Origin of the sequence: Streptomyces sp. NPDC006552, assembly GCF_040611655.1 — a bacterium.
Classification (GTDB): Bacteria; Actinomycetota; Actinomycetes; order Streptomycetales; family Streptomycetaceae; genus Streptomyces.
In genome coordinates, this window is the sequence record NZ_JBEXOS010000003.1 from 168,705 (window position 1) to 225,060 (window position 56,356).

General features: G+C 73.2%; 49 protein-coding genes (2 of these 49 only partly in view). 26 read left to right on the plus strand and 23 right to left on the minus strand.

What is annotated here, in order from left to right:
* On the plus strand, positions 1-354 hold the final stretch of the coding sequence (locus ABZY33_RS03240) for a MerR family transcriptional regulator (RefSeq protein ID WP_356489719.1). 417 nt of this gene lie to the left of the window's left edge; 354 of the gene's 771 nt are visible here — the last part of the coding sequence; its start codon lies beyond the left edge, outside the window; the stop codon is at positions 352-354.
* Between the two features lie 22 nt (positions 355-376).
* On the opposite strand, the gene ABZY33_RS03245 is transcribed toward ABZY33_RS03240, so the two are convergent.
* The 4 genes from ABZY33_RS03245 to ABZY33_RS03260 form a co-directional block, all read right to left on the minus strand.
* A complete protein-coding gene (locus ABZY33_RS03245) occupies positions 377-2,548 on the minus strand; it encodes a 3-hydroxyacyl-CoA dehydrogenase NAD-binding domain-containing protein (protein ID WP_356489720.1) in 2,172 nt (723 codons plus the stop codon).
* Positions 2,549-2,786: 238 nt separating this feature from the next.
* Positions 2,787-4,001: an acetyl-CoA C-acetyltransferase gene (locus tag ABZY33_RS03250; RefSeq protein WP_356489721.1), complete on the minus strand. Its 1,215-nt coding sequence runs from the start codon at positions 3,999-4,001 to the stop codon at positions 2,787-2,789.
* 24 nt (positions 4,002-4,025) lie between these two features.
* Entirely contained in the window at positions 4,026-5,168 is a 1,143-nt protein-coding gene (locus tag ABZY33_RS03255) for an acyl-CoA dehydrogenase family protein (RefSeq protein WP_356489722.1), read from the minus strand.
* An 8-nt stretch (positions 5,169-5,176) separates the two neighbouring features.
* A complete protein-coding gene (locus tag ABZY33_RS03260; RefSeq protein WP_356489723.1) occupies positions 5,177-6,325 on the minus strand; it encodes a CaiB/BaiF CoA-transferase family protein in 1,149 nt (382 codons plus the stop codon).
* 183 nt (positions 6,326-6,508) lie between these two features.
* Here ABZY33_RS03260 and ABZY33_RS03265 point away from each other — a divergent pair, with 183 nt between their 5' ends.
* Positions 6,509-7,738 (plus strand): saccharopine dehydrogenase NADP-binding domain-containing protein, encoded by a 1,230-nt coding sequence (locus ABZY33_RS03265; protein ID WP_356489724.1) that lies wholly within the window; start codon positions 6,509-6,511, stop codon positions 7,736-7,738.
* Here the strand turns inward: ABZY33_RS03265 and ABZY33_RS03270 are convergent.
* From ABZY33_RS03270 to ABZY33_RS03280, 3 genes are all read right to left on the minus strand, one after another.
* Positions 7,722-8,420: an endonuclease V gene (locus ABZY33_RS03270; protein WP_356489725.1), complete on the minus strand. Its 699-nt coding sequence runs from the start codon at positions 8,418-8,420 to the stop codon at positions 7,722-7,724. The two genes, ABZY33_RS03265 and ABZY33_RS03270, sit on opposite strands and share 17 nt — an antisense overlap.
* 9 nt (positions 8,421-8,429) lie before the next feature.
* A complete protein-coding gene (locus tag ABZY33_RS03275; protein WP_356489726.1) occupies positions 8,430-9,017 on the minus strand; it encodes an MSMEG_1061 family FMN-dependent PPOX-type flavoprotein in 588 nt (195 codons plus the stop codon).
* A gap of 97 nt (positions 9,018-9,114) precedes the next feature.
* On the minus strand, positions 9,115-10,218 hold the full coding sequence (locus ABZY33_RS03280) for a YCF48-related protein (protein ID WP_356489727.1): 1,104 nt from the start codon (positions 10,216-10,218) through the stop codon (positions 9,115-9,117).
* A 258-nt stretch (positions 10,219-10,476) separates the two neighbouring features.
* Between ABZY33_RS03280 and ABZY33_RS03285 the strand changes: the two genes are divergently transcribed.
* The 6 genes from ABZY33_RS03285 to ABZY33_RS03310 all read left to right on the plus strand — a co-directional run bounded on the left by ABZY33_RS03285 (position 10,477) and on the right by ABZY33_RS03310 (position 15,558).
* On the plus strand, positions 10,477-10,893 hold the full coding sequence (locus tag ABZY33_RS03285) for an SsgA family sporulation/cell division regulator (protein WP_356489728.1): 417 nt from the start codon (positions 10,477-10,479) through the stop codon (positions 10,891-10,893).
* Positions 10,894-11,056: 163 nt separating this feature from the next.
* Positions 11,057-12,028: a DUF4129 domain-containing protein gene (locus ABZY33_RS03290; protein WP_356489729.1), complete on the plus strand. Its 972-nt coding sequence runs from the start codon at positions 11,057-11,059 to the stop codon at positions 12,026-12,028.
* Positions 12,025-12,609, plus strand: coding sequence for a hypothetical protein (locus ABZY33_RS03295; protein WP_356489730.1), 585 nt, complete (start codon positions 12,025-12,027; stop codon positions 12,607-12,609). The genes ABZY33_RS03290 and ABZY33_RS03295 overlap by 4 nt, the downstream gene beginning before the upstream one ends.
* A 38-nt stretch (positions 12,610-12,647) precedes the next feature.
* Complete coding sequence (locus ABZY33_RS03300; protein WP_356489786.1) at positions 12,648-13,619, plus strand: MoxR family ATPase; 972 nt, start codon at positions 12,648-12,650, stop codon at positions 13,617-13,619.
* Positions 13,616-14,959: a DUF58 domain-containing protein gene (locus tag ABZY33_RS03305; protein WP_356489731.1), complete on the plus strand. Its 1,344-nt coding sequence runs from the start codon at positions 13,616-13,618 to the stop codon at positions 14,957-14,959. Before ABZY33_RS03300 ends, ABZY33_RS03305 begins: the two co-directional genes overlap by 4 nt.
* Positions 14,956-15,558 carry a hypothetical protein gene (locus ABZY33_RS03310; protein WP_356489732.1) on the plus strand — a complete coding sequence of 201 codons (603 nt, stop codon included), beginning with the start codon at positions 14,956-14,958 and terminating at the stop codon, positions 15,556-15,558. The genes ABZY33_RS03305 and ABZY33_RS03310 overlap by 4 nt, the downstream gene beginning before the upstream one ends.
* A 358-nt stretch (positions 15,559-15,916) precedes the next feature.
* Here the strand turns inward: ABZY33_RS03310 and ABZY33_RS03315 are convergent, their stop codons facing one another.
* Complete coding sequence (locus ABZY33_RS03315; RefSeq protein WP_356489733.1) at positions 15,917-16,525, minus strand: helix-turn-helix domain-containing protein; 609 nt, start codon at positions 16,523-16,525, stop codon at positions 15,917-15,919.
* Between the two features lie 156 nt (positions 16,526-16,681).
* Between ABZY33_RS03315 and ABZY33_RS03320 the strand changes: the two genes are divergently transcribed.
* The 4 genes from ABZY33_RS03320 (at position 16,682) to ABZY33_RS03335 (ending at position 20,321) form a co-directional block, all read left to right on the plus strand.
* Positions 16,682-17,395, plus strand: coding sequence for an SDR family oxidoreductase (locus ABZY33_RS03320; protein WP_356489734.1), 714 nt, complete (start codon positions 16,682-16,684; stop codon positions 17,393-17,395).
* A gap of 259 nt (positions 17,396-17,654) precedes the next feature.
* A complete protein-coding gene (gene ddaH, locus ABZY33_RS03325) occupies positions 17,655-18,431 on the plus strand; it encodes a dimethylargininase (protein WP_356489735.1) in 777 nt (258 codons plus the stop codon).
* Between the two features lie 94 nt (positions 18,432-18,525).
* Positions 18,526-19,503 carry an acyl-ACP desaturase gene (locus ABZY33_RS03330; RefSeq protein ID WP_356489736.1) on the plus strand — a complete coding sequence of 326 codons (978 nt, stop codon included), beginning with the start codon at positions 18,526-18,528 and terminating at the stop codon, positions 19,501-19,503.
* Between the two features lie 149 nt (positions 19,504-19,652).
* Entirely contained in the window at positions 19,653-20,321 is a 669-nt protein-coding gene (locus ABZY33_RS03335) for a TetR/AcrR family transcriptional regulator (protein ID WP_356489737.1), read from the plus strand.
* 31 nt (positions 20,322-20,352) lie between these two features.
* On the opposite strand, the gene ABZY33_RS03340 is transcribed toward ABZY33_RS03335, so the two are convergent.
* The 5 genes from ABZY33_RS03340 to ABZY33_RS03360 form a co-directional block, all read right to left on the minus strand.
* On the minus strand, positions 20,353-21,030 hold the full coding sequence (locus tag ABZY33_RS03340; RefSeq protein ID WP_356489738.1) for a response regulator transcription factor: 678 nt from the start codon (positions 21,028-21,030) through the stop codon (positions 20,353-20,355).
* A complete protein-coding gene (locus tag ABZY33_RS03345) occupies positions 21,027-22,238 on the minus strand; it encodes a histidine kinase (RefSeq protein WP_356489739.1) in 1,212 nt (403 codons plus the stop codon). The genes ABZY33_RS03340 and ABZY33_RS03345 overlap by 4 nt, the downstream gene beginning before the upstream one ends.
* Positions 22,239-22,240: 2 nt before the next feature.
* Positions 22,241-22,783 carry a hypothetical protein gene (locus tag ABZY33_RS03350; protein WP_356489740.1) on the minus strand — a complete coding sequence of 181 codons (543 nt, stop codon included), beginning with the start codon at positions 22,781-22,783 and terminating at the stop codon, positions 22,241-22,243.
* Between the two features lie 84 nt (positions 22,784-22,867).
* Entirely contained in the window at positions 22,868-23,110 is a 243-nt protein-coding gene (locus ABZY33_RS03355; RefSeq protein WP_356489741.1) for a WhiB family transcriptional regulator, read from the minus strand.
* 84 nt (positions 23,111-23,194) lie between these two features.
* Positions 23,195-24,010, minus strand: a complete 816-nt coding sequence (locus ABZY33_RS03360; RefSeq protein WP_356489742.1) for a VOC family protein — start codon at positions 24,008-24,010, stop codon at positions 23,195-23,197.
* Positions 24,011-24,256: 246 nt separating this feature from the next.
* Between ABZY33_RS03360 and ABZY33_RS03365 the strand changes: the two genes are divergently transcribed.
* A complete protein-coding gene (locus ABZY33_RS03365) occupies positions 24,257-25,477 on the plus strand; it encodes a glycoside hydrolase family 64 protein (protein ID WP_356489743.1) in 1,221 nt (406 codons plus the stop codon).
* A gap of 21 nt (positions 25,478-25,498) precedes the next feature.
* On the opposite strand, the gene ABZY33_RS03370 is transcribed toward ABZY33_RS03365, so the two are convergent.
* Both ABZY33_RS03370 and ABZY33_RS03375 read right to left on the minus strand, forming a co-directional pair.
* Positions 25,499-27,091 (minus strand): GMC family oxidoreductase N-terminal domain-containing protein, encoded by a 1,593-nt coding sequence (locus tag ABZY33_RS03370; protein ID WP_356489744.1) that lies wholly within the window; start codon positions 27,089-27,091, stop codon positions 25,499-25,501.
* Between the two features lie 89 nt (positions 27,092-27,180).
* The gene (locus ABZY33_RS03375; protein ID WP_356489745.1) at positions 27,181-28,617 is read right to left on the minus strand and encodes a cytosine permease; all 1,437 of its coding nucleotides are present in this window, start codon (positions 28,615-28,617) and stop codon (positions 27,181-27,183) included.
* A gap of 79 nt (positions 28,618-28,696) precedes the next feature.
* On the opposite strand from ABZY33_RS03375, the gene ABZY33_RS03380 reads away from it, so the two are divergent.
* Positions 28,697-29,326, plus strand: a complete 630-nt coding sequence (locus ABZY33_RS03380; protein WP_356489746.1) for a TetR family transcriptional regulator C-terminal domain-containing protein — start codon at positions 28,697-28,699, stop codon at positions 29,324-29,326.
* Positions 29,327-29,384: 58 nt separating this feature from the next.
* A complete protein-coding gene (locus ABZY33_RS03385; protein ID WP_356489747.1) occupies positions 29,385-31,007 on the plus strand; it encodes an amidohydrolase in 1,623 nt (540 codons plus the stop codon).
* 14 nt (positions 31,008-31,021) lie between these two features.
* Here ABZY33_RS03385 and ABZY33_RS03390 read toward each other — a convergent pair whose 3' ends face one another.
* Positions 31,022-31,966: a multicopper oxidase domain-containing protein gene (locus ABZY33_RS03390; RefSeq protein ID WP_356489787.1), complete on the minus strand. Its 945-nt coding sequence runs from the start codon at positions 31,964-31,966 to the stop codon at positions 31,022-31,024.
* A 346-nt stretch (positions 31,967-32,312) separates the two neighbouring features.
* Between ABZY33_RS03390 and ABZY33_RS03395 the strand changes: the two genes are divergently transcribed.
* Complete coding sequence (locus ABZY33_RS03395; RefSeq protein WP_356489788.1) at positions 32,313-34,739, plus strand: ThuA domain-containing protein; 2,427 nt, start codon at positions 32,313-32,315, stop codon at positions 34,737-34,739.
* A 5-nt stretch (positions 34,740-34,744) separates the two neighbouring features.
* Positions 34,745-36,964: a family 16 glycoside hydrolase gene (locus ABZY33_RS03400; RefSeq protein ID WP_356489748.1), complete on the plus strand. Its 2,220-nt coding sequence runs from the start codon at positions 34,745-34,747 to the stop codon at positions 36,962-36,964.
* A gap of 50 nt (positions 36,965-37,014) precedes the next feature.
* Here the strand turns inward: ABZY33_RS03400 and ligD are convergent, their stop codons facing one another.
* The gene (gene ligD / locus ABZY33_RS03405; RefSeq protein WP_356489749.1) at positions 37,015-38,046 is read right to left on the minus strand and encodes a non-homologous end-joining DNA ligase; all 1,032 of its coding nucleotides are present in this window, start codon (positions 38,044-38,046) and stop codon (positions 37,015-37,017) included.
* 73 nt (positions 38,047-38,119) lie between these two features.
* Between ligD and ABZY33_RS03410 the strand changes: the two genes are divergently transcribed.
* Both ABZY33_RS03410 and ABZY33_RS03415 read left to right on the plus strand, forming a co-directional pair.
* Complete coding sequence (locus ABZY33_RS03410) at positions 38,120-39,181, plus strand: ATP-dependent DNA ligase (protein ID WP_356489750.1); 1,062 nt, start codon at positions 38,120-38,122, stop codon at positions 39,179-39,181.
* A gap of 43 nt (positions 39,182-39,224) precedes the next feature.
* Positions 39,225-40,157, plus strand: coding sequence for a DUF3048 domain-containing protein (locus tag ABZY33_RS03415; protein WP_356489751.1), 933 nt, complete (start codon positions 39,225-39,227; stop codon positions 40,155-40,157).
* 19 nt (positions 40,158-40,176) lie between these two features.
* Here ABZY33_RS03415 and ABZY33_RS03420 read toward each other — a convergent pair whose 3' ends face one another.
* Positions 40,177-40,644, minus strand: coding sequence for a MarR family transcriptional regulator (locus ABZY33_RS03420; protein WP_356489752.1), 468 nt, complete (start codon positions 40,642-40,644; stop codon positions 40,177-40,179).
* Positions 40,645-40,806: 162 nt separating this feature from the next.
* Here ABZY33_RS03420 and pcaH point away from each other — a divergent pair, with 162 nt between their 5' ends.
* The 4 genes from pcaH to pcaD all read left to right on the plus strand — a co-directional run bounded on the left by pcaH (position 40,807) and on the right by pcaD (position 45,247).
* Positions 40,807-41,580 carry a protocatechuate 3,4-dioxygenase subunit beta gene (gene pcaH, locus ABZY33_RS03425; RefSeq protein WP_356489753.1) on the plus strand — a complete coding sequence of 258 codons (774 nt, stop codon included), beginning with the start codon at positions 40,807-40,809 and terminating at the stop codon, positions 41,578-41,580.
* Positions 41,581-41,586: 6 nt separating this feature from the next.
* Positions 41,587-42,192 carry a protocatechuate 3,4-dioxygenase subunit alpha gene (gene pcaG / locus ABZY33_RS03430; protein ID WP_356489754.1) on the plus strand — a complete coding sequence of 202 codons (606 nt, stop codon included), beginning with the start codon at positions 41,587-41,589 and terminating at the stop codon, positions 42,190-42,192.
* Entirely contained in the window at positions 42,189-43,499 is a 1,311-nt protein-coding gene (gene pcaB / locus ABZY33_RS03435) for a 3-carboxy-cis,cis-muconate cycloisomerase (RefSeq protein ID WP_356489755.1), read from the plus strand. The genes pcaG and pcaB overlap by 4 nt, the downstream gene beginning before the upstream one ends.
* A gap of 623 nt (positions 43,500-44,122) precedes the next feature.
* The gene (gene pcaD / locus ABZY33_RS03440) at positions 44,123-45,247 is read left to right on the plus strand and encodes a 3-oxoadipate enol-lactonase (RefSeq protein WP_356489756.1); all 1,125 of its coding nucleotides are present in this window, start codon (positions 44,123-44,125) and stop codon (positions 45,245-45,247) included.
* Here pcaD and ABZY33_RS03445 read toward each other — a convergent pair.
* On the minus strand, positions 45,244-47,919 hold the full coding sequence (locus ABZY33_RS03445) for an AAA family ATPase (protein WP_356489757.1): 2,676 nt from the start codon (positions 47,917-47,919) through the stop codon (positions 45,244-45,246). The two genes, pcaD and ABZY33_RS03445, sit on opposite strands and share 4 nt — an antisense overlap.
* Before the next feature lie 483 nt (positions 47,920-48,402).
* Here ABZY33_RS03445 and ABZY33_RS03450 point away from each other — a divergent pair, with 483 nt between their 5' ends.
* Positions 48,403-49,473 (plus strand): DUF2510 domain-containing protein, encoded by a 1,071-nt coding sequence (locus tag ABZY33_RS03450; protein ID WP_356489758.1) that lies wholly within the window; start codon positions 48,403-48,405, stop codon positions 49,471-49,473.
* 206 nt (positions 49,474-49,679) lie between these two features.
* Here the strand turns inward: ABZY33_RS03450 and ABZY33_RS03455 are convergent, their stop codons facing one another.
* Complete coding sequence (locus tag ABZY33_RS03455) at positions 49,680-50,312, minus strand: TetR/AcrR family transcriptional regulator (RefSeq protein WP_356489759.1); 633 nt, start codon at positions 50,310-50,312, stop codon at positions 49,680-49,682.
* Between the two features lie 209 nt (positions 50,313-50,521).
* On the opposite strand from ABZY33_RS03455, the gene ABZY33_RS03460 reads away from it, so the two are divergent.
* Positions 50,522-51,511, plus strand: a complete 990-nt coding sequence (locus ABZY33_RS03460) for a phosphatase PAP2 family protein (protein WP_356489760.1) — start codon at positions 50,522-50,524, stop codon at positions 51,509-51,511.
* Positions 51,508-52,419 (plus strand): DMT family transporter, encoded by a 912-nt coding sequence (locus tag ABZY33_RS03465; protein WP_356489761.1) that lies wholly within the window; start codon positions 51,508-51,510, stop codon positions 52,417-52,419. Before ABZY33_RS03460 ends, ABZY33_RS03465 begins: the two co-directional genes overlap by 4 nt.
* 17 nt (positions 52,420-52,436) lie before the next feature.
* Here ABZY33_RS03465 and ABZY33_RS03470 read toward each other — a convergent pair whose 3' ends face one another.
* From ABZY33_RS03470 to ABZY33_RS03480, 3 genes are all read right to left on the minus strand, one after another.
* Positions 52,437-53,339 carry a phospholipid scramblase-related protein gene (locus ABZY33_RS03470; protein WP_356489762.1) on the minus strand — a complete coding sequence of 301 codons (903 nt, stop codon included), beginning with the start codon at positions 53,337-53,339 and terminating at the stop codon, positions 52,437-52,439.
* Between the two features lie 100 nt (positions 53,340-53,439).
* Positions 53,440-55,494 (minus strand): phosphocholine-specific phospholipase C, encoded by a 2,055-nt coding sequence (locus ABZY33_RS03475; RefSeq protein ID WP_356489763.1) that lies wholly within the window; start codon positions 55,492-55,494, stop codon positions 53,440-53,442.
* Between the two features lie 189 nt (positions 55,495-55,683).
* Positions 55,684-56,356 carry the final stretch of a carboxylesterase family protein gene (locus tag ABZY33_RS03480; protein WP_356489764.1) on the minus strand. It continues 782 nt past the right edge of the window, so the window shows 673 of its 1,455 coding nt (coding positions 783-1,455); its start codon lies off the right edge, out of view — the gene reads right to left on this strand; it ends in the stop codon at positions 55,684-55,686.

The window sequence follows — 56,356 nt, forward strand, 5'->3', positions numbered from 1 at the left end:
CTCGGCGCGATGGGTGTCATCGCCTACGACGAGGACGCCGACGTGTACCGCGTCGACGGCGGGCTGCTGCGCCTGGGGGTGCAGCTGCTCGGGGTGCCGATCGCGCACGAGACGATCCTCGCTTCGCGCACGGTCCTGCTGGCGCACGCCCGGCAGGCGGCGCACGAGCTGTCGCGGCTGTTCCGGGACGAGGTGTGGGGGCCCTACCGGGAGCGCGAGTCGGACCCGGAGCACGTGGCGGCGATGAAGTCCCTGTCGGCCCATATGCAGCCGATGGTCGTCCAGGCGCTGGTGACCGCCTTCCAGCGGTCGCTGAAGGAGGAGCTGCGGGAGGCGTTCGACGCCGAGGGCTGAGCGCCTCCCGCGGCCGGGGCCGTCAGTCGGTGAAGGTCACGCCCTGCTCCGCCTTCTCCACGAGCAGCGCGGGCGGCAGGAACCGGTCGCCATAGCGCTCGGCCAGCTCGCGCGCGCGGGCGACGAATCCGGTGAGGCCGCTCTCGTAGCCGTTGATGTACTGGAGCACGCCGCCGGTCCAGCCCGGGAAGCCGATACCGAAGATGGAACCGATGTTGGCGTCGGCGACGGAGGTCAGGACGCCCTCCTCCAGGAGCCGCACGGTGTCGAGCGCCTCCGCGAAGAGCATGCGCTCCTGCATGTCCTGGAAGGGGATGTCGGCGCCCGGCTTCGTGAAGTGCTCGCGCAGCCCGGGCCAGAGACCGGCGCGCTTGCCGTCCTCGCCGTACTCGTAGAAGCCCGCGCCGCCGCTGCGGCCGGTGCGGCCGAACTCGTCGACCATGCGGTCGATGACGCCTTCGGCCGGGTGCGCGGTCCAGGTGCCGCCCTCCGCCTCGATCGCCGCCTGCGTCTCCTTGCGGATCTTGCGGGGCAGGGTGAGGGTCAGCTCGTCCATCAGGGACAGGACCTTGGCCGGGTAACCGGCCTGGCCCGCCGCCTGCTCGACCGAGGCGGGCTCGATGCCCTCGCCGACCATGGCGATGCCCTCGTTCATGAAGTGGCCGATGACGCGCGAGGTGAAGAAGCCGCGCGAGTCGTTGACCACGATCGGCGTCTTGTTGATCTGCCGTACGAGGTCGAAGGCGCGGGCCAGGGCCTCGGCGCCGGTCTGCTCGCCCTTGATGATCTCCACCAGCGGCATCTTGTCGACCGGCGAGAAGAAGTGCAGGCCGATGAAGTCGCCCCGGCGCTCGACGCCTTCGGCGAGGACGCTGATCGGCAGCGTGGAGGTGTTGGAGCAGAGCAGGGCGTCGGGGGCGACGACGTGCTGGATCTCCTGGAACACCTTGTGCTTGAGCGCCGGGTCCTCGAAGACGGCCTCGATGACGGCGTCGCAGCCGGCCAGGGCCGCCGGGTCGGCGGTGGGCGTGATCCGGGCGAGCAGCGCGTCCGCCTTCTCCTGGGTGGTACGCCCGCGCTGCACCGCCTTCGCGCACAGCTTCTCGGAGTAGTTCTTGCCCTTGGCGGCGGCGTCGTCCGACACGTCCTTGAGGACGACGTCGATGCCCGCGCGGGCGCAGGAGTAGGCGATGCCCGCGCCCATCATCCCGGCGCCGAGCACGGCGACCTTGGTGACCTTGCGCGGCTCGATGCCCTGGGGGCGGTTGGCGCCCGAGTTGACGGCCTGGAGGTCGAAGAAGAACGCCTGGATCATGTTCTTCGCGGTCTGGCCGGTGACCAGCTCGGTGAAGTAGCGGGCCTCGATGGTCAGGGCCGTCTCGAAGTCGACCTGGGAACCCTCGACGGCGGCCGCGAGGATGTTGCGCGGGGCCGGGTAGGGCGCGCCGTTCAGCTGCTTCTTGAGGTTGGCCGGGAAGGCCGGGAGGTTCGCGGCGAACTTGGGGTGGGCCGGGGTGCCGCCCGGGATGCGGTAGCCGGGCCGGTCCCAGGGCTGCTGCGACTCGGGGTTCGCGTCGATGAAGGCGCGGGCCTTGTCGAGCATCTCCTCGCGGGTGGCGGCCACCTCGTGGACCAGGCCGTTCTCCAGGGCGCGCTGCGGGGCGTACTGGGTGCCCTGGAGCAGGACCTTGAGGAGGGCGTCGGCGATACCCATCAGGCGGACGGTGCGGGTGACGCCACCGCCGGCCGGGAGCAGGCCGAGGGTGACCTCGGGCAGGCCGATCTTGGAGCCCGGGGCGTCCAGGGCGACGCGGTGGTGGCTGGCGAGCGCGATCTCGTAGCCGCCGCCGAGCGCCGCGCCGTTGATCGCGGCGACGACGGGCTTGCCGAGGGTCTCGATGCGGCGCAGCGAGTTCTTGATGCCGATGCCGGTCTCGAAGACGGCCTGGGCGTCCTCGGGCCCGGCCTTCATCATGTCCTTCAGGTCACCGCCCGCGAAGAAGGTCTTCTTGGCGGAGGTGTAGATGATCCCGCGGATCGCGTCGCGCTCGGCCTCTGCGCGGTCCGCGATCGCGGCGATGGAGTCCTTGAACGCCTGGTTCATGGTGTTCGCGGACTGGTTCGGGTCGTCGAGGACGAGGGTGACGATGCCGGTGTCGTCTTGTTCCCAGCGGATGGTGGTGCTGGCGGTCATGTGTGTCTCCGTGGATTTCGGTGCGGCAGGGTTACGGGCGGCTACTGGGGCGGGGTGTGGTGGGTCGCCGGGTGCGGATGGTCGGTGGCTGGTCGCGCAGTTCCCCGCGCCCCTGGTGCATGCGGCTTCGCCGCAGCCCCATGAGGCGCACGGAGTGCGCCCGTCAGGGGCGCGGGGAACTGCGCGACCAGCCACGACGAAAGCCGCACCCGGCGACGGACAGCGCACCCCTACGTCGCTACACCCGCTCCACGATCGTGGCGATCCCCATCCCCCCGCCGACACACAACGTGGCAAGCCCGTACCGAAGATCCCGCCGCTCCAGCTCGTCCACCAGCGTGCCGAGGATCATCGCCCCGGTGGCCCCCAGCGGATGCCCGAGCGCGATCGCCCCGCCATTGACATTGACCTTGTCCAGCGAGAGCCCCATGTCCCGCACGAAGCGGAGCACCACCGCCGCGAACGCCTCGTTGATCTCCACGAGGTCGATGTCGTCGATGGTCAGGCCCGCCTTGGCGAGCGCCTTGCGGGTCGCGGGCGCCGGGCCGGTGAGCATGATGGTCGGCTCGGAGCCGGAGACGGCAGCGGAGACGATCCGGGCGCGCGGCGCGAGCCCGTACCGCTCCCCCACCTCACGCGAGCCGATGGCGACCAGCGAGGCGCCGTCGACGATGCCGGAGGAGTTGCCCGCGTGGTGCACGTGGTCGATCTTCTCGACCCAGTGGTACTTCTGGAGCGCGACCGCGTCGAAGCCGCCGAGGTCGCCGATGTCCTTGAAGGACGGCTTGAGCCTGGCGAGCGAGTCCGCGGTGGTGCCCGGGCGCAGGAACTCGTCCTGGTCCAGGACGGTCAGACCGCTGCGGTCCCTGACCGGGACGACCGACCGCTCGAAGCGCCCGGCCTTGACCGCGGCGGCGGCCCGCTCCTGGGAGAGCGCCGCGTACTCGTCCACGTCGCGCCGCGAGAAGCCCTCGATGGTGGCGATGAGGTCGGCGCCGATGCCCTGCGGCACGAAACCGGTCTCGTAGTTGGTCATCGGGTCGGCGAACCAGGCGCCTCCGTCGGAGCCCATCGGCACCCGGGACATCGACTCGACGCCACCGGCGAGGACGAGCTCCTCCCAGCCCGAACGGACCTTCATCGCGGCCAGGTTGACGGCTTCCAGGCCCGAGGCGCAGAAGCGGTTCTCCTGGACCCCGGCGACGGTGTCCGGCAGCCCCGCGGCGAGGGCCGCGACCCGGGCGATGTCGGAGCCCTGGTCGCCGACCGGGCCCACGACGCCGAGCACGATGTCGTCGATGGCGGCGGGGTCCAGGCCCGGGAAGCGGGAGCGCAGCTCGTGGATGAGGCCGACGACGAGGTCGATCGGCTTGGTGCCGTGCAGGGAGCCGGCGGCCTTGCCCCGGCCGCGCGGGGTGCGGATCGCGTCGTAGACGTACGCGTCTGTCGTCACGGAAGTGCCTTTCAACGAGGGTGGTCAGGACAGCAGCGAACGGCCGATGATCTCCTTCATGATCTCGGTCGTGCCGCCGTAGATGGTCTGGATGCGGCCGTCGGTGAAGGCCTTCGCGACCCGGTACTCGCTCATGTACCCGTACCCGCCGTGCAGTTGCAGACAGCGATCGGCGACGCGCTTTTGCAGTTCGGTCGCCCACCACTTGGCCATGGAGGCATGCACGGCGTCGAGGGTGCCTGCCGCATGGTCCTCGATGCAGCGGTCGAGGAAGGTGCGGGTGACGGCGCACTCGGTGGCCATCTCGGCTATCTCGAACCGGATGTGCTGGAGTTTCGCGAGCGGCCGGCCGAACGCCTCGCGCTCCTTGACGTATGTCGTGGTGATCTCCAGGAGGTGCTCGGCGGCGGCGATGGCGGCGACGGCGATGCCCATGCGCTCCTGCGCCAGGTTGGTCATCAGGTGCAGGAACGCGCCGTTGAGCTCGCCGAGCAGATTCTCCTTCGGCACGCGCACGTCGTCGAAGAACAGCTCGGCCGTGTCCTGCGCCTTCTGGCCGATCTTGTCGAGGTTGCGGCCGCGCTCGAAGCCCGCCGTGCCGCGCTCGACGACGAGCAGGGACAGGCCGTGGGCGCCGCCCTCCTGCGTGGTCCTCGCGACCACGATCACCAGGTCGGCGAGGATCCCGTTGGAGATGAAGGTCTTGGAGCCGTTGAGCAGCCAGTGGTCGCCCTGGTCCGTGGCGGCGGTGCGGATGCCCTGGAGGTCGGAGCCGGCGCCGGGCTCGGTCATCGCGATGGCGGTGATCGTCGAGCCGTCGCAGAACCCGGGCAGCCAGCGCCGCTTCTGCTCCTCGGTGGCGAGGGAGGTCAGGTACGGGCCGATGATGTCGTTGTGCAGGCCGACGGCGAGGCCGGCGGCGCCCGCGCGGGTGAACTCCTCGGCCAGGACCGCGCTGTAGCGGAAGTCGGTGGTGCCGCCGCCCCCGTACTCCTCGGGCACGGCGAGGCCGAGCAGCCCCTGGCGCCCGGCGGCGAGCCAGGCCTCGCGCGCGACGACGCCGTCCTTCTCCCACTGCTCGTAGTACGGGGTCACTTCCTTGTCGAGGAAGGTACGGACGGTCGCGCGGAACGCCTCGTGCTCGGCGCTGTACAGGCGTCGCTCCATGCTGTCGATCAACTGCCTTTCTGGATGGGTGCGTCGAGCTCCGGTACGCCCCAGTCGCGGGCCACCTCCGCGCTGCCGGCGCCCGGCCGGGCGGGGCCCGAGCGGACGGCGGTGGGGGTGGCGGAGAAGCGGGGCGCGGGTGCTGGCTGGGTGAGGCCGCCGTGGTCGACGAAGGTGCCGCGGGCGGCGAGGTGCGGGTGGGCCGGGGCCTCGCGCAGCGACAGGACGGGGGCCACGCAGGCGTCGGAGCCCTCGAAGACGGCCGTCCACTCGTCGCGCGTCCGCTGCTTGAAGCGGGCGGCGACGGCCTCGCGCAGCTCGCCCCAGCGGGCCAGGTCCCCGCGCTCGGGCACGCTGCCGGCCAGGCCCAGCAGGGCGATGAACTCGTCGTAGAACCGCTGCTCCAGGGCACCGACCGCCAGGTACCGGCCGTCGGCGGTCTCGTACGTGCCGTAGAACGGGCAGCCGCCGTCGAGGAGGTTGGCGCCGCGGCGGTCCTGCCAGCTGCCGGCCGCGAGCATGCCGTGGATCATCGCGGTGAGGTGGGAGGTGCCGTCGACGATCGCCGCGTCGACGGTCTGCCCGGTGCCGGTGGCGCGGGCGTGGTGGAGCGCGGCGAGGACGCCCACGACCAGGTAGAGCGAGCCGCCCGCGTAGTCGCCGACGAGGTTGGCGGGGACGGCCGGCGGCTCGTCGGGCCGGCCGATCATGCCGAGGGCGCCGGTGACCGCGATGTAGCCGATGTCGTGCCCGGCGCGCTGGGCGAGGGGGCCGTCCTGGCCCCAGCCGGTCATCCGGCCGTAGACCAGCTTCGGGTTGCGGGCGCGGCACTCCTCGGGGCCGACGCCGAGCCGCTCGGCGACGCCCGGCCGGTAGCCCTCGATCAGTACGTCGGCGCGGTCGGTGAGGCGCAGCACCCGCTCGGCGCCGTCCGGCGCCTTCAGGTCGACGACGACGGACCTCTTGTTGCGGTTGGTGACGTCGCACGCCGGGTCGATCCCGAGGCCGGCTCCGCCGGGCCGGTCGACGCGGACGACGTCGGCGCCGAGGTCGGCCAGGAGCATCGCGGCGAACGGTCCCGGGCCGATCCCGGCCAGCTCGACCACGCGTACTCCGGCGAGCGGCCCGCCGCCGTTCTCCGTGCCTGCCACTGCCATTCCGCCACGCCCCAGTCTGTGACACAACTGATGTAACACCAGTGATGCTATGAACCCGCCCGGGTCAGCACAACCCCCGATGAGCAAGTGCTTAGCCAATTCACGGCCCGCCAGCACCCGCGGGCGGGGCGCACGCTAGCCTCGGCCACCGACGACGGCGCGCGTGCTACGGCGAGGAGTGTCATGAACAGGCCTGGAACCCCTGGTAACCCCGGGGCGGCTGACCGGACGTACGACGTGGTGCTGTTCGGGGCCACGGGTTTCGTGGGGGTGCTCACCGCCGAGTACCTCGCGGCGCACGCCCCCGCGGGCCTGCGCTGGGCGGTCGCCGGGCGCGACACGGCCAAGCTGGAGCGGCTGCGCGAGCGGCTCACCGGCATCGACCCGGCGTGCGCGGTGCTGCCGCTGGAGCGCGCGGACGTGGCCGACGCGGCGTCCCTGCGCGAACTGGCCGCCCGCACGCGCGTGGTGGCCACCACCGTGGGCCCGTACCTGGAGTACGGGGAGGCGCTGGTGGCCGCGTGCGCGGAGGCGGGCACCGACTATCTGGACCTCACGGGCGAGCCCGAGTTCGTGGACCTCATGTATGTCCGGCACGACGCCCGCGCGCGCGAGACGGGCGCCCGGCTCGTGCACGCCTGCGGCTTCGACTCGGTCCCGCACGACCTGGGCGCGTACTTCACCGTGCGGCAGCTGCCGGAGGGGGTGCCGCTGCGGGTCGACGGGTTCGTCCGGACGAACGCCACGTTCTCGGGCGGTACGTTCGCCTCCGCCCTGAACCAGTTCGGGCGCGCACGGCAGATGCTCGCCGCCCAGCAGGACCGGCGGCGCCATGAGCCGCGGCTGGTCGGGCGCACGGCGTACGCGCCGACGGGGACGCCGCGGTTCGCCAAGGAGGTCGGGGCGTGGGCCCTGCCGCTGCCGACGATCGACCCGCAGGTGGTGCAGCGGTCGGCGCGGGCCCTGGAGCGCTACGGCCCCGACTTCCGCTACCGGCACTACGCGGCCGTGCGGACGCTGCCGTTCGCGGTGGGCGGGGTCGCCGCCGCCGGGGCCCTCTTCGCGGCGGCACAGCTGCCGCCCGTCCGGCGCCGGATCGGCGCCCGGCTGCGGCCCGGCGACGGCCCCGACGAGGCGCGCCGGGCCGCGAGCTGGTTCTCGGTGCGGTTCGTGGGCGAGGGCGGCGGGCGCCGGGTCCGCACCGAGGTCTCCGGCGGAGACCCCGGCTACACGGAGACCGCGAAGATGCTGGCCGAGGCCGCGCTCTGTCTCGCGCAGGACGAACTCCCCGACACCAGCGGCCAGGTGACCACCGCCGTGGCCATGGGCGACGCGCTGATCACTCGGCTGCGGGCGGCGGGGATCGGCTTCCGGGTCGCGGCGCGGCAGGAGGCGGTCACGGGCCGGCGGTGAGGCCCAGCAGCGCGTCCCGGCACAGCCGGTCGGCCCTGCGGGTCGTCTCCGGCAGCCGGTAGGCGGGGGTCAGCGCCAGGGTGTGCGCGCACGCGCCCGCCAGGGAGATCCGGTGGCCCACGGAGACGTAGACCGGTTTCACGCCCGTGCGGGTGCGCAGGGCCCGGCCCACCTCCTCCTCCCCGTCCGTGAGGGCGGCGGCGCTCCCCCGCTCCGGGCCCAGCGCGCCGTGCGCGAAGGCGAACGGGTTCTTGGCGACGCCCATCGTGGGCAGCCCGGTGAGCACACCGAGGTGGCTGGCGAGGCCGAAGCGGCGCGGGTGAGCGAGGCCGTAGCCGTCGCAGACCACGAGCCCCGGGTCGGTGCGCAGCGCCGCCAGGGCGCCGAGGACCGCCGGGATCTCCCGGAACGCCAACAGGCCCGGCACGTAGGGGAAGGCGACGCGCCCGACGGCCGTGGCCTCCTCGACCACGTCGAGCGTCGCGGCGTCCAGCACGACCGCCGCGGCAGCGACGAGGTCGCGCGCGTCGTCGTACGCGACGTCGATCCCGGTGACCGTGCCCGCCCCCGGCGCGGGACCGGTCTCGTCCCGTACGACCCGCTCGCGCAGCGCGTCCTGCACCCCCCGCGCCGCCGCTTCGTCCGCCGGCCAGCCTTCGGGGACCCCCGTGATCGTCTGCATGGGGCCAGCCTAGGAGGCCGTCCCCGCGGGGCCGGCGGCGCGCTCCCAGGAGCCGGGCTTCCACAGGCCCGCGCGGTGCAGCGACTGCGGGCAGTGGAGGTAGATCTCCTCGATGTCCAGGAGCAGCGCGAGAGCGGGCCGTTGTCCCTTGACGGTCATGGCGTCGAAGAAGGGGGCGTCGGTGAGGATGCGGGCCCGGCCGTTGACGCGCAGCACGTCGGTGGCGCCCGGTATCAGGAAGAGCAGGCTCGCGTGCGGATTCTGCAGGATGTTGTGGAAACTGTCGCCGCGGCGGTTGCCGGGCCGGTCCGGGAGGGCCAGCGTGGTGTCGTCGACGATCCGGGCGAACCCGGGGCCGTCCCCGCGGGGCGAGACGTCGCAGGTGCCGCGCGCGTCGGCCGTGGCGAGCAGGCAGAACGGTGAGCGGCCGAGCAACGCGCGGTCCCGTGCGTCGAGCCGGGGGTGCACCTTGTCGATGACGATCGGGTGCGGCTCGCCGAGGATCTCGCGCAACCGCGTCGCGGACCGCAGTTCCGCGTAGCCGGCCTCCGGATCGCCGGGCGGCCGGGGCGCGAGGGTGTCCGGGGTGTGCGGCAAGCCGGCTCCTGGTGTCGTACGGGCCTCCGACGGCGCCGGTGAAGACCCATCGGAGGAGGTGTCCCGCGCACCTTGTACGATCTTAGGCAAGGCTTACCTAACTGCCAGCCGTGTGCGGCGCCCGGGATCCCGAACCGAGCCGGGCCACCCGCCCCCGCTCCCCCGCCGCCCAGCACGCGCCGTCGCGGGCGCAGTCGACGGTGTCGTACGAACCGTCGTCCACGGTGCGCCAGGTGCGGCCGCCGTCCGTGGTGAGGTCGGTGCCGGTCGGGCCGACGGCGAGCGCGGCGGAGCGGCTGCGCGGGAGCCAGGCGACGCCGGAGCGGTAGGCGGCCGGGGGCTGCGCCGACGGGGTCCAGGTGCGCCCCGCGTCGGCGGTGACCGCGGCGGCGCGCGGGGAGGGTTCGCCCGCGTTGTAGTCGCCGCCGACGGCGATGCCGTGCGTGCGGTCGCGGAAGGCGAGGCCGAAGACGCCGCGGGCCGGATCGCCCGCCGGGACCGGTGTCCGGGCCGCGGTCCAGGTCAGCCCGCGGTCGGCGGAGTGCAGCACCCGGGAGGCCGCGCCGCCGCCGGTCGCCAGCCAGGCGTCCCTGGGGCCGGAGGCCACCAGGCACTGGCCCGACGCGGCGAAGCCCGCCTCCCCGGTCTGCGCGGGCGGCATCCCGGTGTCCGGCAGGACCCGCCAGGAGCGCCCGCCGTCCCGCGTCGACGCGATCCGGTACTTGCCGTCGACCGGGTCGCTCAGCGCGAGGCCGTGGCGGGGATCGAAGAACGTGACGCAGTCGTAGAAGGCCTTCGGGTCGGTGTTACGGAACGACTCCGTCCAGGTCGCGCCGCCGTCGTCGGTGCGCAGGATCCGGGACGCCTCGCCCTCACCGATGGCCAGGACCACCGCGCGCCGGGCGTCGAACGCCTCGATGTCGCGGAACTCCAGGTCCTGCGCGCCGGGCGGCGAGACCGGCCGCCACCGCTCGCCGCCGTCGGTGGTGCGCAGCACCGTGCCCGCGCTCCCGGCGAGCCACGCCGTGTGCCGGTCGACGGCGGCGAGGCCCCGGAAGCGCGCGTCGGTCCCCGAGTCCTGCGGCTGCCACCGCACCCGCGCGCCCTCCGCCGGCGTCCGGGCGGCGGCCTGCCCCGGCGCCGTACCGAGGGTGACGGCCGCGAGGACCGCCGCCCCCAGAGCCGCCGCCGTCCGTCCCACCGCCCCCGTGCGCCCCGCACTCCGCCGGTTGTTCAGGATTCTCTGGGTCCTCGGGATTCTCAGGGTCCTCAGTCGCGTCATGGCGCGCGAAGGTAGTCCACCATCCGGGTGGCGTCCAGCGGACCTGGATTGAAACCGGTGACAGAGGTCACTCGTGTTTCGTCCGGCTACAGGTGCACGGATTCCCCATTTCCGCCGTCTATGCACATGAGCCCGTCCGACCCTCGTCGTCCGTGCAGTTGTCCCAAGGAGCTGGCGTTGTCCCTCGTCATCGAGCAAGCCGTAGAGGCCCGTCTGGTCGCCGCCGCGCCCCGTATGGCGAGCATTCCCGCGACGCTGGGCTACGACGTGCGCGACCCGTTCGCGGTGTGCATGTCCTTCCCGGCCCCGGCCACGCTGGAGGGTGTCGAGGTCCGCTGGACGTTCGCCCGCGAACTGCTCACCGCCGGACTGACCGAGACCGCGGGCGCCGGGGACGTACGCGTGCGTCCGTACGGGTACGACCGGACGGTCCTGGAGTTCCACGCCGTGGAGGGCACCGCGATCGTGCACATCCGCACCGGCGAGCTGGAGCGCTTCCTGTCGGACACGGCGGCGCTGGTGCCGGTCGGCGAGGAGTCCTTGTACGTGGACCTGGACGGCGACCTGGCGGAGCTGCTGCGGGACGCGTACTGAGCCCTCGGGGGCGCTGAGCGCCGCGGCCGCCCCGCCGACGTCCGGCGGAATGCGGGATGAACTACGTGCAGCACGCAGGGAATCGGGTGACAGCCGTACCGGCGAGTGCCAGGATGCGGTGCACAGGCGTCCGGGGGGACGCGCTCGGCGGGGGGGGTATTACGTGCGCGGGGGTCAGGACGGGCGGGGGACGACGCCCGGCCGGTGGGGGACGGTGCTCGCCGTCGGCGTGGTCGGCGTGCTCGCCGCGGCCGCCTGGGCGCTGCGCGGCGCCCCTGACCTGCTCCGCCCCGGCAGGGGCCGGCTGGGCGACAGCGGGCTTGTGACCCTCGGACTGGTCGCCGCCTGGACGGCCGGGTGCACCGTCGCCGCCCGCCGGTTGCGCCCCCGGATCGAGGCGGGCCGCAGCACGCCGCCGGCCGAGGAGCGACTGCGGCTCGCCGCGCTCCGCCTCCTCCTGGCCGCGCCCGCCCTCCTCGGCGTCCTCGCCCTGGTCCTGCACCGCTTCACCTGGGACGGCCCTCCGCCCAATAAGGCGCCGGGCGACGCACCGGTCCCCACCGTCGCGCCGCTGCCCGGCACGGACCCGGGCGGGCCGCCGGCGGCCGGCGGCGACCAGGTCACGTCATGGCTGTACGCCTTCCTCGGCGCGGTCGGCGCCTGCGCGGCCGCCGCGCTCCTGGTTCTCCTCGCGGTCCTGGTCCGCCGGCGGTGGCGCCGGGGGCTGCTGACGCCACCGCCCCGCACCGGACCGGCCGCGGCCGGGGACGACGAGGACCGCGCGCTGCTCCTCTCCGCTCTGGGTCCGGCGCGCCGGGCACTGGCCGACGGCGGGGACGCGCGGGCCGCGGTGATCGCCTGCTACGCCGCCATGGAAGAGGCCCTCGCCGTCTCCGGCGTGGGCCGGCGCCCCTCGGACAGCCCCGCCGAGTTCCTGACCCGTGCCGCCCGCGGGGGGCTCGTCACGGGCCCGGCAGCGCCGCGTCTCACCGCCCTGTTCCGGGAGGCGCGGTACTCCTCGCACCCGATGGCCGAGACCCAGCGCGCGGCCGCCGCCGAGGCCCTCGAAGAGATCGCCGCACAGCTCGACGCCCGGGAAGCCGCGCGCCTCGACACTCGGGAGGCCGCACAGTGAGCCCGCTCTCCGGAGAACCCGGCGGCGCCGCGGACCGGCGGCCCGCCGCCCTCCCGGTCCGTCAGCTCCTGCTGCTGCTCGGCGTCATGGGCGGCTCCGCCGTCGTACTGCTCCTGCTGGTCGACGGTCCCGGGGCTGCCTGCGCCGTCGCGGCCGTGCTGCTCGTCACCGCGCTCGCCGTCGCACGGTACGTCGCCGGAGCCGGCGCCTTCGACTCCGGGCGGCGCGCGGACGTACGGCTGCTGCGGGCGCGGGCGCCCGGTACGGGCGAGTGGCGGAGCCATGTGCGCACGGCCGCCGGCCCGGACGGCGCGCTCTACTACCGTGCCGTGCTCCGGCCCGAACTGCGGCGCCTGTTCGCGGCCGTGCTCGCCGAGCACCACCACATCTCGCTCGACCACCAGCCGCGGCGCGCCGCCCAGTTGATCGGCGCGGAGCTGTGGCCGTGGCTCGGTCCTGAGCCGCCCCGCACCGGGCCCGACGGTGACGTCCCCGCCGACGTGCTGCGCCGCCTCGTCGACCGCCTCGAAGCGCTCGCCGCCCCCCGCAGCCCTACCCGACCCGCACCCCCGGCAGGATGAGGACGAACGACGTGACCCAGCCCTCCGCACCCCGACCCATGACCCCCGGGCAGGTCGGCGACCAGGCCGGCGCCGTGCTGCGCGAGGTCGGCCGCGCCGTCGTGGGCAAGCAGGACGCCCTCGAACTCGTCCTGCTGGGCGTCCTGGCCGGCGGCCACGTGCTCGTCGAGGACCTGCCCGGGCTCGGCAAGACGCTGCTCGCCCGCTCGTTCGCCACCACGCTCGGCCTGGACTTCCGCCGCATCCAGTTCACCCCGGACCTGCTGCCCTCGGACGTCACGGGGGCATCCCTGTACGACCAGCGCAACGGTGAGATGGTCTTCCACCCCGGGCCCGTCTTCACGCACCTGCTGCTCGCCGACGAGATCAACCGGACGCCGCCCAAGACGCAGGCCGCGCTCCTGGAGGCGATGGCCGAGTCACAGGTGACGGTCGACGGGGCGACGCGTCCGCTCGCGGACCCCTTCATGGTCATCGCGACCGCCAACCCCGTGGAGTACGAGGGGACGTACTCGCTGCCGGAGGCGCAGCTCGACCGGTTCCAGCTCCGTGTCCGGATGGGGTATCTCGCGGCCGCCGAGGAGCTGTCCATGCTCCGGGCGCGGGTCGACCGGGCGGCGCCCGAAGCCGTCCTCGACCGGCTGGCGGGCCCCGCCGACGTGGTGGCGTGGCGGGCCGTGGTGGAGCGCGTCGAGATCGACGACGACCTCCTCGCGTACGCCGTCGCGCTGGTCGGCGCCACCCGCGCGCACCCGCAGATCAGCATCGGGGCCTCCCCGCGCGGCGGGCTCGCCCTGGTCCAGCTCGCCCGTGCCCGCGCGGTGCTGGAGGGCCGCGACTTCGTGATCCCCGAGGACCTGAAGGCGCTGGCGGTGCCCGCGCTCGCCCACCGGGTCTCGCTGCGGCCGGAGCTGTGGGTGCGGGAGGTCTCCACGGACGAGGTGGTGCGGGAGATCGTCGGCACCGTCGCGACGCCCTCGACACGGCGCACCGCCGCGGTCCCGTCATGACGCCGCCGCCCGGGCCCGGGCCTCGGCCCGGCGCCGCCGTGGTGCGCGCCCTGGAGGGACGGACCGAGGCGGCCCAGGCGCCCGCGCCGCCGCCCGGCGGTCCGCGGGCGGGCGAGCGGGGGCTGCGGCTGCTGACCGTGGCCGTCGTCGCACTGGGCGCGGCGCTCCTCACGGGAAAGCCGTGGCTGTTCGCGCTCGCCACCGCGCCGCTGGTGCTCCTCGCCCTGTCGCTCCCGCGCGCCTACGGCCGGCGGATCGAGACGGCCGTGACGGTGGAGCCGCGGCGCTGCTTCGAGGGGGACACCGTCACCCTGCGCATCACGGTGGCGCACGACGGCGGCGCCGTCCGCCTGGACCCCGGCGTCACGCTCGGCCCCGGACTGCGGCTCGACGAGGTCCTGGCCGGGACCCGCACGGTCACGCTGCGGCACACCGCACTGCGCTGGGGCCGCTGGTCGCTGGGGCCCGTGGACCTCGACGTGTACGACGCCGGGGGCACGGTGCGCCGTACCGTACGGGTCGACGCGCCGGAGGTCTCGGTGTTCCCGCACGCCGCGCACACCCGGTTCACGCCGATCCCGGCGCGGCTGCCGCAGCGGCTCGGGGAACACGCCTCGGCGCAGGCCGGAGAGGGCGTCGAGATGGCCGGCGTGCGCGCCTGGGAGCCGGGCGAGCGGCAGCGGCGTATCCACTGGCCGTCGACGACGCGGCGGGGCACCGTGCAGCTGCACCGGTTCGCGGCCGAGCGGGCCGCCGACACCGTGCTGCTGCTGGACGCGTTCGGTGACGTCGTCGACCCGGTCACCGGCGTCTCGTCGCTGGACGAGACGGTCCGCGCCGCCACCGGTCTGGCCCGGGCGTATCTGCGCACGCACGACCGCGTCGGCGTCGTCTCGACCGGCGGTACGACGCGCTGGCTGCGGCCCGCGACCGGGGACGCCGCGTTCTACCGCATCGTCGAGAGCGTCCTCGACGTCCGCAAGGACCACCGGTTCGACGCGCCCGGCCTCGAACGCGTACCGCCACCCGCGCTCCCGGAGGGCGCCCTCGTCTACGTCTTCACGCCGTTGAGCGACGCCCGGATCCTGAAGGTGCTGCGGGACCTTCAGGCGCGGGCCCGGCGGCCGGTCGTCGTGGAGATCCCGAGCGGCGATCCCCGGGTCCTGCCGGGTGACGAGGCGGGTGAGCTGGGGCTGCGGCTGTGGCACGCCGACCGGGACGCGATGCGGTTCGCGCTGCGGGACAGCGGGGTTGCGGTGGTGCGGCACACCGTGGGCGAGCCGCTCGACCTGGCGCTGGCGCCGCTGCTCGCCGGGCGGGTGGGAGGGCGGCCGCGATGACGCTCCGCGATGGACGGGTGCCTTGGCGGGACCATGTCGTCCACTGGGCCCGGACTGCGGCCGTCCGCGTCCTCGGGGTCGCCCTCGTGGTGGGGGCGGCCCGGCCCTGGGAGACGCCGCACGGGGTGGTGCGGCCGGTGGTGTTCGCCGGCGCGGCGGTCTTCGCCCTGTGGGCGGCGCCCGGCCTTGACCGGCGGCCCTCGCTGGCCTCGGCCCGCTGGTCGCACCGGGTGGCGCGGCACCGGACCTCGCTGCTCGCGTGCGGGGCGGTCTGCCTGGCGGCGGCCGGTGAGACGCGGGCGTGGCAGGGCCTGTGCGTGGCCGTGCTTCTGGTGATGTACCTCGTGGCCAGCGACGCGTGGTCGCTGGGCGCGACGGCCCGGCGCGGGGTGGGGCGGGTGTGGCTGGAGGGGCTCGGGGCGGTTCTGGGGGCGGGGGTGGTGGTGCTGGGGGCGTCGGCGGGGAGAGGTCCGGGGGCGTGGGGAGGTCTGGGGGCAGCGGTGGTGGTGCTGGGGGTTGGGGTTGGGGTCGGTGTGGGGTGCGTGGTGGGGTGGTGGCTGGTTCGGCGAGGTTCGCGGGGGCGGGTGGGTGGAGGCTGAGCGCGGTTCCTTGCGGCTTTGAGTGGGTGCGTGCGCGTGCGTGGGGGCTGGGCGCGCAGTTCCCCGGGCCCCTGGGCGGGGTTGGGGGGCGGGTGGCATCGGAGGGGGCGGAGACGCCCGCCGTTCACGGGGGCGTGCGCGTGCGTGGGGGTTGAGCGCGCAGTTCCCCGCGCCCCTGGGCCGGGTTGGGGTGCGGGTGGCATCGGCGCGGGCGGACGTGTCATCGGTGTCGTTGCGCATGACGCCGGCGTGGCCCGTCTGTCCCCAGCTGGGAGATCCGGCGGAGCCGGGCCCGGTCCGTGGCAGCGGATGTGCCCCGTTGCCGTCCAAGGTTTCCGGGCCGGTCGGCCGCCGCGGGTCAGCCGCGCACCGCAGCCAGGCACTCGTCGTACAGGTCCATGATCTCGCCCGCGCCGTCATCGGCGACCCATGTCATCGATGCGGCATCCAGGCACGCGAACGCCGTCGCGATCACCGCGCGGGCCTTCGCGCCCTCGTGGCCGGCAGCCGCGTCCATGCGGGGCTCGATCAGCGGCAGCAGGTTCTCCTGGAACCGCAGTCGCTTTTCGAGCCAACCGGCGCGCAGCGAGGCGGTGTTGTGCAGGAGGCGGAACCGCTCCAGGGCCTGTTCCCGGCTCTCGTGCAAGGCCAGTACGGCAGTGACCCCCGCGCGCAGGACCTCCCAGACACCGGCGTCAACGGGCTGTTCGCTGATCGCGTCCATCAGGACTTGGCCGAACCGGCCCTGGCCTCCCCCGAGAAGGTCCTCCTTGGTGCCGAAGTAGCGGAAGAGGGTGCGCTGGGAGACGCCGGCCTCCCGGGCGATCTGAGCGATGGTCGTCTCGTCGTAGCCCTGTTCGGTGAACAGGCGCAGCGCCGTCTCGAGGATCTCTTGGGAAGCCAGCTGCCGTGTCCGGTCCCACAGCGTGGTCGGTGCGTCCGTCGCTGACGTGGCTTCCTGCTTCATGTCACCAGACTAACCCAGCACTGCCAGGCCGACAGTCACATCACACTTGGCAGTCACTGCCAGGTCGGCATGCGCTGCCAACGACAGTGGCACAGTGCCACTCTGCCCCACGGACAGAGCCGCCCCACGCCCAGAAGTACGCAGAAGGAGCGCATCATGCCTGCACCCACAGCGTTGATCACCGGTGGAACCAGCGGCATCGGCAAAGCGACCGCCGTGCTGCTCCACTCCCGTGGCTACCGCGTCATGGTCACCGGCCTCGGCAATGTCGCCGGCGCCGGACTTCCCGAGGACGTGACGGTCGTCCGAGCCGATGCGCGGTCCCTGCCGGACATCGACCAGGCGATGGACCGAGCGCGGCGGCAACTCGGCTCCCTCGACCTGCTCTTCCTGAACGCGGGTATCTCCCGCCCCGGCCCGATCGGATCGACCGACGAAGACGCCTTCGACGCCCTGTTCGACATCAACGTCAAGGGAAACTTCTTCACCCTGCAAAAGGCGCTGCCGCTCCTCAGTGAGGGCGCCTCAGTCGTGTTCACCGTGGGCGCCGCCGAAGGGCTCGGGGCCGCGATGACAGCGGCCAAGGGGGCTCTGCTGCCCCTCATGCGGTCTCTTGCGCTCGAACTCGCCCCCCGCCGCATCCGCGTCAACGCCGTCAGCCCAGGACTGGTCGACACCCCTGCCTACAGCAAGCTGGGCGTCTCCCGGGAAATGATCGGCTCCTGGGCCCGGGACGTACCGCTCGGCCGCGTCGGCGCTCCCACCGACATCGCCGAAGCCGTGGCCTTCCTCGCCTCGGACGCCGCCGGCTACATCACCGGAGACAACCTCACCGTTTCGGGCGGCATCGGCGTGCACTCCGGCGCCTGACGCGTGATTCGGCGCCGCTGAATTCCCCATCTCCGAAGTCAGAGCCCTGGCCTCCCTGGCCGCCTACGGTCCTCGACCGGACCGGAGGTGCCCGCGGCGGCCCGGTGGAGGGGAGGTGACGGCCGCGTGACAAGGGATTCCGCCGCGGGCCGCGGGCTGTGCATGATGAGCGCCGTCACCCCGCACCCGAACCTCGGCCCAGCACCAGCACCAGCACCAGCACCAGCACCAGCACCAGCACCAGCCATGGAGTCCACCCGTGCCCAGCCAGAAGGCCCTCGTCCGCCGCCCTGGACCGCGTCTCGCGGAAGGGCTCGTCACGCACCTGGAGCGGACGCCCGTCGACACCGGCCGCGCGCTCGCGCAGTGGCAGGAGTATGTCGCCGTGCTGGAGGCGCACGGCTGGGAGACGTTCCTGGTGGAGCCCGCCGACGACTGTCCGGACGCGGTCTTCGTGGAGGACGCGGTGGTCGTCTTCCGCAACGTCGCCCTGATCGCGCGCTCCGGCGCCGAGTCGCGGCGCGGCGAGATCACCGGCGTCGAGGAGGCCGTCGGACGGCTCGGTTGCTCCGTGAACTGGGTGTGGGAGCCCGCCACGCTCGACGGAGGCGACGTACTGAAGGTGGGCGACACGCTCTATGTGGGGCGCGGCGGGCGCACCGACGCGGCGGGCGTACAGCAGCTGCGGGCCGCCTTCGAGCCGCTCGGCGCGCGCGTGGTGCCGGTCCCGGTCAGCAAGGTGCTGCATCTGAAATCCGCGGTGACGGCACTGCCTGACGGGACGGTCATCGGGTACCAGCCGTTGGTGGACCACCCGCAGCTCTTCCCCCGTTTCCTGCCCGTGCCGGAGGAGGCGGGCGCCCATGTCGTCCTGCTCGGCGGCGACCGGCTGCTGATGGCGGCGAGCGCCCCCAAGACGGCGGAGCTGTTCGCGGGGCTGGGCTATGAGCCCGTCGTGGTGGACATTTCGGAGTTCGAGAAGCTGGAAGGGTGTGTGACGTGCCTCTCAGTCCGGCTGCGAGGGCTTCAAGCGTGACTCGACTCTTTATCGAGCACTTAACCTACGGCAACGTAACCTACGACACCGTAGGTAATACCGCTCGCTGTACCTCCGTCCCCCAGGAGCCCTCGTGACCGTCATCTCCCCCCGCCTCGGTTCGTCGACCACCTGGACCGACGCACGCCTCCTGCACGCGCTGGAAGAAGTGGTCGAGCAGGAGCTCAACCGCCACCTGAGCGTGGCCAAGGACTGGATGCCGCACGAGTACGTGCCCTGGTCCGCGGCGCGCAACTTCCCCGGCTTCTTCGAGGACGGCGAGGCCTGGGACAAGGAGCAGTCGCAGGTCACGGAGATCGGCCGCACCGCTTTGATCGTGAACCTGCTGACCGAGGACAACCTCCCCAGTTACCACCACGAGATCGCGTCGCTGTTCGGCCGGGACGGCGCCTGGGGCACCTGGGTGCACCGCTGGACGGCAGAGGAGGGCCGGCACGGCATCGTCATGCGCGACTACCTGCTGGCCTCACGCGCCGTCGACCCGGACAAGCTCGAGAACTTCCGCATGGCGCACATGAGCGAGGGCTTCGAGTCGGACAACCGGCACTCGATGCTGCACTCGGTCGCCTACGTGGCCTTCCAGGAGCTGGCCACCCGCATCTCGCACCGCAACACCGGCCACCAGTCGGGCGACCCGGTCTGCGACCGCATGCTGGCGCGGATCGCGACCGACGAGAACCTGCACATGGTCTTCTACCGGAACCTGCTGAAGGCCGCGTTCGACATCGCCCCCGACCTGACGATGCGCGCCGTGCGCGACGTCGTCGTCGGCTTCCGCATGCCGGGGCACGGCATCCCCGGCTTCGAGCGGGCCGCCGCGCAGATGGCGATCGGCGAGGTCTACAACATCCGCATCCACCACGACGACGTGATCCAGCCGGTGCTGCGGTTCCTGAAGATCATGGAGATCGACGGGCTCGGCCCCGAGGGGCTCCGGGCGCAGGAGGAGATCGGGCTGTTCATGAGCGGGCTCGACAGCGAGGCCTCGAAGTTCGACGAGAAGCTGGCCGCCCGCAAGGCGCGCCTGGCCGCCCGGGCGGCGTCCGCCTGACCTGCCGCCGCGCCACTACGTCGGGGCGCCGGGTACGCGCACCGGCGGCCCGACGTAGTCGTACGAGAAAACGCTCATCACCATCGTGATAGGTTCTAACGGTTCCGCGATGCCGCGGATCCGGTGGCCGCGCGGAGAGGTGGCAGGCGATGGCGGAGACGAAGACCCCGCGCGAGCGGTACCGCGTCCAGGTGCGCGCGGAGATCAAGGACCACGCGTGGGACCAGATCCGTACGGCCGGCGCCACCGGGCTCTCCCTCAACGCGATCGCCAAGCGGATGGGCATGAGCGGTCCCGCGCTCTACCGCTACTTCGCCGGCCGGGACGAGCTGATCACCGAGCTCGTCCGGGACGCCTACCGCAGCCTCGCCGACCTCTTCCGCTCCACCGCCGCCGAGACGGAGTCCGCGGCCGAGGTGGAGCCGGCCGCCGCGCTCGCCGCGCTGGCGCACGCGCTGCGCCGCTGGGCCCTGACGGACCCGCACCGCTACTTCCTCGTCTACGGCACCCCCGTCCCGGGCTATCACGCGCCCGACGACATCACCGCCATCGCCACCGAGATCATGGCCCCCTTGCTCGACGCCTGCGCGGCACTGCCCGAGGCCGGCCCCCCGGCGCCCTTCGACGCCCACATCGGCGCGCACCGGCAGTGGGCGGGCGGCCACACGGCCGCGCCCGCGGCCCTGCACCGCGCCCTGTCCGTCTGGACCCGGCTGCACGGGGTGCTGTCCCTGGAGGTGGCCGGGCACTTCACCGGGATGGGGTTCGACCCCGCCCTCCTCTTCGAAGCCGAGCTGGCCGCCCTGACGGGTCCCTGAGCGCGCACCCGCCCTCGCCATCGGGCGGGGATCAGGCGAGGCCGGCCGCGATCGCCCGGCGCACCGCGTCGGCCCGGTCCCGGATCCCCGCCTTGGCGAAGAGGTTGTTGATGTGGGTCTTGACCGTGGCCTCGCTGATGAAGAGCTGTTCGGCGATGGCCCGGTTCGGCAGGCCCTTCCCGATGAGGGTGAGCACCTCGCGCTCGCGCGGCGTCATGTCCCCCGGCAGCTCACCGCCGGGCGCGGGCACCTTGGTCCGCACCGTGGCGAGCAGCCGGTCCTGGACCTCGCGGTCGAGCACGGACTGCCCGGCGGCGGCCGCCCGGATGGCCCGGACGATGTCCTGGCGCCCCGCGTTCTTCGTCAGGTAACCGCGGGCCCCGGCGCTGAGCGCCGCCAGGATCGAGTCGTCGTCGGCGAACGTGGTCAGCACGACCACGGCCACCTGCGGATGCTCCTCGCTCAGCCGCCGGGTCGCCTCGGTACCGTCCATCACCGGCATCCGCAGGTCCATCAGGACCACGTCCACCGGCCCCGCCCCGGCCACCGCCGCCAGCACCTGGGTGCCGTCCGCGGCGGCCGCGACGACGTCGATGTCGTCGCTGAGCCCGAGCACCGCGGCGAGCGGTTCCCGGACGGCGGCCTGGTCGTCGGCGACGACCACCCGCAGCTTCCGCTGCTTCTCGCGCTGTTCACTCTGTTCACTCATTGCGGGATCACTGCCTCCACCTGCCAGCCGCCCTGGTCCGGTCCCTCGACGACCGGCCCCGCGGTAAGGGTGCCGCCCAGCAGGGCGACGCGTTCGCGCATGCCGATCAGTCCCATGCCGCTGCCGGCCGCGGCGGCCGCCGGGCGGGTCGCCGGGCCGTTGCGTACGCGCACCGTGGTCGAACCCGCGGCGAAGACCAGCTCCACCCCGACCTGGCCGCCGGGCGCGTACCGGGCCGCGTTGGTCAGCGCCTCCTGGGCGATCCGCAGCAGGTTCTGGGTGACCTGGGCCGGTGCCTCGCGGACGGTCCCGGTGACGGTGAGGGCGTCGCGGTGGCCGGACGACTCGACCATCGCGGTCAAGCTCTCCACCAGCGGCAGGGCGTCCTCGCGCAGCGCGTGCACGGTCCACTGGGCCTGTTTCAGGCTCTCCTTGACCATGCTGTGCGCTTTGTCGTTGGCCTCGCGGACCTTGTCCAGGTCTCCGGTGTCGAGCAGGGCGTCGGCAAGTTCCAGTTGCATGTTGATGCCGGCCAGCGAGTGCGCCAGGACGTCGTGCACGTCCCGGGCGATGCGGCCGCGTTCGGTCAGGACGGCGGTGCGGGCTTCGGCGCGGGCGGCCCGCTCGGCCGATTCGGCCGCGGCGAGCGCCGCCCGGATGGCGCGGTTGCGGCTGCGGTTGACCACGCCGATGACGACGGGGACGCCCGTGACGAGGCCGACGGCCCAGGGCAGCTCCTGTCCGCCGTGGTCGGGCCGGGCGTACAGGACGGCGGCGCAGAGCAGGCTGCAGAAGAGGGCGAGGACGAGGGCCGGCCGGGGCTCGAGGCGGTAGCCGGTGTGCCCGGCGATGAAGAACGCGAACAGATACGCCGTGCCGGTGGTGCTGACGCCGATCAGCGCGGCCGCCGCGAGGACGCCGAGCGTCAGCCAGACCAGGGTGACCCGCGGGGGCACCTTGGCCTCGGGCAGCCGGCGGACCAGCAGCGCCAGGCAGTTGACCGCGAAGAGCAGTGCGACGGCGAGGCCGCGGCCGCCGAGCCCCATGGGCCGGATCGTCAGGGCTCCGGCGACGATGACGCCGAGGCTCGCGATCCACTGCGTGCGCAGGTCCTGTCCCGGGATCGGCCGCGGGCCGGCCCCCTCGTGGGGGGCCGGGCCGGGGGACGGATCGGTCTCGGTCGCGGGCACGGCCAGACGATAACGCACGGTCAGCGGGTGTGGGCGGGAACGGGCGCGGCGGATGCGACGGCCCCGGCGGGCACCGCCGGGCGGACCCGGCGGCTACGGAGGTAGATCGTGGCCAGCCGCGTGACCACCTCGGTGAGCGCCATGAGGACGAACGCCGCGACCCAGGCCTGCTCGCTGGTGATCTGGTGGGCGGCGCTGAACCGGCCCACGTCGTCGGCGCCGCCGTGCTCGGTCCACAGCTGGAAGCCCATCCGGGCGCCCATGCCGAGGACCCACAGGGTCGCGGAGACCGCTCCGGCCTTGATCAGGAGGTGTTCGCCGGAGGTCCGGATCCGGGTGCACAGGCCGCCGCCGACGCCGAGGGCGGCGCCCACCGCCGTCAGGACGGCGATCAGCACCAGGTCGTTCCCGGCGGTGGGGACGGTGTCGAGGTACGAGGAGGCCACGAAGGCCACGATCCCCAGCGGGATCAGGAAGGTCCGCAGGTCGAGCCGGCCTTCCCGCAGCTGCCGGAAGACGACGAGAAGGAGAGCGATGTCGGTGATCCACTCGGTCGTTGTCATGTGCTCAAGCCTGCTGTGACACGGCCGTCCGCACCTGGACCCAGGGGTGGAACCCCGGGTGGAGATGGCGTCGGCCGGGTGCGCTCAGGTCCGCCTGAGCTGGTGGCGCTCCTTCTCGGAGAGGCCGCCCCAGACGCCGAACCGTTCGTCGTTCGTGAGGGCGTACTCCAGGCAGGCCGGGCGGATCTCGCACATCTGACAGATCAGCTTGGCCTCGCGGACGGAGCTGCCCGGCTCGGGGAAGAAGAAGTCTCCGCCGGTCTGGGCGCACAGGGCCTGGTCCTGCCAGGTCGGTCCGGCGGGCGGGAGGGTGGTGTTCGCGTGCATGAGGACGAGGGTGCCGCGCGGCGGAAAACGACGGATCAACGAACGATCAACGCGACGCGCCGGCGGCACCGACCGCCCCGGGCGCTACTTCTGCTCGGGGTCGCCCTTGATGACCGCGAAGCCCGCGCCGTACGGATCGGCGAGCTTGGCGATGCGGCCCACACCGGGCACGTCGACCGGCGCGGAGCGCACCGTGCCGCCGAGTGTGCGCGCCGCGGCGGCCGCCGCGTCGACGTCCGGCACATGGATGTACGGCACCCAGTGCGGGCCCGCCTGGGCCTCGGAGGCGTCGGCGTCGGCGTCGGCGTCGGCGTCGGCGTCGAGCGGGACGATGCCCCCGAACATCGCGTGCTCGTCCTGGCCGGCCGGGTTGACCGTGGTGTACGAGCCGCCCGGGAACTGCACGTCGAACGTGCCCCAGCCGAGGGCCGCGCCGTAGAACTCCTCGGCCGCGGCGACGTCGGAGGTGTACAGCTCCACCCAGTTCAGCCCGCCGTCCTGCGTCACGTGGCCGAAGCCGGTGTGGAGCCCCGGCTGCCAGAGGCCGAAGGTGGCGCCCGCCGGGTCGCCGAGGATCGCCATGCGGCCCTGGTCGAGCACGTCCATCGGCGGGAGGAACGCGGTGCCGCCGGCCTGCTCGGCGGCCTTGGCGGTGGCGTCGGCGTCCGCAGTGCGGAAGTAGACGGTCCAGGCGGGCGCGCCCTGGTCCGGGGTGACGGTCATGCCGCCCGCCACCGTCTTCCCGTCGAGGCGGAACATCCCGTACCCACCGGTCTCGGCTCCCCCGGCCTGGAACCGCCAGCCGAAGATCCCTTCATAGAACGCGACGGCGCCGTCCAGGTCGGGGGTGCCGAGGTCCAGCCAGGTCGGTGCGCCGTGCACGGAATCCGTGGTGATCATGGTGGTGCCCTCCTCGTCGAGGGTGCTGCTTCCTGGAGTTCCGAGTCTTCCACCGGCCACCGACAACCGCCGTCGCACCGCTCTGACCAGGGCAGGTACGGACCAACGGCCTCGCCCCCACCTCGCTTCACCTTTTGAACGTAAACAATTGCTGGGAGCGCTCCCCGTCATAACTCTTGACGCTCCCGGTGGTGCTCGCCACAGTGGGGCTCCCCACACATCCCCCCACACTTCTGGAGAGCGATCGTGATATCGCGCAGGATGTTCCTCGCCGGCGCCGGAGCGAGTGTCGCCACCGCCGCCGCCTCCCTGTCCGTCCCGGCATGGACGGCCGGCGCCGCGCCCGCCACCTGTGAACTGGCCCTGCAGAACAAGTCGTTGCCCGGCACCGTCCGCGCCTACGTCACCGGCCACGAGCAGTCCTCGGGCAACTGGGTGCTGCTGCGCGCCGACGGCAGCCTCTACCGCCCCGCGTCCCCGAGCGCCCCTCAGACCCCGCTCCCCGTGGACTGCGCGATCCCGCTGAACGGCGCCGGCTCCGCGCCGAAAGTGCTGACACTGCCTCAGATGTACGGCGCCCGGATCTACTTCGTCCGCGACAATACGCTGGACTTCTTCCTGAACCCCGGCCCCGGCCTGGTGGAACCGGCCTTCGCCACGCCCACCGACGCCAACTACGGCAAGACCTGGTCGTTCTGCGAGTTCACCTTCAACTCCGCCCAGCTGTACGCCAACATCAGCTACGTCGACCTGGTGACGGCCCTGCCGATCGGGCTGAACCTGGAGGGCGACAGCACCCACACCGTCGCCCCGCTGCCGGACGGCGCCGTCGACCGGATCGCCGCGGACCTCACCGCGCAGGCCGCGAAGGACGGGCAGCCCTGGGACCAGCTCGTCATCCGGGGCGGCGACGGGAAGGTACTGCGGGTCATCTCGCCGCAGAACCTGATGGCGCCGTACTTCGACCGGCCCGACCAGATGCCGTTCCGCGACCTGTGGACCGGCTACATCGACCGGGTCTGGGAGAAGTACCGCTCGACCGACCTCAGCATCGATCTGCAGGGCGGGCGCGGGGTGTTCACCGGCCGGGTCAGCGGTGACACGCTCACCTTCAACGGCGGGCACACCTTCACCAAGCCGACGTCCAAGGACATCTTCACCTGCAACCACGGGCCGTTCACCAACAACCCGGCCGACTCCGACGACAAGAAGGGCCTGCTGGCCCGGCTCGCCGCCGGATTCAACCGCAGCATCATGCTCACCCACCCCCAGCAGCCGAACGGGGCGGGCTCAGGCGACTACTACCAGGACGCCACGACCAACCACTGGGCGCGCGTCGTGCACGCCAACTCGCCGATCGGGTACGCCTTCCCGTACGACGACGTGCGCCCGGACGGGCAGCCCGACGTGTCGGGCGCGGCCAACGACGGCAACCCGCGCCGCTTCACGGTGAGCGTCGGTTCCTGACCGGCCGGGGCGCGCCGCGCGTCAGCTCCGGGCGTCCTCGCGGATCAGCTCGACGGCCTTCTCCGCGAGGGCGACCGTCGGCGCGTGCGTGTGCCCGCGCGTGATGCGCGGCATGACGGAGGCGTCGACGACGCGCAGCGCCTCGGTGCCGCGCACGCGCAGCCGTTCATCGGTGACGGACCCCGCGTCGGTCCCCATCCGGCAGGTGCCGACGGGGTGGTAGAGCGTCTCGGCACGGGCCCGGATCGAGCGGGCGAGGACCGCGTCGTCGACGACGCCCGGATATCCGGCCAGCGGCCCCGCGTGCAGCGGGGCCAGCGCGTCGTCGGCGAGGAGTTCCTCGGCCCGGCGCACCCCCGCGACGAGCGTGCGCAGATCCTCCTCGTCGCTCAGGTAGCCGGGGTCGATGCGGGGGCGGGCGCCGGGCCCCGCCCCCGTCGGTGTGATGCGGCCGGTGCTGCGCGGCTGGAGGAGGACCACGCCGAGCGTGAGCCCGTGCTCGGCCGGCGGGGTCAGTCCGTGGTTCACGAACGGTACGGGCGCGTAGACCAGCTCGATGTCCGGGGCGGAGAGCCCGGGCCGGGTCGCGAGGAAGGCGACGGCCTCGCCGATGTTCGAGGTGAGCGGACCGCGGCCGCCCAGCAGGAAGCGGGCCAGGTTGGCGGGGGTGTCCGCGCCGGTCAGGGAGACGGGACGCGGGCAGCGGACGGTGACGGCGTAGGACAGGTGGTCCTGGAGGTGGCGGCCGACGTCGGGCGAGGCGACGCGGGTGTCGATGCCGGCGGCCGCGAGGGTCTCGGGGTCGCCGATGCCGGCCTGGTGCAGCAGCTGCGGCGAGCCGATGGCGCCCGCGGCGAGGATCACCTCCCGCGTGGCATGCAGCGTGCCGGCGGCCGTGCCGCCTGCGACGACGCCTGCGGCGCGGGTGCCGTCGAAGTCGAGGCGGGTGACGCGGGCGCCGGTGTGGATGTCGAGGTTGGGGCGGCGCGCGGCGGGCTTGAGGTAGCCGTCGGCGGCGCTCCAGCGCCGGCCCCGGCGCTGGTTGACCGGGGTGAGGGCGCAGCCGCTGTGGTCGGCCTGGTTCAGCTCCCGCAGTTCGTCCAGGCCGTGGGCCCGGCAGGCGGCGAGGAACGCGTGAGTGGTGGGGTTGGTGTGGCGCTGCGGCGCGATGTGCAGCGGGCCGAGCGTGCCGTGGACCGACCGCTCGGGTCGCGGCCCGTCCCACCGCTCGGCGCGCTGGAAGTACCGCACGAACGCGTCGTACGCCCACTCGGGTCCGGCGGCCGCGCCCCAGGCGTCGTAGTCGTCGCGGTGTCCGCGCACCCACATCATGGCGTTGAGCGAGGACGAGCCGCCGAGCATGTGCCCGCGTGGCCAGTACAACTCCCGGTCGTCCAGGGCGCCTTGTTTCTGCGTGGTGTAGTCCCAGTCGTAGGCCGTCCGGAACAGCTTGGGGAACGCGGCCGGTATCCGGATCTCCGGCCCCCGGTCGCGCGGCCCCGACTCGACGAGCGCGACCCGCACGGACGGGTCCTCGCTCAGCCGTCCGGCGAGCACGCATCCGGCGGACCCGGCCCCGACGATGACGTAGTCGTATGTACGGTCCTTGCTCAACTCGGCTCCCAGGGTGGCGGGTCGGCAGGTGTCCCCGATGGTCTACACCCGGCCCCGGCCCGCGCGCAGCACCGTGCGACGGGATCGCGTCAGCGCGGTGGGAGCGATGCGCGCCGCGTGGTGGCGGCGTAGCAGGCGCAGGCCACGGCCATGCCCACCGGCAGCGCCAGGTCCACTCCGCCGAGGGCCGTGGCGAGCGGTCCCGTGTAGAGCGTGTCGACGCACAGGGCGGAGGCGGCCGAGCCCGCCGCCAGCGCGGTGGCGCCGGACCAGTTGACGCCGCCGCGGAACCAGAAGGCGCTGCCGGGGCTCTCGTCGCCGAGGGCCCGGCCGTCGTAGCGGTTGCGGCGCAGGACGATGTCCGTCGCGTAGATCGCCATGCTGGGCCCGAGCAGGACGACGGTCAGTTGCAGGACGTTGTTGACGGTGTCGAGGAAGTTCGAGATCAGCAGGCCGTACAGCGTCAGTGCCACCGCGGCGGTGCCGTCGAACAGCACGCTCACGGAGCGGCGGATGCGCAGGCCGACCGCCTGGAGGGCGAGTCCCGCGCTGTAGGCGGTCAGCGCGTTGATGGCGACGGTGCCGAGCACGAGGGCCAGCAGGAAGACGGGGACGAACCAGGCGGGCAGCAGCGACTCCAGGGCGGACTGCGGGTCGGTCATGTCGACGGTGGTCGCCGCGAGCACGCCGAGGGCGCCCACGGCCACGCTGGGCAGGAAGCCGCCGAGCGCGGTCCAGCCGAGGACCGCCCGCGTGCGCACGGTGGGCGGCAGATAGCGAGAGAAGTCGGCGCTGGTGGTGTAGGAGAGCGGGCCGGCGGCGATGAGCGTGGTCCCGGCGAGGACCGTCGCCCACAGATCGGCGCCGCCCAGGTGGTGGGCCGGGGTGTAGGAGAAGTCGGCGTGGCGGACCACGGCGACGCCGACCAGCGCGAAGGCGGCCACGAGGGCGAGGGTGATCACCGGGTACAGCTTCACGATGACGGCGTGGCCGTAGACGCTGATGGTGAGCGTCAGCGCGGCGATGACGACGACCACGGCGACCTGCACGCCGGTGCCCGCCGGCACGCCCGCCTTCTCGACCAGGGAGAAGGCGGCCACGGCCGCGGCCGAGAGGTTCAGCGCGAAGTAGCAGACGGAGATCATCCAGCCGGTGACGGCGTTGTTGACGCGGTTGCCGAGCACGCCGTACAGGGCCCGGGTGATGACCTCGCTGGGGGCGCCGGCGGCCGGTCCGGACACGGCGAGCAGGCCGGTCAGCACCCAGAAGGCGTTGCCCACGACCAGCACGGCGAGGGCCTGCCCCAGGGTGAGACCCATCAGGACGAGGGCGCCGCCGACCACCAGGTTCAGGTAGTTGACGTTGGCCGCCGCCCAGACGGAGAACAAGTCGCGGGCCCGGCCGTGCCGTTCACCGTCGGGGATGTGGTCGATGCCGTGGGCCTCGATACGGCTGCCGGTGCGGCCCGAGGCGGGCACGGCGGCGCCCTCGGTGTCCGGGTACGGGTCGGGAAGCGTGGATGCCATCAGGCCCTCCGGGGTGCGGCCGGTTGTGTGCCGACCCGTCTGCTTGCTTATTGGTCGCACACTCAATAACGTGACGGGCATGTCGTCAAGGGCTCCAGGCAAGCGAATTCGAAAGTCTCCCGCGACCAGACGTGCGGAAATCGTTGCGAAGGCAGCAGATATTGCGCTTTCCGAAGGTCTGGAGGCCATCACGCTGCGCCGGATCGGCGAGGAGCTGGACGTGCGCCCCGGCCTCGTCAGCCACTACTTCCCCTCGGCGGAGGAGCTGGTCGCGGAGGCGTTCGGGACCGCGGCCACGGGCGAACTCGACGCGCTGCTCCCGGTCGCCGCGCCGCAGGGCCCGGCGACCGAGCGGCTGGCCGCCTTCCTCGCCCGGACCTCGGGCCCGGCCTGGAACGACATCAGCCGGCTGTGGATCAACGCCCGGCATCTGCGGCGGTACCGCCCCGCCCTGCGCGCCCGCCTCGTCGACCAGGAGACGGCGTGGCGCGGGCGGCTCGCCGGGCTCCTCGCGGACGGCGTGGCACGCGGCGAGTTCCGCACCCGCGAGGAACCCCCGGTCGTGGCCTCCCAGATCCTGGTCGTCCTGGACGGACTCGGGGCGGACGGCGGGGCCGGCGCGGACGAGCTGCCGCGGCCGGTCGCCCGGATGGCGGTCACCTGGGCGGAGCGTGAACTCGGGCTGGAGTACGGGGCGTTGGGGCCGTAGCGCCGCCGCCCCCGACATTCGCGCCGCCCGGCCCCTACTCCCCCAAGGCAGGAATCCCATGCACCCCGAGCTGATCCTTCTCAACGCCCGGCTGTTCGACCCGGCCGGCGGCGCGTTCCTGCGGCACACCGCGCTCGCCGCGACCGACGGCATGATCAGTGCCCTCGGTGACGACCAGGACATCCGCGCGCTCGCCGGACCCGGCACGCACATCCTCGACATCCAGGGCGCCGTCGTGACCCCGGGGCTCGTCGACGGCCACCTGCACCCGGTGCACGGCGCCGAACTGACCCACGGCATCGACCTCTCCGGCTGCACCGACCTGGCGGCCGTGCGGGACGCCCTGGCCGCCGGGGTACGGGAGGTGACGCGCGGGGAGTGGCTGCACGCGTGGGGGCTCGACCCGAACGTGTTCGGCGAGGGGCCGGTCGAGGCCGCCGCGCTCGCCCCTGTCCTCGACGGCGTCCCCGCGTTCATCCAGCTCTTCGACGCCCACTCGGCCCTGGCGAGCCCGCGTGCGCTGGAGCTGGCCGGCATCGAGGGGCCGCGCGCCTTCGACCAGTCGGCCGAGATCGTCTGTGACGCGCAGGGGCGGCCCACGGGCCTGTTGCTCGAAGAGGCGGCGTGCGAACTCGTGGAGCGTGCCGCCCCGCGGCCCACGCGTGCGGCGCGGCGGGAGCGGCTCGCGCAGGCGCTGCGCGGGATGGCCGCCGCGGGCCTCACCGGCGGCCACGCCATGGACGCCAACGGCGACAGTCTCGCGCTCTACGGCGAGCTCGACGCGGCCGGCGAGCTGCCGTTGCGGCTGCGCGTCGCCCCGTGGTGCCAGCCCGGCGCCGACGCCGACGCGCTGCGCGCGCTCATCGAACTCCAGGGCACCGGCGGCCGGTTGTGGCAGGTGGCCGGGGTGAAGCTGTTCATGGACGGCACCATCGACAACGGCACGGCGTGGCTGGAGCGGCCCGACTGCCACGGCGAGTCGACCCACGCGTTCTGGCCGGAACCGGCCGCGTACACGCGGGTCGTCGCCCACCTGCACCGCGCCGGGGTACAGACCGCGACCCACGCCATCGGCGACGCCGCCGTGCGGCACGTCCTCGACTCCGTCGAGCACGCCCTGGCCGGCGGCCCGGCCACCGTGCGCCATCGCGTCGAGCACATCGAGACGGTGCCCGACGACACGGTCCGGCGGTTCGCCGGGCTCGGTGTCGTCGCCTCGATGCAGCCCACGCACTGCACCGACTTCACCCGCGCCGACCACAGCGACAACTGGTCGCGGCGGCTGGGCGAGGAGCGGGCCGGGCGCGCCTGGCGCTGCCGCGACCTCCGGGACGCCGGGGCCCGTGTCGTGCTGGGCTCGGACTGGCCGATCGCGCCGTACGCGCCGCTCGGCGTGCTGGCCGGCGCCCGGCACCGGCGTCCCAGCCGCGATCTGTCGCTGCCGCCGCACGGCCCGGAGCAGGCGCTCGGTGGCCTGGAGGCGCTGCGGGCGATGACGGTCGACCCGGCGTACGCCGCCGGGGAGGAGCGGGTCGCCGGGCGGCTGGCCGCCGGGTTCCGGGCGGACCTGTCGGTCTTCGCCGAGAACCCGGCCGCCGTGGCGGCGACCGAACTGCCGCAGCTGCCCGTGCGGTTGACCGTGTCCGGCGGCCGAGTGACGCACCGGGCCGCCGACCTGTAGGGGCCGAGCCCGCGTCAGTGGTGCGGCTCGTCGTACGCCGGGATCGAGCCGTCCGCCTTCTTCACCAGGAACAGCCCTGCCATCCCCATGTCCGAGTGGCTCTGGACGTGGCAGTGGTACATCCACGCCCCGGCCCCGACGCCCTCGCCGGCGATGATCTGGAACCCGAACGAGTCCGCGGGGCCGCAGATCTTGTTGTCGAGGACCTGCGTCGGGTCGTCGGGGCCCGCGAGCATGCCCGTACGGTTGTCCGCCCAGCGGTGCCCGTGCATGTGGAACGTGTGGTAGTACTCCCCGTGCGTGATCATCACGATCTCCACGCGGTCGCCTACGGTCGCCTCGAAGGTCGGCGCCTCGTGCATGCCCTTGTTGTTGATGGTCATGTCGTTGAAGACGATGGTGAACGTCTTGCCGGGGTCGGGCAGGATGTCGCCCTTGCGGCGCACGATCACCGGGCCGTAGAGGCCCTTCCTGATGCCGCCCGTGCCGTGGTCCGTGCCGACGACGTGGTCGTGGTAGTGCCAGTAGCCCGCGGTTCCGGGGCGCCAGGTGCCGTCCTTGCGGCGGCCCGGCGCGTGGGTGCGCCAGGTGTAGGTGCGGCTGCCGCCGGGTTCGACGTGGCTGCGGTTCATCCGCGTACCGTCGCTGGAGATCTCGTAGTCCATGCCGTGCACGTGCAGGCTGGCGTCGACGTCGGTGAGGTTGTGGAACTCGATGTGCACCGTGTCGCCCTCGTTCAGCTCGATCAGCGGCCCGGGGATCGACGCCTTGCCCTTCTCGAAGCCGTAGCCGAGCTGACCGTCCGCGAGCTTCTCCGCGTACATCGTCAGGTGCCTCACCTCGCCGCCCGCGGGGGCGGTGCGGGGCGGGGTGTCGGCGCCGGCGGCCTCCGGGGCCGAGGCGGCGATCGACAACGATGTCACGCCGGCGGTCGCCGCCACCGCGCCGCCGATCAGCATGCGCCGGCTCAGCGCGCGCCGGTCCCGCTCGCTCGTCCGGTCCGGTCCGTCGCGCAGTTCACCGTGGTCCACCGTCACAACCAACTCCCCAACCTCGTCCGGGCGTTCACGTCGCGGTGAGCACGGTAGCCAGGTGATCTTCGTTTATCCACACTCAGGACAAAGTTTGTGGAATCGCGGTCATACCTATTGGCGAACCATGCAAAGAGGTCTAGTTTTCACCGCGCTGTGCTGCGTCCTATGAGGGGTGGGTGAACACATGCGGCGAACACCGCATCAAAAGCCGTTGCCCGTACGAGAGTTCAGAGCGAGCAGAAGCGGACGCGGGCGCCTGACGGCGGCCGGGATCGCCGCGGGTGCGCTGGCCGCCGGGCTGTTGAGCGGCCCCGCCGCCAGCGCGCACCCGGACCGGGAGCCGTCCGTGACAACGATGTCCATCACGTCACCGCCCGGCGGTGCCGCACCGCGGGTGCTGGTCTTCTACGGTTCGGCGGCCGGCGGTGACGAGGCGCCGACGGTGAACGCGGGCATCGAGGCGATCGAGAAGATCGGCGCGTCCGGCCCCGCGGACCAGCGGTTCACGATCACGGCGACCGATGACGCCGCCGTCTTCACGAACGCCAGGAAGCTGGGCCGGTTCAACTCCGTCGTCTTCCTGACCGGCGGCGGCGACGTCCTCGACGCCGACCAGGAAGCGGGCCTGGAGACGTACATGGAGGCGGGCGGCGGTTTCGTCGGCATCCATGACGCGGCGCGCGCCGAGCCGTACTCGGACTGGTTCACCGGCCTGATCGGGGCCCGGCCCGCCGGCTCGTCGCCCGCCGCCGTGCAGCGCGCGACCGTCGAGGTCGGCGACCGGCAGAACCCGGCGACGAAGGACCTGCCGGTGCAGTGGAAGCGGCCCGACCAGTGGCTGAACTGGGCGAAGAACCCGTCCGGCGAGGTGCACACGGTCGCCCGGGTCAACGAGTCCACGTACAAGCCGGGCGAGGGCGCGAACGGCGCCGACCACCCGGTCTCGTGGTGCCGGGACTACGACGGCGGCCGGTCCTTCTACACCGGCATGGGCGGCACGGTCGCCTCCTTCGACGAGGCCGACTTCCGCGACCACCTGCGCGGGGCGCTGCTGTGGACGTCACGGATCGTGCGCGCCGACTGCAAGGCCGCGATCGACGCCAACTACAAGGCGGAGCGCCTCACCCAGCCCAACCAGGCCGGGCAGAACGACCAGATCGGTGAGCCGCACGGGCTCGTCACCGCCCCCGACGGCCGCATCCTCTACATCGGCCGGGGCGGCGCGGACTCCTCGCAGCCCGTGGTCACCGACTGGAACGACCCGAACGTCGGCAAGGGCACCGGCCAGATCCACGTCTACGACCCGAAGACGAAGAAGGTGACGCTCGCCGGGGCGCTGACCGTCTTCGGCAACAAGGGCGGCGGCGACGAACTGGTCAAGGTCGAGGAAGGGTTGCTCGGGATCGAGCTGGACCCGGAGTTCGAGCAGAACGGGTGGGTGTACCTGCACTACACGCCGCACTCGGGGCTCGACCGCGACAAGCAGATGGCTCAGCGGCAGGTCTCGCGGTTCACGCTCGACCTGGCGACGAACAAGCTGGACCTCAGCAGCGAGAAGGTGCTGCTCAAGTGGCCGGTGCAGGTGCACAGTTGCTGCCACGCCGGTGGCGGGATGGCCTGGGACTCCAAGGGGAACCTGTACATCGCGACCGGTGACAACAACTCCTCGCAGTTCAGCGACGGTTACTCGGGCAACAACCCGCAGCCGAACTACAAGGGTGTCTCGTTCGCCGACGCGCGCCGCACGGCGGGCAACACCAACAACCTCAACGGCAAGATCCTGCGCATCCACCCCGAGGACGACGGGACGTACTCCCTGCCGGAGGGGAACCTCTTCACCGGCAAGGAGACCGCCGAGGGCGGCGGCAAGACCCGCGGCGAGATCTACGTGATGGGCGTGCGCAACCCGGCGCGCATCTCGGTCGACAAGAAGACCGACACGCTGTACGCGGGCTGGGTCGGCCCGGACGCCGGTGAGCCGTCGACGACGTGGGGGCCGGCCAAGTACGACCAGTTCGCCGTCATCACCAAGCCGAGCAACCGGGGCTGGCCGTACTGCATGGGCAACAAGCAGCCCTACCGCGACCGCAATCTGCCCGACCCGACGAAGCCGCTGGGCTGGTACGACTGCGACCACCCGAAGAACGAGTCGCCGAACAACGACGGTCTCGTCAACCTGCCGCCGGTCACCGGCAACAACATCTGGTACTCACCGCAGGGCGGCGCCCCGGACTATCCGCGCGACGCGAGCGGGGTCCCCTCGTACAAGCAGTCCGAGGCGAAGTACCTGCTGCCGTGGCTCAAGGGCGGTGGCCAGGCGGCCATGGACGGGCCCGTCTACCGCTACGACGCGTCGGTCCCGAACGCCGGCAAGTGGCCGAGCTACTGGGACGGCAAGTGGTTCGTCGGTGACTTCTACGACGACGGCCAGCCGCGCAACGCGGTCCTCACGGACCCGAAGACGCACGGCGACGGCTCGATCCCGGTCCACTCCGAGTCCCTGAAGAAGATCATCCCGGTCGGCAACGACGGCATCAAGAACCTCATGGACTGGAAGTTCGGTCCCGACGGCGCGCTGTACGTCCTCGACTACGGGCGCGGCTTCTTCACCTCCGACTCCAAGTCGGCGCTGTGGAAGGTCACCTACACCGGCGGCGAGGCCACCCCGGCCGCCGGCCAGCTGGTCGGGAAGGGTTGATGATCATGCGAAGCCATCCACAACCACCGCGCGCACACCGGCTGTTGACGGTGCTGCTCGCCGCCGTGCTGATGTGTCTCGGGCTCGGTGCGCTGCCCGCCGCCACGGCGGCGCCCGCGCCCGGCGCGGCGGCCGACCAGGTGCTGACCTGGACGGCCGGCGACGACATCACGAAGTACGGCTCGGCGCCGACGACGGCGGTGGCCGGCAAGGCGACGATCGTCTTCGAGAACAGCGCGGCGACCGGCAACACCACGGGCATGCCGCACACGCTGACGTTCGACGTGTCGGACCCCGAGTACAACAACGACGTGCCGCTGAACATCCTGGCCAACCCCAACGACGACCAGGGCGGCAAGCACACCGCCGAGGTCACCCTCTCCCCCGGCCGCTACCACTACCACTGCACCATCCCCGGCCACATCTCCATGCAGGGCGTCCTGGTGGTGACGGACGGGGGCGGCGGTGACGACACGACCGCGCCGGAGACCTCGGCGAAGGCGGAGGGGCAGACCGACGCCGACGGCGCGTTCGTCGGCTCGGCCGCCGTCTCGGTCACCGCGACCGACGCGGGCTCGGGCGTCGACAAGATCGAGTACGCCCTGGACGGCGGCGCGTACACGCCGTACACCGCCCCGGTCGTCGTCGACCAGGTCGGCGCGCACACCCTGACGTACAAGGCGACCGACAAGGCGGGCAACGCGGCGGCCGAGAAGTCCCTCGACTTCACGGTGGTCGCCCCGGACACCGACGACACGACGGCGCCGGAGACCTCGGCGACGGTCACCGGTGACAAGGACGCCTCCGGCGCGTACCTCGGCATGGCCACGGTGACGGTCTCCGCCTCGGACACCGGCTCCGGGGTCAACACGGTGGAGTACGCGCTCGGTGCCGACGGCGCCTGGCAGCCGTACACCGCGCCGGTCATGGTCCACGACCCGGGCAGCTACACGGTGCGCTACCGGGCCGCGGACAAGGCGGGCAACGCGGCGGCCGAGAAGTCCGTCGACTTCACGGTCGTGGCGCCGCCCGCCCAGGACACGACGGCGCCGACGGTGTCGCTCTCCGTCGCCGGGGACAAGAACTCCGACGGCGCGTACATCAACACCGCCAAGCTCACCGTGACCGCGGCGGACGACGACTCCGGCGTGGCGAAGATCGAGTACTCGCTCGACGGCGGCCCCTACCTCGCGTACACCGCCCCCGTGGTGGTGGACCGGGCGGGCGCGCACGCGGTGTCCTACCGGGCGAGCGACAAGGCGGGCAACACCTCGCAGGCGACGCAGTTCGTCTTCGCGGTCGCCTCGGGCGGCGGCGTCCCGGCGCCCAACTGCCCGGAGTTCGACGAGCGGTCCACGGTCTTCGTGGGCACGACGGACACCGGCATTCCGAACCGTGTCACCGACAACCGGTGCCGGATCGGCGAGTTGATCGAGGACGAGAAGGACTGGTCGTCGCACGCGCTGTTCGTCAAGCACGTGAAGACGGTCACCGACAAGCTCCTCAAGAACGGCGCGATCGACCAGCGCGAGTACAACAAGATCAACAAGGCGGCGAAGCAGTCCCCGATCGGTACGCCGGGCCAGACCGACGGTTACACCAAGATCCTGGACGGCACGCAGGAGCAGTTCGCGAAGTGGGAGCAGGTCGGCGGCGGCAAGTTCGAGCTGAACGCCGACGGGTCGATCACCAGCAGCACCACGGTGGACGGCATGGGCATGCTCTGGTTCCCGCAGCGCAAGTACGCGAACTACTCGCTCAAGCTCCAGTGGCGCGACGACGCCCCGGGCACGGGCAACGCCAACGGCGGTGTCTTCGTCCGCTTCCCGTGGGTGCACGGCAACCCCGAGGAGCCGAGGCCGGAGTGGGCGGCCATCAAGTACGGGCACGAGATCCAGGTGTTCGACAGCCCGAGCGGCGACATGTACAAGACCGGTTCGGTCTACGGCTTCGACCGGGTCGGCCTCGCGGGCGCGGGCGTCACCCAGAAGGGCACCTGGAACGAGTACGAGGTCAAGGTGGTGGACCAGCACTTCTCCGTCTACCGCAACGGTGTGCTGATCAACGAGTTCGACAACACCGGTGGCCAGGTCTTCGAGCCCCCTCGGGGCGACGACCCGGGCACGGACGGCCGGCGGTACTCCTCCGGCTATGTCGGGCTCCAGGTGCACAGCACCTCGGACGTCGTCTCGTACCGGGACGTGCGGGTGAAGGAACTGCCGTAGTACGTCCGTGAGTTCACGTCCGTGAGTTCACGTCCGTGAGCCGAGCCGGGTCAGGCCTGGTGTCTGGCCCGGCTCGGCTGTACGCGCTTGGGCTCACCGGGCATCTTCGGATATTCGGGCGGGTAGGGCAGATCGCCGTGGCCTCGGTCCCGCTCGTCCTGGTCGGCGAGTTCGAGGAGCGCCTCCAGGCTGTGGTGCTCGTCGTCCATCCCCGCGTGCAGGTCGCCGACCTCGGCGAACCGCTCTGGCATGGTGGTGATGTCGAAGTCGCGCGGCTCGGCGTCGCCCAGTTCGTCCCAGGTGAGCGGGGCGGAGACGGGCGCGTGCGGGCGGGCGCGGACCGAGTAGGCGGAGGCGATGGTGCGGTCGCGGGCCGTCTGGTTGTAGTCGACGAAGATCTTCTCGCCGCGCTGCTCCTTCCACCAGGCCGTGGTGACGGCGCCGGGCATCCGGCGCTCCAGCTCCCGGCCGACGGCGATGGCGGCGCGCCGCACCTGGGTGAAGGTCCAGCGCGGTTCGATGGGCACGAAGACGTGCAGGCCGCGGCCGCCCGAGGTCTTGGGCCAGCCGCGCAGCCCGCCGAACTCGTCGAGCACGGCTCGCAGTTCGCGAGCGGCGCGGACGGCGTCGGCGTAGTCCGTGCCGGGCTGCGGGTCGAGGTCGATGCGCAGTTCGTCCGGGTGGTCGAGGTCGCCGCGCCGCACCGGCCAGGGGTGGAAGGTGAGGGTGCCGTACTGGGCGGCCCAGAGCACGGCGCCGACCTCGGTGGGGCACATCTCGGCGGCGGTGCGCCCGGAGGGGAAGGCGATGGTGGCGGTCGGCGTCCAGTCGGGGAGGTTCTTGGGGGCCCGCTTCTGGTAGAAGGACTCGCCGGTGACGCCCTCGGGGTAGCGCTCCAGCGTGGTGGGGCGCTCGCGCAGCGCGCGCAGGATGCCGTCCCCCACGGACAGGAAGTACCGCGCCACGTCCAGCTTCGTGTACCCCGACGCCCCGCCTTCGGGGAAGTACACCTTCTCCGGGCTGGACAGACGCACGGTCCGCCCGCCCACTTCCAGCTCCACTGCCGCGCCCTTGCTGCCCATGGCCCCACGCTAGGCGGAAGGGACATACGGCGCATACCGGGCGATGAGCGGGCACAGGGGACAGAATCGGGACATGGATCTTCCCGTGATGCCGCCCGTCAAGCCGATGCTCGCCAAGTCCGCCGCCACGCTCCCCGCCGGGATGCACTACGAGGCGAAGTGGGACGGCTTCCGGGCGATCGTTTTTCGGGACGGTGCGGAGATCGAGTTGGCCAGCCGCGCCACCAAGTCGCTGACCAGGTACTTTCCCGAGCTGGTCGCGGCGCTCGCGGAGCGGCTGCCCGAGCGCTGCGTGCTGGACGGGGAGATCGTCGTCGCCCGGGACGGGCGGCTCGACTTCGACGCGCTCAGCGAGCGCATCCACCCGGCCGCCTCCCGGGTCCACACGCTCGCGGAGCGCACCCCCGCCTCCTTCGTCGCCTTCGACGTGCTGGCGCTCGGTGACGAGGCGCTCGTGGACGCGCCGATGACCGAGCGCAGGCGGCGCCTGGAGGAGGCGCTCGCGGACGTCACCGCGCCGGTCCACGTGGCGCCTGCGACGACCGACGACGAGCTGGCGGGGCGCTGGTTCGCGCAGTACGAGGGCGCGGGTCTGGACGGGGTCGTCGCCAAACCGCTCGACCTGCGCTACCGGCAGGACGAGCGGCTGATGATCAAGGTCAAGCACGAGCGGACGGCGGACTGCGTCGTCGCCGGGTACCGGCTCCACAAGAGCGGCCCGGTCGTCGGCTCGCTCCTGCTCGGCCTGTACGACGACGCGGGCACCTTGCAGCACGTCGGGGTCTGCGCCGCGTTCACGATGAAGCGGCGCGCCGAGCTGATCGCCGAGCTGGAGCCGCTGCGGATGGACTCGGCCGCGGACCACCCGTGGGCGGCGTGGACGGACGGCGCGGCGCACGAGGCGTCCCGGATGCCGGGCGCGCCGAGCCGCTGGACCGGCAAGAAGGACCTGTCGTGGGTGGCGCTGCGGCCGGATCTTGTGGCCGAGGTGGCCTACGACCACATGGAGAACGGGACGCGTTTTCGGCACACCGCCCGGTTCCGCCGCTGGCGCCCGGACCGGACCGCGACGAGCTGTACGTACGCGCAGCTGGAGGAACCGATGCGGTTCGACCTGGCGGACGTACTGCGCTGACCGGCCGGACGTGGGGCGGGCTCCGGGCGGGTATGCAGGGGTCATGGACACGAACGGGATGCGCAGGCGTGCTCTGGTCACCGGTGTGCTCGGCGCGGCCGTCGCGGCCTGCAAGCCGGTGGCGCCCCCGGACGCGAACGGCTCCGCCGCGCCGGATGGCACCCGGGTCCTCGCCGTGAAGATCGACAACGTCGGCGCCGCCCGGCCGCAGACCGGTCTGGAGGCCGCCGACATCGTCTACGCAGAACAGGTCGAGGGCGGGCTCAGCCGGCTGATGGCGGTCTTCGGCTCCCGGCTCCCCGACGTCGTCGGCCCGGTCCGCAGCGCGCGGGAGACCGACCTGGAGCTGCTGCGCCAGTTCGACCGGCCCACGCTCGCCTACTCCGGTGCGCAGAGCCTGCTGCGGCCGCTGATCGACGCGGCGCCGCTGCGCGCGGTGGCGCCCCCGGGCGAGAGCGGCGGGCCGTACTTCCGGGGCGGCGGCAAGCCCGCCCCGCACAACCTGTATCTGCGGCCCGCGCGGCTGGGGCGGCCGGTCTCGGGTACCGGCGCGGGGGCGGCGGCCGGTTTCCGGTTCGCCGCGGCGGGGCCGGCGGGCGGGCGGCCGCAGACGGCGCGGACGGTGCGCTTCCCCTCGGCCCGGTTCGGCTTCGCGTGGTCGGCGGCGCGGCGGCGCTGGCTGGTGAGCATGGACGGGCGCGCGGCCGTGACGGCGGGCGGCACCCGGCTCGCCGCCGCGACGGTCGTCGTGCAGTACGTGGATGTCCAGGCGTCCCGCTTCCACGACAAGCTGGGCAGTACCTCGCCGCTGTCGCGCACGGTCGGCTCGGGGCGGGCCGTGGTGCTGCGCGACGGGCGGGCCTACGACGCGACGTGGTCCCGTCCCGGCGCCGCCGGGGGCACGGCCTTCACCGCGGACGGGCGGCCGGTGCCGTTCGCGCCGGGGCAGGTGTGGGTGGTGTTCGCGAAGAAGTAGCCGGCTCGGCCGGCAGCTCTCAGGGCCGGGGGGCCGCGGCGGTCTCCGTGGGGTGGCGCAGCTCCTCCGCCGCGTCGGCGACCCGCTGGATCAGGCCGAAGAACAGCGCCTGTTCCTCGGCGCTCAGCGGAGCCAGGAAGAGCTGGTTCATCCGTGCGATGCGCACCGTCAGTCTCGTGTGCGTGCGCAGCCCGTCCGGGGTGAGCCGCAGCAGCCAGCGGCGCCCGTCGTCCGGGTCCCGCTCCTTGTCGACCAGAGCGCGCCGGGTGAGGCGGCTGACCACCTCGGCGATGGTGGACCGGTCGAGGCCGACCCGCTCGCCGACGGTCCGCTGGTCGAGGCCCGGCTCGGCCACCAGGGTGTTCAGGACCGCGAACTGCGGCGAGGTGATCTCCTCCGAGACCATCGTGTTCCACAGCAGGTAGTGCGCCTGCTGGAGTCGCCGGGCGAGGTGCCCGGGGTGGGTGGTCAGATCCACCGCGGCCATCAGGACCTCCGGTCCGTGCGGGTGCACTGAGCGATATCGGACCTGGCGATAGTACCCCTTGACTCCCTACTTTCCTGGTGGCAGCGTGTGGGACGCTCGCCACATACTCAGTGCGCTGAGTATTTTCCTGAGCGGAGCAATCCCTAGAGACGGGTCCTCGCCATGGCTCTCACCCAGCACGACATCGACGCGGAGATGGCCGCCGCGCGCGCCGCGTACGAGAAGCGGATCGCCGGCGGCGCGCCCGTCGAGCACCATCCGCGCCGCGACTACGCCCCCTACCGCTCGTCCGTCCTGCGCCACCCGAAACAGCCGCTGGTCGCCATCGACGTGGCGCGGGACCCCGAGCTGGTGGAGCTCGGCTCCCCCGCCTTCGGCGAACGGGACGTCACCGCGCTCGACGCCGATCTGACCCGGCAGCACGCGGGCGAGCCGATCGGTGAGCGGATCACCGTCTCGGGCCGCCTCCTCGACCGTGCCGGGCGCCCGGTCCGCGGCCAGCTCATCGAGGTCTGGCAGGCGAACGCGGCCGGCCGCTACGCCCACCGGCGCGAGCAGCACGCCGCCCCGCTCGACCCGCACTTCACCGGCGTGGGACGGGCGCTGACCGACGCCGAGGGCCGCTACCGCTTCACCACGATCCGGCCCGGGCCCTACCCGTGGGGCCAGCACGTCAACGCCTGGCGCCCGGCGCACATCCACTTCTCGGTGTTCGGCCCGGCCTTCACCCAGCGGCTCGTGACCCAGATGTACTTCCCCGCCGATCCGCTGTTCCCCTACGACCCGATCATCCAGTCCGTCACCGACGACTCCGCCCGCCGTCGCCTGGTCGCCACCTACGACCACAGCCTCTCCGTACCGGAGTTCTCGATGGGCTACCACTGGGACATCGTGCTCGACGGCCCGTCCGCCACATGGATAGAAGAGGGGCGCTGACCAGCCATGACGAAAATCGACACGGGCCGCCCCGAGAGCGTTCTGCCCACCCCCTCGCACACGGTCGGACCGTTCTACGGGTACGCGCTGCCCTTCCCCGGTGGCGGGGACGTCGCACCCGTCGGGCACCCGGACACCGTCACGGTGCACGGGTACGTGTACGACGGCGCGGGCGAGCCGGTCCCCGACGCGTTCCTCGAAGTGTGGGGCGCCGACCCCGGGGGCCGGTTGCCGCGGGTCGACGGCTCGATGCGGCGCGACCCGGCGAACGGCGGCCATCTGGGCCGCAACGGCGTGGAGTTCACCGGCTGGGGCCGCGTCCAGACCGACGCGGACGGCCACTGGTACGTGCGCACGCTGCGGCCCGGCGCGCGCGGTACGGGGGCGCCCTACCTGAGCGTCTGCGTCTTCGCGCGGGGCCTGCTCGTCCACCTCTTCACCCGGGTCTACCTGCCCGGCGACGACGCGGCGCTCGCCGCCGACCCGCTCCTCGCCCGGCTGCCGGACGCGCGGCGCGACACGCTGGTCGCACGGGCGGAGGCGGGCGGCACGTACCGTTTCGACCTCCGCCTTCAGGGCGAGGGCGAGACGGTCTTCCTGGAGTTCACGTGAGTCTGTTCGACCCCGGCAGCGAGGGTGCGGCCGCCGCGCGCACCACGTCCGAAGAGGCTTTTCTGCAAGCCCTGTTGGACGCGGAGGCGGGGCTGGCGCGGGCGCAGGCCGCGCTCGGCCTGGTGCCCGCCGGTGCGGCCGGGGCCGTGACGGCGGCCGCGGTGGCGGACTCCTTCGACCCGCGGGAGATCGCGCGGCGGGCCCGCGCCGGGGGCAACCCGGTGATCCCGCTGGTCGCCGACCTGACGGCGGCCGTCCCGGCGGAGTACGGCCCGTACGTCCACCGGGGCGCGACCAGTCAGGACATCCTCGACACGGCCCTGATGCTGGTGGCCGGGCGCACGCTGGACGTGACCCTGGACGAACTCGACCGCGTGGCTGGGGAGTTGACCCGGCTGGCCGCCGCCCACCGGGACACCGTGTTGCCCGGCCGCACGCTCACGCAGCACGCCGTACCGACGACCTTCGGTCTGAAAGCGGCCGGGTGGCGCGCCCTGGTCCTCGACGCCCGGGACCGGTTGCGGGCCGTGCGGGCGGGGTTGCCCGCGCAATTGGGCGGCGCGGCCGGGACGCTGGCGGCGTTCGCGGCGTACGGTGCGGACGATCCGCCGGCCCTGGTGGCGGCGTACGCCCGGGAACTCGGGCTGGCCGAGCCGTCGTTGCCCTGGCACGTGCTGCGCACCCCGGTGGCGGATCTGGCGGGAGCGCTGGCGTTCACGGCCGGTGCGCTCGGCAAGCTCGCCGTCGACGTGGCGACGCTCTCCCGGACGGAGATCGGCGAGGTGGCCGAGGGTGCCGGGGGCGGGTCGTCCGCGATGCCGCACAAGGCCAATCCGGTGCGGGCGACACTGATCGCGGCGGCGGCCCGCCGTGCGCCCGGGCTCGCCGCGACGCTGTACGGCGCGATGGCCGCGGAGGACGAGCGGCCCGCCGGGGCCTGGCACGCGGAATGGACCACGCTGCGGGAGCTGTTGCGACTCGTCGGCGGGGCGGTGCGGGACGCCGCGGAGCTGGCCGGCGGGCTTGTGGTGCGGGCCGACGTGATGCGGGAGCATCTGGCGCTGACCGGCGGGGGGATCGTCTCGGAGCGGCTGTCGGCGGAGCTGGCCGCGGTCCTCGGGCGGGCCCGGGCCCGGGAACTCCTCGGCGAGGCGACGCGCCGGGCCCGGGCGCAGGGCCGCACCCTGGCCGCCGTCCTCGCCGCCGAACCCGAGCTGTCCACCCTGGATCTGGCCGCTCTCACGGACCCCGAGCGGTACACGGGAGCGGCAGCCGCCCTCGTGGACCGGGCGCTGTCCCGACGCTGACGGGGCGTGTCCGCGCATGGCCTCCGGCCCGGGCGGGTGACCGGTCTAGGCCGGGGCTGTCCGCCCGGCACCGGGGTGGTCTTCGGCCCGTGCAGGGTGGCCGGTCTTGGCCGGAGCTGTCCGCCCGGCGCCGGGATCGCCTCAGGCCCGTGCAGGGTGGCCGGTACGTGCGGCCCGGTCCGGGCCGGAGCTGTCCGCCGAGCCCTGCTCCGGGACCCCGTCAGCCGGTGCAGGGCGGCCGGTCCGGGCCGGCACCACCCGTCACGCCCCGCGCCGGGATCGCCCGTCGGCCCGTGCAATACGGCCGTTCCGGGCCAGAACTACCTGCCACGTTCCACTCCGGGACGGCCGTCAGCCCGTGCAAGGCGGCTGGCCCGGGCCGGAACCCACCCGCCACGTCCCGCCCCCCGAGACGGCCGTCAGCCCGTGCAAGGCGGCAGGCCCGGGCCAGAACCACCCACCACGTCCCACTCCGGAACGACCATCAGCCCGTGCAAGGCGGCTGGCCCGGGCCGGAACCCACCCGCCACGTCCCGCCCCCCGGGACGGCCACAAGCCCGTACGGAACCAAGCGGCGCAGCCGCACCCGCACCCGTCCCGACCACCCCGACCGGAGTCGCGTCATGACCCCCTCCCCCGTCCTCCACCACCACGCCGAGGGTTCGCCCTCCGCTCCCCCGTTGCTGCTCGGCCCCTCGCTCGGGACGTCGGTGGCGCTCTGGGACCAGGTCGCGCCCGAGTTGTCGGGCAGCCACCGTGTCGTGCGGTGGGACCTGCCCGGGCACGGCGGGTCCGACCCGCGGCTGATCGCGGCGGGAGCCACCGTGGCGGACCTCGCCGGACTGGTGCTCGGCCTCGCCGACTCGCTCGGCCTCGACCGGTTCGCGTACGCGGGGGTGTCGCTGGGCGGCGCCGTGGGGCTGTACCTCGCGGTGCACCACGCGGAGCGGCTGGAGCGCCTCGCGGTCCTGTGCTCCTCCGCCCACTTCGGCGGCGCCGAGCCCTGGCGCGAGCGGGCCGCGCTCGTGCGCGCGGAAGGGACCGGGGCCGTCGCCGAGTCGGCCCCGTCCCGGTGGTTCACGCCCGGCTTCACCGTGCCGCGCCTGGTGCGGGACACCCGGGACGCGGACCCCGGCGCGTACGCCGCGTGCTGCGACGCGCTCGCCGCCTTCGATCTGCGCGAGCGCCTCGGACAGATCCGGGTCCCCACGCTCCTGGTCGCCGGGCGCGAGGACCCGGCGACCCCGCCCGCGCACCTGCGGGAGATCGCCGACGCGGTGCCGGGCGCCGGGCTGGTCGAGCTGGCCGGCGCCTCGCACCTGGCCGTCGCCGAACGGCCCGCGGCGGTGCTCGCGGCGCTGCGGACCCACCTCGGGGAACAGACTCCGCGCGGCATGGAGGTCCGGCGCCAGGTGCTCGGTGACGCGCATGTGGACCGGGCGCAAGACCGGCAGACGCCGTTCACGGCCCGGTTCCAGGACTTCATCACGCGCTACGCGTGGGGCGAGATCTGGACCGACCCGACCCTGTCCCGGCGCGAGCGCAGCATGGTGACCCTCACCGCGCTCGTCGCCCACGGCCACCTCGACGAACTGGCCATGCACGTCCGGGCGGCCCGCCGCAACGGCCTCACCCCCGACGAGATAGGCGCCGTGCTCCAGCAGTGCGCCGTGTACGTGGGGGTGCCCGCCGCCAATGCCGCGTTCGGCGTCGCCCAGCGCGTCCTGGCCGAACTTGACGGCTCCTAGCGCAACCCGCGTCCCGTCTCCAGGACCTCCCGGGCGCGCGCCACGAGGCCGTCCGCGCCGCAGGAACGGGCCAGGGTGAGACCGCGGTTGAGTTCGGCCAGCGAACGCGCCGCCATGCCGTACTCGACACGGGCGAGGGCATGCTCGTAGGCACAGGGCGAGGCTTCGAGGTAGGTGACGGCCTTGGCGTACAGGGTGAGCTGCCGCTGGCCCGTCTCCAGAGCCGCCGCGCACCGCAGCGCTTCCCCGATGGCCGTGTCCGTGCCGAAGCGCTCGGCCTGGGTGCGGGCCTCCGCGACGAGTTCGGCGGCGCGGTGCGGATCGGTGGGGGCGAGGGCGCGGGCCAGGTCGCAGGCCCACGGCGCCATGATCGTGTTGTGCCCGCCGCGGGCGGTGGCGGCCTTGGCGGCGGTCTCCAGCTCGTTGATCCCCTCCTCGACCCGGCCGGTCGCGAGGAGGAGCCGGCCGCGGACCGCGTGCGCGTCGGGCAGGACGATGGTGGACGGGTAGGGCGGCCCGAACGCGTACCGCTCGGCGACCGCCTGCGCCTCGCCGGCCTTGCCGCGGGCGAGCAGCGTCTCGATGAGCATGCACGCCGCGTCCCAGTGCATCGGCAGCCCGCGTCCGACGCGGTCGGCCAGGCGCAGCGACTCGCGCAGGAACGCCTCGGCGTCGGTGAGGCGGCCGCGCCTGCGGTGCACGTAGCCGACGAAGGCGTGGGCGATGGAGAGGTGGCCGCCGCTCCAGCCGGCCGTCTCGTACTCGCGCACGGCGCCGGTGAACAGGCTCTCGGCACGGTCGAGCCGGTCGGCGAAGAGGTAGGCGCTGCCGAGCATGGTCAGGACCTCGAAGCCCCACTCGGAGTCGCGCCAGCCGAGCCCCGGGGCGAGGCGGCCGTTGACCAGGGCGCGGTCGCAGCGCTCGACGACCTCCTCCGCGTTCTCCCCGCGGGTCATCGCGTCGAAGGCGCGCAGGATCAGCAGGGCGCGCTCCGGGTTGTCCCGGCCGCCGAGGTTGTCCGCGATCGTGGCGAGGCGCCGCGAGCGGCCCGGCGAGTCCTCCTCGCCGGCGTGGATGCCCTCCCACATGAAGTGGACGGCCTGCAGGCGCAGCCGGGCGGGGCCCGGCTCCAGCCGGTCGGCCTCGGCGTCGATGAGGCGCAGCGCCTCTTCGAGCTGGTCGTTGTGGACGAGGGCCTGGGAGAGCCGGCAGACCGCGTCGACCCGGAGGTCGCCGACGAGGCCGGGCGTCGTGTCGAGCGCGGCGTCCAGGTGCCGGATGGTGGTGGCCGGGGAGGTGAGCAGGGTGGCGCAGCCCAGCTCGTAGTGGAGGTACGGGCGGACCTCGGGCAGCGGCGGTTCCCGCAGGGCGCGCTCCAGACAGCGCCGGGCCGCGTCGGGCGCGCCGACGGCCAGGTGTTCGCGGGCGGCGGCCCGCATCTGCTCGACGAGCTCCGGATCGTCGTCGGGGTGGACTTCGAGCAGGTGCCGCGAGGCCGCGGCGGGCCCGCGCCCGGACGCGGTGACGGCCCAGGCGGCCTGGCCGTGCATGGCGGTGCGGGTGGCCGGCGGGATCGCGTCGTAGACGGCCGTGGCGATGACGGGGTGGACGAACTCCAGGCCGGTCTCGGCGCCGTACGCGGCGTCGGTCAGGATGCGGGCGGCGCGCAGCCGTTCGGCACAGCGGCCGGCCTGCTCGGGGTTGAGGCCGGCGAGGAGCGCGGCGAGGCCGGGGTCGATGCGGGTGCCGAGAATGGCGGCGGCCCAGGCGAACTTGGTCGCCTCGATGCCGAGGCCCTCGAGGCGGGCGATGAGGCCGCGGCCGCGTGCCGACTTGTTCAGCACGCGCAGTTCGGCGGCGGCGTCCTCGTCCGGGCGCAGGCCGCTGTCCTGCACTTTGGCGAGCAACTCGACGGTCTCGTACGGGTTTCCGCCGGTGACCGCCCAGACCTCCCGGCAGAACGGGTCGTCGGCGTGGTCGCCGAGGGTGGCACGGGTGAGGCCCGCGGCGGCGTCGGGGGTGAAGGCGCGGAGTTGGGCGGTGCCGGGGCGGGCGGCCGCGGCGACCGCGTCCAGGCAGACGGCGGCGGCCTCCCTTTCCGGGTCGCGCTGGGCGACCACGACGAGCACCGGCAGGTCGTCGAGGCGCTCGGCGAAGGCGGCGAGCCACTCCAGGGTCTCCAGGTCGGCCCAGTGCGCGTCGTCGATGAGGATCACCAACGGCCAGTGCAGGCGGGTCAGTCGGGAGACGGCGGCGACGAGTCCGTCCCGTACGCCCTGCGGGTCGGCCTGGCGCCCGGTGGGCTCGGCGATGCCGAGGGCGGGGCCCGCGATGTCGTACCAGTCGCCGAAGTACTCCCGCTTCTCCTCGTCGTTGAGCGCGAGCAGGACGGGTTGCAGGAGCTGGCGTACGACGTTGAAGGGGACGGAGGTGACCGTCTCGCCGCCCCGCGCGGACCACACGGTGGCCCGGTCCTCGGCCATCTCGCGCACCTGCCCGAGCAGGGCGGTCTTGCCGATGCCCGCCTCGCCCTTGTAGACGACGAGACTGCCCGACGAGGCGGCGTCACCGCACAGGTCGTCCAGGGCCCTTTCGACGACGTCCAGTTCGGACTCGCGCTCCCACAACGGCGGGGCGGCGGAGGCGCCGTCGGTCTGCCGGCCCTGAGTCATCCCGCGTCCTTCCGGTGTCATGTATGCCGCTCGAACCGGTCGACCGGCGTGCTGGTCACGAGAGTAATGGGCCGCACGGTGCGATGTGGTGGGTCTTCGGAGCCAGGGAGAATTGGCTATGGGGGGCTGCGCTGACGCGGGGCGCGTTGAGGCGGGGCGCGCTGCGGCGGGGCTGTTCTGGCTCGGAGTCGCGCTGACGCGGAACCACGCCGCCCACCGTGGGCCGGAAACCGGCCCGCCGCAGTTCGGGAGCCGCCCCCGGCCCGGCGCCCAGCGGCCGTTTCCGGAGGAGACCACCCCGGCGAGGGTCGATCCGGCGCCGCAAGGTGAGCCGCCAACAGGGCAGCGGCCCGGGCCGCCGGGAGCCGGACCCGCGTCCGCCCAGCCGAACCCCCCGCACCCCGCGGAGCCATCCGTAACGATTGCGACCCCGAGCCGGACCCTCTCATCCCCTTTTCAGGCACGCCTCATACTGTTCCGTGCATGACGTCGCAGACTCCCGAAGGCTGGTACCCCGACCCCGGCCAGGTCCCCGACGGCCCGCGCACCGAACGCTGGTGGGACGGCGCCCGCTGGACCGATCAGACCCGGCCGGCCGCGACCCCGCCGCCGCTCCCGCCGCAACCCGCCGCGCCGCCGGTCACCGCGCACGCCCCGTACCCGGTCTCGCCGCAGGCCCCGCAGCCGCCCGTTCCGGGGGCGTTTCCGGCGTACGGCAACTACCCCGGCTATCCGGGTCCGTTGCCGCCGAAGCCGCGCAACCGCGGGAAGATCGCGCTCGCGGCCGGTGTCGCGGTGGTCGTGCTCGCCGGGATCGGGGGCGGGATCTACGCCCTGACGTCGGACGACGGCGGCGGAAACAGCCGGGCCGGTTCGCAGTCGCAGCGGCCCGAGGAGCCGCAACGGCCGGACGGTCCGGGCGGCTCCACCGGGGGCGGCGGAGGCGGCGCGTCACCCGAGGCACCGGGTTCGCCGCAGCCCCCGCTCGACAAGGGGTACGCCACCGACATCCTGAACGGGGTGGCCCTGCCGGTCCTCGACGGCTGGACCGGCTCCGACGGCGCGGGCGGCGCCGGGGTGCAGACGGGCACGTACAAGTGCCCCGACGACGTGGCGCAGAGCTGTGTGAAGGGCGGCGCCTCCGTCGCCTCCGCGAAGAGCCTGAAGATCGGCGGGCAGAGCCCGGAGGCGGCGGCGAAGGAGGACATCGTCGCCAACGCGAAGGCGTCCTACGGCGGCGACGTCTACGGCGGCATCATCCAGCACGACGAGTTGCTCTCCCAGAAGGTCACGGTCGCCGGGCAGCAGGGTTACCGGATCCGCTGGAACGTGGACACCAAGTCGAAGGTCGACGCCTGGGTCGAGTCCGTCGTCTTTCCCTCGCCGTCCGACGCCAAGACGCTGCTCGTGGTGCGGATAGGCGTCGACATACCGCGTACCAAGAAGGAAGAGGCCGCGGGGCCCGACAACACGTCGATCGACAAGCTCGTCAAGGGCATCAAGAAGTCCTCGGTCTCCGGCGGCGGCACGGGCGGCAGCGGCCAGGACGCCTGAGCGGACCGCCTCCGGTCAGCGCCGGGAAAACGTCCCGTCCGGTCCCGGGAAAACGTCCCGTCCGGCCCCGGGTACACCTGGGGCCGGGCGGTTCCTCTCCGCTCAAGAGGTACCCGCCCGGCCCGGGGGTGCGCGCCGCCCCCGTCCCCACGGTGCGGCGCGGGCAGACCACCGGTCGGTCATCCCTGCGACCGGTGGCCTCCCGTTCAGGTGGCCTGATCCGAAGGGGTCAGGCCGAGTCCGGGAATCAGCACGTCCACGACGAAACCGACGAGGTAGTCGGCGTCGGCGTCGCGCCCTTCCAGGACAGGACGGCTGCGCATGACTCCGAAGAGCTGCGCGGCCAGGTAAGGCAGCGCGGGGTGGTCCGCGGCGATCTCGCCGCGCGCCACGGCCCGCTCGACCATCGCGTCGATCGCCGCGAGCTCCGGCTCGATCAGCGCCTCGCGCAGCGCGCCCTTGAGCTCGCCGTCCTGGCGCACCGCGTGCCCGAGAGCCTGCATCAGCGCCGTGTCCGGCAGCGACTGCGCCGCCGCGTTCCGCGCGGCCGCGACGAGGTCACCGGCGAGGCTGCCGGTGTCCGACGCGGAGAACTTCGTACAGCGTCCGGCCCGCAGCGCGGCGGCCACCAGCTGCGGCTTCGTCCTCCACTGACGGTACAGCGTCGATTTGCTGCAACACGCCTGGGCGGCCACGCCCTCCATGGTCAGAGCGTCGTACCCGTTCCTGCGCAGCTGGTCGAGGACCGCGTCGTAGAACTCCTGCGCGCGCTCAGGAGTGATCTTGGATCGGCGCGAGGCGGTCGGCGCTGTCGCGGTGGCCTGTTCGCGCGTCGTCATGGACTCCACTCCTCGCTCTGCGGCTCGTGCCGATGAGATCACATCCACCATCGATACGCCAGTGTACCGGTACGCCACCGTATCGGTACACTGTCGTATCGGTACACTGGCGTATCGATGGATGCGGCATCCCTCCGCATCTCATCGACGCGCCACCAGCGCACCCGTACATCACGCACTACCCAGTCGTCACGAAAAGGGGCCGGGGGATGGATTCCCGCACCGAGCCTGTCGAACCGGAGCCGGACAGCCGATCTGCCCGACCGCCCCTGGTCCGCGAGCTCCTACTCGTCGTAGGACTTTTCCTCGTCTACAAGTTCGGCCGGCAGCTCGCCAACGGTCACACCGCCGAGGCGTTCCGCAACGCCGGCGAGGTGTGGCACGCCGAGCGGGCCGTCCACCTGCCCGGCGAGGGCGCCGTCCAGGGCGTCCTGCTGCACAGCGACACCCTCGTGCACCTCGCGAACACCTACTACGCGACCGTGCACTTCCCCGCCACGCTCGCCCTGCTCGTCTTCCTGTACCTGCGCCGCCCGCGCCACTACGTGTGGACACGGCGGGTGCTCGCCGTGCTGACGGCCGCGGCGCTCGTGCTCCACCTCGGCTTCCCCCTGGCGCCGCCGCGGATGCTGGCCGCCGCCCACCTCGTCGACACCGCGCAGGTCTTCGGCCCCTCCGTCTACGCGGCCAAGCCCGCGACGGACACGATGGCCAACCAGTTCGCCGCCATGCCCTCGCTCCACTTCGGCTGGGCCCTGATGGTGGCGATCGCCCTGATCGTCGCCACGACGTCGCGCCTGCGCTGGCTCTGGCTGCTGCACCCGCTGCTCACCCTGCTGGTGATCGTCGGCACGGCGAACCACTACTGGCTCGACACGATCGTGGCGACGGCGCTGCTCGGACTCGCCCTCGCGGTGATCCGGATGCCGGTGACCGTCGGCGGCCCGGCCGCGCTCCGCCGCCACCTGCTGCCCGCCCCGGCGGCCACCACCGCCCCGGCCGCGATCCCGGCGCACGGCACACCGGCGCCCGCGCCCTGGCGGCCCGCCGCCGCGTTCCGTACGCCGCCGGACTCGCTGTCCGCCTCGGACGTCCTGGAGCGCATGCCGATCCGGATACCGCTGCACGTCTCCGCGACCCCGGGCTCGACCTCCGCGGCCACCGCTCCGCAGCTCGTCCCGGCCGGAGCCCCGCGATGAGCGCCACGCTGCTCGCCGTCGCGCTCTCGCTCGTCTCCGCGGTGGCCTACGCCGCGGCGGCGGTGGCCCAGGAGCGGCTCGCGGCCCGCACCGCCGGCGCCGGCACGGGCCTGCTCCGGCTGCTCGGCACCGGCTCCTGGTGGTGGTCGGTCGTGCTGAACGCCGGGGCCGCGCTGCTGCACGTCGCCGCGCTCAAGTACGGGCCGCTCACGCTGGTGCAGCCACTCGGCGCACTCACGCTCGTCGCCGCCGTCCCGCTCGGCGCCAGGATCGCCGGCCGGCACGTCACGGCGGCCGAGTGGCGCGGCACCGCCCTGACCCTCGCGGGCCTGGGCGCGCTGCTCGTCACGGCTTCGGGACCCGCCCCCGACGACACGCTCTCGCTGCCCGAGGCGCTCGCGGTGGCGGGGGCCACGGCGGCGCTCATCGGGACGCTGTCCCGGCGCGGCGCGAAGCCGGGCCTGCGGCACGCGACCGCCTCCGGACTCGCCTCGGGTGTCGCCTCCGCGCTGACCCAGACGGTCACCGTCGCGGCGACGGACCGCTCGGGGCCGCTGCTCGCCCCGCAGGTGATCGTGGTGGCGCTGCTGGTCGCGGCGTTCGCCGCGGGCGGCCTGCTGCTCTCCCAGACCGCGTACCGCGGCGGGCTCGGCGCGCCGCTGGCGGTGGTGACCCTGGCGAACCCGGTGGCCGCCGCGGTCATCGGTCTGTCCCTGCTCGGCGAGCGGCTCCAGGGCGGCGTGGCCGGACTGGTCCTCGCCGGCGCCGGAGCGGTGCTGGCCGCGCGCGGGGTCGTCCTGCTGACCCGCACCCCGGCGCCGGCCGCGGCGCCCCGGACCACCGTGGTGACGCTGCCGGCGATCCCGGCCCAGCCGGAGCCCGAACCGCTGCGCCTGCGCGCGTCCTGACGGGCCCCGGCGGCGGCTCACCCGAAGCCGCGGGAGTCCTGCTTCAGGGCGGTGTCCACGGTCAGGGCCGTCGCCACGACGAGGCTCAGGAGCGGCTCGGGCAGCTGGAAGTGGATCTGCAGGACGTAGTTGTCCGCGGTCGTGAACATCGTCTTGGCGAGGCCCTCCCACGTCTTCGTGATGCGGGCGACCTCCTGGTCCGCGTGGTCGACGATCGCGAAGTTCCAGGCCCGCCAGTTCTCCGCCTTGATCGCGCCGACCTGCTGACCGTTCACAGTCATCGCGAAGTTGATCTTGCCGATCATGTTCTGCTGCACGATCTCGCCGACCGGCGAGCCGTCCGGGCGCTCCACGACGACCCGGGACTTCATGATCTTCGCGGGGCGCGTGAGGACCAGCTGCGGCTGCCCGTACGCGTCGCGGATCTCCAGCTTGTGCGTCATGAACTGATCGACGCTGGAGACGAAGCGCAGCGCTTTCTTCAGGCTGCTCTGGCCGATCTCGGACACCGAGCCCAGCACGGTGCCGTGCTGGTCCATGACGCTGTACTCGTTGGTCAGCTCGATCAGCTTGGCCTTCTGGTTCACGACCAGGACCGGCTCGGTGAAGAGCGTGCCGCCGCCCTGCCCGGCCCCCGCGACCCCGGCCTGCCGCTGCACCTGCCGCTGGACGCGGCCCGCGTCCGCCTGCTGCTGCGCCTGCCCGCCGAAAGGCTGCTGCGCCGGTGCGCCGTACGGCTGCTGAGCCTGGGCGGGCTGCTGGGGCACCGGCGTCGCGGCGGGCGCCTGGGCCTGCGCCGGGGCCGCTCCCTGCGCGTGCGTGTGGTCGGTCCACTGGGCACCGTCCCACCACCGCAGCGTCTGGGCAGCGCCCTGCGGGTCCGGGTACCAGCCTGCAGGGGTGTTCGATTCTGTCGTCACCGGGGCACACTATCGCGGCGCCCTGTGACCCGGCCTGGGCCGTCAGGTGTGACGTACGCCCCTGCCGCCCCGGGTCGCCGGGACGGGAGGGGCGCCGGGGTCAGACGGTGGCGAGGGCCGGGTCGCTCACTCCGGCCTGCCCGTTCTCGACGTGACCGGCCAGCCGCCGCAGATAGCCGGTGTTGCCCTCGACGACGATCTTCAGGTCGTACCAGCGCTTGGTGGCGCGCAGGTCCACGGTCTGCTGGGAGGTGGCACCGGCCCGCACCGTGTACGTCTGCGGCGTGCCGCCGTAGGCGTTGGTGACGGTGAGGTGGACGTCGGCGGTGGTCGGGTTCCTCAGGGTCAGCTTCAGGTTCCCGGTGGTGCCGTCATGGCGCGCGGTCACCTCGGGCTCGGCCACCTTGTTGTTGCCCGCGAAGGCGCGCAGGAAGCCGTTGGGGCCGTGCACCGTGAGGTCGTACTTGCCGCCGGAGTAGAGCGAGTTCCAGCTGTCGGAGAGCGACTTGGCGGCCTCGGCCGTGTAGGTCCACGGGCCGTCGGTGCGGCTCTGGGAGCGCACCTGGAAGGCCGCGCCCTTGGTGGCGCCGCCGCTGAACGTCAGCTTGTACTTGCCGGTCGCCAGGTCCTGCGCCCCGTCGACGTAGGGCGCGTAGCCGAGCGGGCGGCTGGGCCGGGAGCCCCTCTCCTGCTTGGGGAGCACACCCTGCGCGGGCGGCTTGGGCACGTAGCTGCTGTGCCGTTCCCGGTCCGGCGGCTCGTACCCGGCGGTGCCGGGCAGGTCGGCCGGGTCGGTGACCGTGAGGGAGAAGTCGAAGGCTGAGGTCAGGTCGCCGCAGATGGCGCGGCGCCAGGGCGAGATGTTGGTCTCCTTCACCCCGAACCGGTTCTCCATGAAGCGGATGATCGAGGTGTGGTCGAAGGTCTCCGAGCACACGTACCCGCCGGTCGACCAGGGCGAGACCACGAGCATCGGCACGCGCTGGCCGAGCCCGTAGGGGCCCGCGGCGCGGGTGCCGCCCGGGTAGTAGTCGAGCTTCGTGTCGACGGTCGACAGACCCTGGTCGGCGGAGGCGGGCGCGTAGGGCGGCACGACGTGGTCGAAGTAGCCGTCGTTCTCGTCGTACGTGATGAACAGGGCCGTCCTGCTCCACACCTCGGGGTTGGAGGTGAGCGCGTCGAGTACCTGGGAGATGTACCAGGCCCCGTAGTTCGCGGGCCAGTTCGGGTGCTCGGAGAACGCCTCGGGCGCCGCGATCCAGGAGATCTTCGGCAGCTTCCCGGCCTTCACGTCGGCCCTGAGGCGGTCGAAGTAGCCGTCGCCCGCCTTGGCGTTCGTGCCGGTGCGGGCCTTCTCGTACAGGGCGTCGCCGGGCTTGGCGTTGCGGTAGTTGTTGAAGTAGAGCAGCGAGTTGTCGCCGTAGTTGCCGCGGTAGGCGTCGTCGATCCAGCCCCAGCCGCCGGCCGCGTCGAGGCCGTCGCCGATGTCCTGGTAGACCTTCCAGGAGACGCCCGCCTTCTCCAGGCGCTCGGCGTACGTGGTCCAGCCGTAGCCCGCCTCCTCGTTGCCGAGGACCGGGCCGCCGCCGGTGCCGTCGTTGCCGACGTGGCCGGTGAGCATGTAGTAGCGGTTCGGGTCGGTCGCGCCGATGAACGAGCAGTGGTAGTCGTCGCAGACGGTGAACTTGTCGGCGAGCGCGTAGTGGAAGGGGATGTCCTGCCGGGTGAGGTAGGCCATCGTGCCGGTGCCCTTGGCGGCGATCCAGTTGTCGTACTTGCCCTTGTTGAAAGCGCTGTGCCCGCCCGCCCAGTCGTGGTCGAGCCCGGCGATGAACTGCATGCCGAGGTCGTCCGCGTCCGGGTGGTACGGCAGCGTCTCCTTGCCCAGGCTCGACTGGTGCCAGACCGGCTTGCCGCTCGGCAGCGTCACCGGCCGCGGGTCGCCGAAGCCGCGCACGCCCTTCATCGACCCGAAGTAATGGTCGAAGGATCGATTCTCCTGCATGAGCACCACGATGTGCTCGATGTCCTTGACGGTGCCGCTGCGGCGGGCCGCGGGGATGGCCGCGGCGCGGTCGATGGAGCCGGAGAGCGCCGTGAAGGCGGCGGTGCCGCCGGCGATCTGGAGGAAGCGGCGCCGATTGAGTTCGGTCATGGGTGGGGGGATCTCCTGTTGCCTCGGGGGTTGGTCCGTCCACGATGAGGGGCAACGGGGAGTGTTCAAGACGAGCGGGGGTGAAGGAAAGGGGAGCGGGGTGACAGTCGCGCAAAATGTGTGCGGCCGGGGCGCGACGTCACGGCCTGTGGGAGCCTGTCCCGGACCCCTCTCGCCCGGCGCCCGCGCTCAGCGCACGCCGTCCCACAGTTCCCGCTCCGCCCGCCGCGGATCGGCCTCGGGCCGGCAGGCGCCCTCGTCGAACACCATCGTCGTCCGCTCCCCGGCCGGGTCGTACGCGGGCCAGCCCGGGTCGCCGGTCTCCGCGAACGCCACCCACGCGGCGTGCACGGTCCGGGCCAGCTCGCGCGGCGCCTTCTCCCCGGTCATGGGCACGTAGTCACCGTCGTCGAGCAGGTCGAAGACGAAGCCCAGCTCCAGGGCGTGGCAGGCGCCCAGCTCGCCGTCGAACCGCGGGGAGCGCCACGCGAACTCGTAGAGGTGCGTGCCCGGCACGGCCTCGGCCAGGCGGACGGCCGGGAGGCGCCAGAACCAGTCGGTGACGAGCGCGTCGAGCAGCTCTCCCGGCGTGGCGCCGGGGCGCGCCGCCCGGTACCCGTCGAGGTCCGCGCCGAACGCCTCGGCGCCCCGCTCGACCCGCCGCTCGGAGATGGTGTCGAAGCGGCCCGCCGGCACCATGTAGAGCCGGTTCTCCTCCCGGTTGGAGCCGGCCAGCAGGTCGATGCCGAGCTGCGGTCCCGGCAGCCGCAGCTCCTCGGCGACCGGTTCGAAGACCATGCCGTTGAGCGCCGCCTCGCCCCACACCGCCGGATCGGGCCGGCCGGCGAAGTCGGCCCGCAAC

Excerpts from the sequence above, each read along its gene's own strand:
- ABZY33_RS03245 (WP_356489720.1), bottom strand. The coding sequence starts at position 2,548 with ATGACCGCCAGCACCACCATCCGCTGGGAACAAGACGACACCGGCATC.
- ABZY33_RS03255 (WP_356489722.1), bottom strand. The coding sequence starts at position 5,168 with ATGGAGCGACGCCTGTACAGCGCCGAGCACGAGGCGTTCCGCGCGACC.
- ABZY33_RS03260 (WP_356489723.1), bottom strand. The coding sequence starts at position 6,325 with ATGGCAGTGGCAGGCACGGAGAACGGCGGCGGGCCGCTCGCCGGAGTA.
- ABZY33_RS03265 (WP_356489724.1), top strand. The coding sequence starts at position 6,509 with ATGAACAGGCCTGGAACCCCTGGTAACCCCGGGGCGGCTGACCGGACG.
- ABZY33_RS03270 (WP_356489725.1), bottom strand. The coding sequence starts at position 8,420 with ATGCAGACGATCACGGGGGTCCCCGAAGGCTGGCCGGCGGACGAAGCG.
- ABZY33_RS03300 (WP_356489786.1), top strand. The coding sequence starts at position 12,648 with ATGACCCCCGGGCAGGTCGGCGACCAGGCCGGCGCCGTGCTGCGCGAG.
- ABZY33_RS03305 (WP_356489731.1), top strand. The coding sequence starts at position 13,616 with ATGACGCCGCCGCCCGGGCCCGGGCCTCGGCCCGGCGCCGCCGTGGTG.
- ABZY33_RS03310 (WP_356489732.1), top strand. The coding sequence starts at position 14,956 with ATGACGCTCCGCGATGGACGGGTGCCTTGGCGGGACCATGTCGTCCAC.
- ABZY33_RS03315 (WP_356489733.1), bottom strand. The coding sequence starts at position 16,525 with ATGAAGCAGGAAGCCACGTCAGCGACGGACGCACCGACCACGCTGTGG.
- ABZY33_RS03320 (WP_356489734.1), top strand. The coding sequence starts at position 16,682 with ATGCCTGCACCCACAGCGTTGATCACCGGTGGAACCAGCGGCATCGGC.
- ABZY33_RS03335 (WP_356489737.1), top strand. The coding sequence starts at position 19,653 with ATGGCGGAGACGAAGACCCCGCGCGAGCGGTACCGCGTCCAGGTGCGC.
- ABZY33_RS03340 (WP_356489738.1), bottom strand. The coding sequence starts at position 21,030 with ATGAGTGAACAGAGTGAACAGCGCGAGAAGCAGCGGAAGCTGCGGGTG.
- ABZY33_RS03350 (WP_356489740.1), bottom strand. The coding sequence starts at position 22,783 with ATGACAACGACCGAGTGGATCACCGACATCGCTCTCCTTCTCGTCGTC.
- ABZY33_RS03355 (WP_356489741.1), bottom strand. The coding sequence starts at position 23,110 with ATGCACGCGAACACCACCCTCCCGCCCGCCGGACCGACCTGGCAGGAC.
- ABZY33_RS03360 (WP_356489742.1), bottom strand. The coding sequence starts at position 24,010 with ATGATCACCACGGATTCCGTGCACGGCGCACCGACCTGGCTGGACCTC.
- ABZY33_RS03375 (WP_356489745.1), bottom strand. The coding sequence starts at position 28,617 with ATGGCATCCACGCTTCCCGACCCGTACCCGGACACCGAGGGCGCCGCC.
- ABZY33_RS03380 (WP_356489746.1), top strand. The coding sequence starts at position 28,697 with ATGTCGTCAAGGGCTCCAGGCAAGCGAATTCGAAAGTCTCCCGCGACC.
- ABZY33_RS03385 (WP_356489747.1), top strand. The coding sequence starts at position 29,385 with ATGCACCCCGAGCTGATCCTTCTCAACGCCCGGCTGTTCGACCCGGCC.
- ABZY33_RS03390 (WP_356489787.1), bottom strand. The coding sequence starts at position 31,966 with ATGCTGATCGGCGGCGCGGTGGCGGCGACCGCCGGCGTGACATCGTTG.
- ABZY33_RS03400 (WP_356489748.1), top strand. The coding sequence starts at position 34,745 with ATGCGAAGCCATCCACAACCACCGCGCGCACACCGGCTGTTGACGGTG.
- ligD (WP_356489749.1), bottom strand. The coding sequence starts at position 38,046 with ATGGGCAGCAAGGGCGCGGCAGTGGAGCTGGAAGTGGGCGGGCGGACC.
- ABZY33_RS03410 (WP_356489750.1), top strand. The coding sequence starts at position 38,120 with ATGGATCTTCCCGTGATGCCGCCCGTCAAGCCGATGCTCGCCAAGTCC.
- ABZY33_RS03415 (WP_356489751.1), top strand. The coding sequence starts at position 39,225 with ATGGACACGAACGGGATGCGCAGGCGTGCTCTGGTCACCGGTGTGCTC.
- ABZY33_RS03420 (WP_356489752.1), bottom strand. The coding sequence starts at position 40,644 with ATGGCCGCGGTGGATCTGACCACCCACCCCGGGCACCTCGCCCGGCGA.
- pcaH (WP_356489753.1), top strand. The coding sequence starts at position 40,807 with ATGGCTCTCACCCAGCACGACATCGACGCGGAGATGGCCGCCGCGCGC.
- pcaG (WP_356489754.1), top strand. The coding sequence starts at position 41,587 with ATGACGAAAATCGACACGGGCCGCCCCGAGAGCGTTCTGCCCACCCCC.
- pcaD (WP_356489756.1), top strand. The coding sequence starts at position 44,123 with ATGACCCCCTCCCCCGTCCTCCACCACCACGCCGAGGGTTCGCCCTCC.
- ABZY33_RS03445 (WP_356489757.1), bottom strand. The coding sequence starts at position 47,919 with ATGACTCAGGGCCGGCAGACCGACGGCGCCTCCGCCGCCCCGCCGTTG.
- ABZY33_RS03450 (WP_356489758.1), top strand. The coding sequence starts at position 48,403 with ATGACGTCGCAGACTCCCGAAGGCTGGTACCCCGACCCCGGCCAGGTC.
- ABZY33_RS03455 (WP_356489759.1), bottom strand. The coding sequence starts at position 50,312 with ATGACGACGCGCGAACAGGCCACCGCGACAGCGCCGACCGCCTCGCGC.
- ABZY33_RS03460 (WP_356489760.1), top strand. The coding sequence starts at position 50,522 with ATGGATTCCCGCACCGAGCCTGTCGAACCGGAGCCGGACAGCCGATCT.
- ABZY33_RS03465 (WP_356489761.1), top strand. The coding sequence starts at position 51,508 with ATGAGCGCCACGCTGCTCGCCGTCGCGCTCTCGCTCGTCTCCGCGGTG.
- ABZY33_RS03475 (WP_356489763.1), bottom strand. The coding sequence starts at position 55,494 with ATGACCGAACTCAATCGGCGCCGCTTCCTCCAGATCGCCGGCGGCACC.